50 protein-coding genes (2 of these 50 cut by a window edge) are annotated in these 55,779 nt (G+C 68.3%); 26 read left to right on the top strand and 24 right to left on the bottom strand.

Annotation, left to right across the window (positions count from 1 at the left end; genetic code table 11):
* On the top strand, positions 1–60 hold the 3' end of the coding sequence (locus tag AC1DSZ_RS19955; RefSeq protein WP_476840097.1) for a maleate cis-trans isomerase family protein. The gene continues 663 nt to the left of window position 1, outside the view; the window shows 60 of its 723 coding nt (coding positions 664–723); its start codon lies beyond the left edge, outside the window; it ends in the stop codon at positions 58–60.
* A 25-nt stretch (positions 61–85) separates the two neighbouring features.
* Here AC1DSZ_RS19955 and AC1DSZ_RS19950 read toward each other — a convergent pair whose 3' ends face one another.
* From AC1DSZ_RS19950 to AC1DSZ_RS19925, 6 genes are all read right to left on the bottom strand, one after another.
* Entirely contained in the window at positions 86–1,594 is a 1,509-nt protein-coding gene (locus AC1DSZ_RS19950; protein WP_476840096.1) for an amidohydrolase family protein, read from the bottom strand.
* Positions 1,591–2,310, bottom strand: coding sequence for an aspartate/glutamate racemase family protein (locus AC1DSZ_RS19945; RefSeq protein WP_476840095.1), 720 nt, complete (start codon positions 2,308–2,310; stop codon positions 1,591–1,593). Before AC1DSZ_RS19945 ends, AC1DSZ_RS19950 begins: the two co-directional genes overlap by 4 nt.
* A 5-nt stretch (positions 2,311–2,315) precedes the next feature.
* Positions 2,316–3,620, bottom strand: a complete 1,305-nt coding sequence (locus tag AC1DSZ_RS19940; RefSeq protein WP_476840094.1) for a TRAP transporter large permease — start codon at positions 3,618–3,620, stop codon at positions 2,316–2,318.
* Positions 3,613–4,215: a TRAP transporter small permease subunit gene (locus AC1DSZ_RS19935; RefSeq protein WP_476840093.1), complete on the bottom strand. Its 603-nt coding sequence runs from the start codon at positions 4,213–4,215 to the stop codon at positions 3,613–3,615. Before AC1DSZ_RS19935 ends, AC1DSZ_RS19940 begins: the two co-directional genes overlap by 8 nt.
* A 27-nt stretch (positions 4,216–4,242) precedes the next feature.
* A complete protein-coding gene (locus AC1DSZ_RS19930; RefSeq protein WP_476840092.1) occupies positions 4,243–5,301 on the bottom strand; it encodes a TRAP transporter substrate-binding protein in 1,059 nt (352 codons plus the stop codon).
* Between the two features lie 213 nt (positions 5,302–5,514).
* Positions 5,515–6,399 carry a polysaccharide deacetylase family protein gene (locus tag AC1DSZ_RS19925; RefSeq protein WP_476840091.1) on the bottom strand — a complete coding sequence of 295 codons (885 nt, stop codon included), beginning with the start codon at positions 6,397–6,399 and terminating at the stop codon, positions 5,515–5,517.
* Positions 6,400–6,793: 394 nt separating this feature from the next.
* Between AC1DSZ_RS19925 and kduI the strand changes: the two genes are divergently transcribed.
* The 3 genes from kduI to AC1DSZ_RS19910 all read left to right on the top strand — a co-directional run bounded on the left by kduI (position 6,794) and on the right by AC1DSZ_RS19910 (position 9,295).
* Entirely contained in the window at positions 6,794–7,633 is an 840-nt protein-coding gene (kduI, locus tag AC1DSZ_RS19920) for a 5-dehydro-4-deoxy-D-glucuronate isomerase (protein WP_476840090.1), read from the top strand.
* Between the two features lie 8 nt (positions 7,634–7,641).
* Positions 7,642–8,400, top strand: coding sequence for a 2-dehydro-3-deoxy-D-gluconate 5-dehydrogenase KduD (kduD, locus tag AC1DSZ_RS19915; protein ID WP_476840089.1), 759 nt, complete (start codon positions 7,642–7,644; stop codon positions 8,398–8,400).
* A 109-nt stretch (positions 8,401–8,509) separates the two neighbouring features.
* Positions 8,510–9,295, top strand: coding sequence for a class I SAM-dependent methyltransferase (locus tag AC1DSZ_RS19910; protein WP_476840088.1), 786 nt, complete (start codon positions 8,510–8,512; stop codon positions 9,293–9,295).
* A 19-nt stretch (positions 9,296–9,314) separates the two neighbouring features.
* Here AC1DSZ_RS19910 and AC1DSZ_RS19905 read toward each other — a convergent pair whose 3' ends face one another.
* The 5 genes from AC1DSZ_RS19905 to AC1DSZ_RS19885 form a co-directional block, all read right to left on the bottom strand.
* Positions 9,315–10,937 carry an ABC-F family ATP-binding cassette domain-containing protein gene (locus tag AC1DSZ_RS19905; protein WP_476840087.1) on the bottom strand — a complete coding sequence of 541 codons (1,623 nt, stop codon included), beginning with the start codon at positions 10,935–10,937 and terminating at the stop codon, positions 9,315–9,317.
* A gap of 97 nt (positions 10,938–11,034) precedes the next feature.
* Positions 11,035–11,862 (bottom strand): amidohydrolase family protein, encoded by an 828-nt coding sequence (locus tag AC1DSZ_RS19900; RefSeq protein WP_476840086.1) that lies wholly within the window; start codon positions 11,860–11,862, stop codon positions 11,035–11,037.
* 12 nt (positions 11,863–11,874) lie between these two features.
* Positions 11,875–12,855 carry an NAD(P)-dependent oxidoreductase gene (locus AC1DSZ_RS19895; RefSeq protein WP_476840085.1) on the bottom strand — a complete coding sequence of 327 codons (981 nt, stop codon included), beginning with the start codon at positions 12,853–12,855 and terminating at the stop codon, positions 11,875–11,877.
* 1 nt (position 12,856) lies between these two features.
* A complete protein-coding gene (locus AC1DSZ_RS19890) occupies positions 12,857–14,707 on the bottom strand; it encodes a TRAP transporter large permease (RefSeq protein ID WP_476840084.1) in 1,851 nt (616 codons plus the stop codon).
* Between the two features lie 9 nt (positions 14,708–14,716).
* Complete coding sequence (locus tag AC1DSZ_RS19885; protein WP_476840083.1) at positions 14,717–15,745, bottom strand: TRAP transporter substrate-binding protein; 1,029 nt, start codon at positions 15,743–15,745, stop codon at positions 14,717–14,719.
* A gap of 137 nt (positions 15,746–15,882) precedes the next feature.
* Here AC1DSZ_RS19885 and AC1DSZ_RS19880 point away from each other — a divergent pair, with 137 nt between their 5' ends.
* The 8 genes from AC1DSZ_RS19880 (at position 15,883) to rpiB (ending at position 21,859) form a co-directional block, all read left to right on the top strand.
* The gene (locus AC1DSZ_RS19880; RefSeq protein ID WP_476840082.1) at positions 15,883–16,623 is read left to right on the top strand and encodes a FadR/GntR family transcriptional regulator; all 741 of its coding nucleotides are present in this window, start codon (positions 15,883–15,885) and stop codon (positions 16,621–16,623) included.
* A gap of 102 nt (positions 16,624–16,725) precedes the next feature.
* Complete coding sequence (locus AC1DSZ_RS19875; RefSeq protein WP_476840081.1) at positions 16,726–17,499, top strand: FadR/GntR family transcriptional regulator; 774 nt, start codon at positions 16,726–16,728, stop codon at positions 17,497–17,499.
* A complete protein-coding gene (locus AC1DSZ_RS19870) occupies positions 17,499–18,404 on the top strand; it encodes an NAD(P)-dependent oxidoreductase (protein WP_476840080.1) in 906 nt (301 codons plus the stop codon). Before AC1DSZ_RS19875 ends, AC1DSZ_RS19870 begins: the two co-directional genes overlap by 1 nt.
* The gene (locus tag AC1DSZ_RS19865) at positions 18,401–19,084 is read left to right on the top strand and encodes an amino acid ABC transporter permease (protein ID WP_476840079.1); all 684 of its coding nucleotides are present in this window, start codon (positions 18,401–18,403) and stop codon (positions 19,082–19,084) included. Before AC1DSZ_RS19870 ends, AC1DSZ_RS19865 begins: the two co-directional genes overlap by 4 nt.
* Positions 19,085–19,094: 10 nt before the next feature.
* Entirely contained in the window at positions 19,095–19,763 is a 669-nt protein-coding gene (locus AC1DSZ_RS19860) for an amino acid ABC transporter permease (protein ID WP_476840078.1), read from the top strand.
* Positions 19,763–20,518: an amino acid ABC transporter ATP-binding protein gene (locus tag AC1DSZ_RS19855; RefSeq protein ID WP_476840077.1), complete on the top strand. Its 756-nt coding sequence runs from the start codon at positions 19,763–19,765 to the stop codon at positions 20,516–20,518. Before AC1DSZ_RS19860 ends, AC1DSZ_RS19855 begins: the two co-directional genes overlap by 1 nt.
* 34 nt (positions 20,519–20,552) lie before the next feature.
* Positions 20,553–21,344 (top strand): transporter substrate-binding domain-containing protein, encoded by a 792-nt coding sequence (locus AC1DSZ_RS19850; protein ID WP_476840076.1) that lies wholly within the window; start codon positions 20,553–20,555, stop codon positions 21,342–21,344.
* A gap of 68 nt (positions 21,345–21,412) precedes the next feature.
* A complete protein-coding gene (gene rpiB / locus AC1DSZ_RS19845; protein ID WP_476840075.1) occupies positions 21,413–21,859 on the top strand; it encodes a ribose 5-phosphate isomerase B in 447 nt (148 codons plus the stop codon).
* Positions 21,860–21,901: 42 nt separating this feature from the next.
* On the opposite strand, the gene AC1DSZ_RS19840 is transcribed toward rpiB, so the two are convergent.
* From AC1DSZ_RS19840 to gcl, 3 genes are read right to left on the bottom strand one after another with little or no spacing between them, the layout of a single operon-like run.
* Positions 21,902–22,672, bottom strand: a complete 771-nt coding sequence (locus AC1DSZ_RS19840) for a fumarylacetoacetate hydrolase family protein (RefSeq protein ID WP_476840074.1) — start codon at positions 22,670–22,672, stop codon at positions 21,902–21,904.
* Between the two features lie 10 nt (positions 22,673–22,682).
* Positions 22,683–23,657, bottom strand: coding sequence for a 2-dehydropantoate 2-reductase (locus tag AC1DSZ_RS19835; protein ID WP_476840073.1), 975 nt, complete (start codon positions 23,655–23,657; stop codon positions 22,683–22,685).
* 26 nt (positions 23,658–23,683) lie between these two features.
* Positions 23,684–25,429, bottom strand: a complete 1,746-nt coding sequence (gcl, locus tag AC1DSZ_RS19830; RefSeq protein WP_476840072.1) for a glyoxylate carboligase — start codon at positions 25,427–25,429, stop codon at positions 23,684–23,686.
* A gap of 166 nt (positions 25,430–25,595) precedes the next feature.
* Between gcl and AC1DSZ_RS19825 the strand changes: the two genes are divergently transcribed.
* Positions 25,596–26,459, top strand: coding sequence for an IclR family transcriptional regulator (locus AC1DSZ_RS19825; protein WP_476840071.1), 864 nt, complete (start codon positions 25,596–25,598; stop codon positions 26,457–26,459).
* A gap of 72 nt (positions 26,460–26,531) precedes the next feature.
* Here the strand turns inward: AC1DSZ_RS19825 and AC1DSZ_RS19820 are convergent, their stop codons facing one another.
* Positions 26,532–27,563 (bottom strand): glutamine synthetase beta-grasp domain-containing protein, encoded by a 1,032-nt coding sequence (locus AC1DSZ_RS19820; protein WP_476840070.1) that lies wholly within the window; start codon positions 27,561–27,563, stop codon positions 26,532–26,534.
* Positions 27,564–27,872: 309 nt separating this feature from the next.
* On the opposite strand from AC1DSZ_RS19820, the gene AC1DSZ_RS19815 reads away from it, so the two are divergent.
* Entirely contained in the window at positions 27,873–28,070 is a 198-nt protein-coding gene (locus AC1DSZ_RS19815; protein WP_476840069.1) for a DUF2735 domain-containing protein, read from the top strand.
* A gap of 43 nt (positions 28,071–28,113) precedes the next feature.
* On the opposite strand, the gene AC1DSZ_RS19810 is transcribed toward AC1DSZ_RS19815, so the two are convergent.
* The gene (locus AC1DSZ_RS19810) at positions 28,114–29,052 is read right to left on the bottom strand and encodes a glutaminase (RefSeq protein WP_476840068.1); all 939 of its coding nucleotides are present in this window, start codon (positions 29,050–29,052) and stop codon (positions 28,114–28,116) included.
* A 371-nt stretch (positions 29,053–29,423) separates the two neighbouring features.
* On the opposite strand from AC1DSZ_RS19810, the gene AC1DSZ_RS19805 reads away from it, so the two are divergent.
* Together AC1DSZ_RS19805 and AC1DSZ_RS19800 are read left to right on the top strand one after the other, a co-directional pair.
* Positions 29,424–34,889: a HAMP domain-containing protein gene (locus AC1DSZ_RS19805; protein ID WP_476840067.1), complete on the top strand. Its 5,466-nt coding sequence runs from the start codon at positions 29,424–29,426 to the stop codon at positions 34,887–34,889.
* Positions 34,886–36,607, top strand: coding sequence for a response regulator (locus AC1DSZ_RS19800; protein ID WP_476840066.1), 1,722 nt, complete (start codon positions 34,886–34,888; stop codon positions 36,605–36,607). Before AC1DSZ_RS19805 ends, AC1DSZ_RS19800 begins: the two co-directional genes overlap by 4 nt.
* A gap of 10 nt (positions 36,608–36,617) precedes the next feature.
* Here AC1DSZ_RS19800 and AC1DSZ_RS19795 read toward each other — a convergent pair whose 3' ends face one another.
* Positions 36,618–37,580, bottom strand: coding sequence for an AraC family transcriptional regulator (locus AC1DSZ_RS19795; RefSeq protein ID WP_476840065.1), 963 nt, complete (start codon positions 37,578–37,580; stop codon positions 36,618–36,620).
* Between the two features lie 510 nt (positions 37,581–38,090).
* On the opposite strand from AC1DSZ_RS19795, the gene AC1DSZ_RS19790 reads away from it, so the two are divergent.
* The 4 genes from AC1DSZ_RS19790 (at position 38,091) to AC1DSZ_RS19775 (ending at position 42,879) form a co-directional block, all read left to right on the top strand.
* Positions 38,091–39,221: a sugar ABC transporter substrate-binding protein gene (locus AC1DSZ_RS19790; protein WP_476840064.1), complete on the top strand. Its 1,131-nt coding sequence runs from the start codon at positions 38,091–38,093 to the stop codon at positions 39,219–39,221.
* Between the two features lie 93 nt (positions 39,222–39,314).
* Positions 39,315–40,859 (top strand): sugar ABC transporter ATP-binding protein, encoded by a 1,545-nt coding sequence (locus AC1DSZ_RS19785; protein ID WP_476840063.1) that lies wholly within the window; start codon positions 39,315–39,317, stop codon positions 40,857–40,859.
* Positions 40,856–41,908 carry an ABC transporter permease gene (locus AC1DSZ_RS19780; protein ID WP_476840062.1) on the top strand — a complete coding sequence of 351 codons (1,053 nt, stop codon included), beginning with the start codon at positions 40,856–40,858 and terminating at the stop codon, positions 41,906–41,908. The genes AC1DSZ_RS19785 and AC1DSZ_RS19780 overlap by 4 nt, the downstream gene beginning before the upstream one ends.
* Positions 41,905–42,879 carry an ABC transporter permease gene (locus tag AC1DSZ_RS19775; protein WP_476840061.1) on the top strand — a complete coding sequence of 325 codons (975 nt, stop codon included), beginning with the start codon at positions 41,905–41,907 and terminating at the stop codon, positions 42,877–42,879. The genes AC1DSZ_RS19780 and AC1DSZ_RS19775 overlap by 4 nt, the downstream gene beginning before the upstream one ends.
* Positions 42,880–42,898: 19 nt before the next feature.
* On the opposite strand, the gene AC1DSZ_RS19770 is transcribed toward AC1DSZ_RS19775, so the two are convergent.
* The 6 genes from AC1DSZ_RS19770 to AC1DSZ_RS19745 form a co-directional block, all read right to left on the bottom strand.
* The gene (locus tag AC1DSZ_RS19770; protein ID WP_476840060.1) at positions 42,899–43,339 is read right to left on the bottom strand and encodes a RidA family protein; all 441 of its coding nucleotides are present in this window, start codon (positions 43,337–43,339) and stop codon (positions 42,899–42,901) included.
* Between the two features lie 5 nt (positions 43,340–43,344).
* Positions 43,345–44,988: a benzoate-CoA ligase family protein gene (locus AC1DSZ_RS19765; protein ID WP_476840059.1), complete on the bottom strand. Its 1,644-nt coding sequence runs from the start codon at positions 44,986–44,988 to the stop codon at positions 43,345–43,347.
* Between the two features lie 230 nt (positions 44,989–45,218).
* Positions 45,219–46,412: an acyl-CoA dehydrogenase family protein gene (locus AC1DSZ_RS19760; RefSeq protein ID WP_476840058.1), complete on the bottom strand. Its 1,194-nt coding sequence runs from the start codon at positions 46,410–46,412 to the stop codon at positions 45,219–45,221.
* Between the two features lies 1 nt (position 46,413).
* Positions 46,414–47,244, bottom strand: a complete 831-nt coding sequence (locus tag AC1DSZ_RS19755) for an enoyl-CoA hydratase family protein (RefSeq protein WP_476840057.1) — start codon at positions 47,242–47,244, stop codon at positions 46,414–46,416.
* Positions 47,241–47,738: a MarR family winged helix-turn-helix transcriptional regulator gene (locus AC1DSZ_RS19750; RefSeq protein ID WP_476840056.1), complete on the bottom strand. Its 498-nt coding sequence runs from the start codon at positions 47,736–47,738 to the stop codon at positions 47,241–47,243. The genes AC1DSZ_RS19755 and AC1DSZ_RS19750 overlap by 4 nt, the downstream gene beginning before the upstream one ends.
* A 10-nt stretch (positions 47,739–47,748) precedes the next feature.
* Positions 47,749–48,513, bottom strand: a complete 765-nt coding sequence (locus tag AC1DSZ_RS19745) for an SDR family NAD(P)-dependent oxidoreductase (RefSeq protein WP_476840055.1) — start codon at positions 48,511–48,513, stop codon at positions 47,749–47,751.
* Between the two features lie 361 nt (positions 48,514–48,874).
* Between AC1DSZ_RS19745 and AC1DSZ_RS19740 the strand changes: the two genes are divergently transcribed.
* The 6 genes from AC1DSZ_RS19740 (at position 48,875) to AC1DSZ_RS19715 (ending at position 54,274) form a co-directional block, all read left to right on the top strand.
* Complete coding sequence (locus tag AC1DSZ_RS19740) at positions 48,875–50,035, top strand: ABC transporter substrate-binding protein (protein WP_476840054.1); 1,161 nt, start codon at positions 48,875–48,877, stop codon at positions 50,033–50,035.
* Between the two features lie 395 nt (positions 50,036–50,430).
* Positions 50,431–51,357: a branched-chain amino acid ABC transporter permease gene (locus AC1DSZ_RS19735; RefSeq protein WP_476840053.1), complete on the top strand. Its 927-nt coding sequence runs from the start codon at positions 50,431–50,433 to the stop codon at positions 51,355–51,357.
* Positions 51,354–52,349: a branched-chain amino acid ABC transporter permease gene (locus AC1DSZ_RS19730; RefSeq protein WP_476840052.1), complete on the top strand. Its 996-nt coding sequence runs from the start codon at positions 51,354–51,356 to the stop codon at positions 52,347–52,349. Before AC1DSZ_RS19735 ends, AC1DSZ_RS19730 begins: the two co-directional genes overlap by 4 nt.
* Positions 52,346–53,098 (top strand): ABC transporter ATP-binding protein, encoded by a 753-nt coding sequence (locus AC1DSZ_RS19725; protein WP_476840051.1) that lies wholly within the window; start codon positions 52,346–52,348, stop codon positions 53,096–53,098. Before AC1DSZ_RS19730 ends, AC1DSZ_RS19725 begins: the two co-directional genes overlap by 4 nt.
* Positions 53,098–53,796 (top strand): ABC transporter ATP-binding protein, encoded by a 699-nt coding sequence (locus AC1DSZ_RS19720; protein ID WP_476840050.1) that lies wholly within the window; start codon positions 53,098–53,100, stop codon positions 53,794–53,796. Before AC1DSZ_RS19725 ends, AC1DSZ_RS19720 begins: the two co-directional genes overlap by 1 nt.
* Positions 53,797–53,815: 19 nt before the next feature.
* The gene (locus tag AC1DSZ_RS19715) at positions 53,816–54,274 is read left to right on the top strand and encodes a cupin domain-containing protein (RefSeq protein WP_476840049.1); all 459 of its coding nucleotides are present in this window, start codon (positions 53,816–53,818) and stop codon (positions 54,272–54,274) included.
* Positions 54,275–54,931: 657 nt separating this feature from the next.
* Here the strand turns inward: AC1DSZ_RS19715 and AC1DSZ_RS19710 are convergent.
* Positions 54,932–55,779, bottom strand: the 3' portion of a protein-coding gene (locus AC1DSZ_RS19710) for a flavin-dependent oxidoreductase (RefSeq protein WP_476840048.1). 400 nt of this gene lie beyond the right edge of the window; the window shows 848 of its 1,248 coding nt (coding positions 401–1,248); its start codon lies off the right edge, out of view; its stop codon occupies positions 54,932–54,934.

The following is a 55,779-nucleotide window of genomic DNA, read 5'->3' as shown; positions in this document are numbered from 1 at the left end:
GGGCTGGACCGTGCGCGACTGCGCGGCAAGGGATGGCTTTTCGATCAGCCTCGCGGCTGAACCTCAGCCTGGGGGCGCACGGATTTCAGTCGAGCCGACGTCGCATCCCGACGTTCCGGCCATGCGCGCGCAGAACCATCTCGCGGTAAAACGGCTCGAGTTCGCGCGCTGCGGCGTTCGCGGCTTCGCGCTGGGGGCCGAAGGCGCGCGACAGGTCGCGAATTTCGGCCAGCAGAGCGCGCTCGTCCACGGTGGTCAGCCGACCGTCGCGCAGGATCCAGGAGCCCGCCACCATGACGTCGCGCACCGAGGAGCCGTTCTCGGCATAGACCAGCTGGCGGCCGAGATCGTTCAGAGGCGTGAACGCGGTGGTCTCCATGTCGACCAGCACGATGTCGGCGGCGGCGCCGACGCGCAGCGCGCCGATCTCGCTCCAGCCGAGCGCGCGGGCCCCGCCCGAGAGCGCGACCTCCAGCACCTCGGGCGCCGTCGGCCAGGTGCGCCAGTCGGCGTCCGCCAGCGTATGGACGAGGCCAGCGGCCTTGATGGCGTCCCAGATATTGGCGCGGTCATCCGCGATGATCTCGTCGGTGCCGATGCAGACGTGGCAGCCGGCGTCGCGCCAGGCCCGGAACGGCGCGACGCCGCTGCCGAGGCGCAGATTGCAGACCGGATTATGCGCGATGGTCGCCCCGGCGTCCGCGATCAGCCGCATGTCGGCGTCGTCGATCCAGACGCCGTGGATCACCACGGCGTGGCGGCCAAGCGCGCCCTCGTCGGCGGCGTAGCGTACGAGGGAGCAGCCGTAGCGCTCCTCGCCGAAGACCCGCTGCAGCTTGGTTTCAAGGATGTGCATGTTGAACGGCAGGGCGTGCTTGTCGGCGAGCCCCGCCAGGGCGTGCAGATAGGGCTTCGTCACGCGCTGCGGGGCCGAGCAGGACAGCGCGGCGCCGATGCGCCCGTCGGCGGCGCCGTCCCAGGCGCTGATCAGGTGGGCGTATAGGTCCAGCAGTTCGGCGTCGCTCTGGCGCGGCGCCTCGTCCATGCGTCGCTTGATGTCGGCGGGCAGGATCTCTTCCAGGAACGGGTACTTGGCGTATTCGACCACGTTCGGCTGGTCGATCGCCACGCGCGCGCGCATGCCGATGTCGCGATAGGCCTCGCATATGGCGTCGACGCCGTCCGCGGTCGCGATGGGCACGTGGAAGGCGTCGTCCATCACGGCGGTGACGCCGGTTTTCACCATCTCGATCGCGCCCAGCATCGTGCGCAGATAGGCGAGGCGCTTCTGGTCGCCCACGGCCGCGAGCGGCGGCACCTCGTAGAGCATGAACACTTCCAGCGGCAGGCCCGGCACGGCGCCGCGCATCAGGTTCCCGGGCGAATGGAAATGGGCGTTGATCAGCCCCGGCATCGCGAGCCGGCCGCGCGCGTCCACCACGACGGCGCCCGGCGGCGGGTCGAGATCGGGGCCGATCGCGGCGATGCGCCCGCATTCCACGAGGATGTCGGCTCGCGATGACGAGATCACTCCGTTCGCGAGCGCAAAAACTTCGGCGCCGCGGATGAGATGGGCGGGGGTAGGCGCGATCATGGGACGCTCCGGAACGCCTGCGCGAGAGCGGGCGACAAGCCGCTGGTGCTAACCGGAGAAGGCGGCTCCCACCGACGCGCCTCCTTGACGAGGCGTTCGGCGGCGCGCACCGCGCAGGCGACGCCGTCGAAGAGCGGCGCCGGCGAGAGCGGCTGCAGCCGTGCGGCGGCGCCCGCCAGGGCCGCGCCGCAGAGCACCACGGGTGCGCCGTCCTGCGGCATTGCGGCGAGTTCGGCCAGAATGGCGTCGTCCCGGCCGGCGGCGCCCAGATAGGCGGCTGGGCTCATGTCGATGCAGCGCAATTCGTCGACCCTCTCGCGCAGATCGTAGATGCGAAGGAGCTCTTCGTAGAGTGGGAGCGCGCTGGCGCCGAACGTGATCATCCGGACGCGGGGAGCCGTCGCGCAGGCGGCCAGGAGCGCGGTCTCGGTGATGCCGAGGACTGGAACCCCGAAGAGCTCACGGGCGGCCGCCAGACCGCTGTCGAACGAGATCGCCAGGATTGCGGCGTGGTAGGTCCCGGCCAGCTCGGCCAGGAGATCCAGCACCGCATGCGCCGCGACCGCGTTTCCGGCGTGCGTCGTGACGATCTCGGCGCCGAACCGCGCCGTCGCGCCCTCGATCGTGGTTCCGGGCGCGCAGACGCGGCGGGCTTCGGCGCACACCACATCGGTGACCGCCTGTGTGGTGTTGCCGTTGACGAGCAGCAGCCGCATGGGCCTCAGCCCATCGCGCGCGACGGCAGCCAGAGCGCCAGCGCCGGCCAGAGCCAGATCAGCAGCACCAGCAGCAGCATCATGAACAGGAACGGCAGCACGCCGACGATCACGTCCGTGATGGAGCCGGATTTGCGGATGCCCTGCACCACATAGAGGTTCATGCCCACCGGCGGGGTGATCAGCGCCAGCTCGGCCATGATCACCAGGAAGATTCCGAACCAGACCGGATCGATTTTCAGCGCCACGATCAACGGGAACACGATCGGGATTGTGCCGACCACCATCGCGAGCGCGTCCAGGAAGCAGCCGAGGATGAGGTAGAAAACCAGCAGGATCAGGATCATCTGACCGGGCGAGGCATGCAGGCTGCTCACGAAGGCGGTCAGCAGCGTGGGGATGCCCATGATGCCGATCACGAAATTCAGGTAGAACGCCGCCGCGGCGATCAGCATGATCATGGCGGTGATCGACAGCGTCGACAGGAAGCTCTCGTGCAGCATGCGCAGGTTGAGCCTGCCATAGCCGGCGCAGAGCGCCAGTGACACCACGATGCCGAGCGCGGCGGATTCGGTGGGCGTCGCCCAGCCGGCGTAGATCGAGCCCATCACGAAGCCGAACACCACCAGCGGCGGGGCGAGATCGACGAGGCGGCGCAGCTTGTCGGCCAGAGGGGCCGAAGGCTCGGGCGGCCCGGCGAGCGCCGGGTTCCACCGGCACGCGACCACGATCACACCCATGAACAGGGCCGTGAGCACGAGGCCGGGCAGGACGCCGGCGGCGTAGAGGCGGCCGACCGACGTGTTGGTCATCGCCCCGTAGATGATCATGTTGATGGAGGGCGGGATGAGAATGCCCAGCGTAGCGCCGGCCGCGATGGAGCCGAGCACCATCCGCTGGTCGTAGCCGCGCTTGTCGAAGGCCGGCAGCGCCACGGTGCCGATGGTGGCCGCCGTCGCGACCGAGGAGCCCGACACGGCCGCAAACAGCGCGGACGCGCCGATGTTGCTGTGCAGGAGGCCGCCCGGCAATGGCGCCAGCCAGTCCGACAGCGAACGATACATGCGATCCGTGAAGCCGCCGCGCACCAGCAACTCGCCGAGCAGCACGAAGAGCGGCACCGCGACGAGCACGAAGTTGTTGGTCGAGCTCCAGTTCTGCGTGCCGTACTCCATCACGATCGGCGCGCCGAGGTAGAAGGCCGCGCCCGCGATGCTGAGCGCGAACATCACGAACGCGACGTGCAGGCCAAGGCCCATCAGAACGATCAGGAGAACGAAGCCGACGCCCGCGGCCCAAAGGTCAGCCACGGACGACCTCCTCGGCCTGGCGGGCCTCCAAAGACGCCAGCTCGCTTTCGAGCTCGTCATCAACGGTGAGCGGGCCATAGAAGGCGTTCAGCCTGGGATCGCCGGTCGCCAGCAGCCAGACCGCGTGGACCGCGTAGGCGGTCGCGATCACGCCGAACAGGCCGAGGCCGACCACCCACATCGCCTGCGGAATCCACAGCGGCTGTTGCAGGTTCGACGACGTGGAACCGAACTCCAGCGTTTCCTGCAGCACCGCAATGCTGCGGATGCCCGCGAAGGCCGCGAACGCCGCCATGCTGACCATCGCGAGCGTGTTCAGCACGCGCTGCGCGGCTTTCGGCATGCGCACCAGGAACACGTCGACGCGCGTGTGGCCGCGCATCGCCATCGTGTAGGACGCGCCCACGGCCGCCGAGATGGCCAGCACGAAGCCGCCGACCTCATCGATGCCTTTGAACGATGTGTTGAACAGCTTGCGCCCGACGATCTCCACCGAGAGCGCCACCGAATAGAGCAGGATCGTGTAGCCGAACACGATCGCGACGACGCGTGCGACCGGCTCGACGACACGGCTGATGGGATTGACGGGGGCCATGGTCTGCTCCTGCTCGGGTCTGGAGCGTCAGTCGATCTTGAGGCCGCGCGCGGCCCCGACGGTGGCGTTCCAGGTCGCCGAGCATTGCGGGTCGATCTTGTTACAGGCGTCGCGCCAGAGCGGGAGAGCGCTCGCCGCGGAGGCGGCCGCGATCTTGGCGGCGTCATCGGCGGTGGGCGTCACGAGCGTCATCTTGAAGGGCTGGCCGTTCTTGCACGGGCCGCCGGTGTTGCAGCTCTGCGAATCCTCGGTGCCGGTGACGGCGTAGTCCCACATCTTCTGCTCGAGCGTCTTGAAGGCCGCCTCGATCTTGGCCTGCTCGGCGGGGCTGAACTTGTTCCAGTAGGCCAGGTTGATGAAGTGGCCCTGGACGGAGCCCGACACCGCGAGCGGGATGTAGTGGGTGGTCACCTCCGGCCATTTGCCGGTGTTGCCGGAGTTCGGCGAGGTGACGCCGCAATCCACCACGCCGCTGCCGAGAGAGGTGTAGACCTCGCTGAAGGACAGCGTCACCGGCGTCGCGCCGAGCTTCTGCAGCATGGCCGACATGGTGGGGGTGAAGCTGCGGATCTTCAGGCCGTTGAAGTCGGCCACCGAGGCGACCGGCTTGCGGCAGTAGAACACCTGCGGGCCGAAGGGCCAGAGCGTCAGCACCTTGGCGTTGAATTTCTTCTGCAGCCGCTCGTCGAACACCTGCCGGTAGGCGTCGATGGCCTTGCGCAGGTCCGGGAAGTTGGTGGACACGCCCGCGAGGTCGATGCCCTCGAAGAACGGGTCGTCGCGCGAGGCCTGGCCGATCTGCACCGACATCACGTCGAAGGCGCCGGAGCGCAGCAGGCGCAAGGCGTCGTCCGCCTTCACGTTCACGACGTCCATGGGGTTGAAGTTGATGGTCAGCGGCAGGCCGGTCGCGGCGGGCAAGCCGGCGAAGAACGGCCGCTCGATGCCTTCCGAATGCGCCACGCTGGACGAGAAGTTGCCGGCGATCCGCATCGTCGTCGGCGCCTGGGCGGAGGCTGCGGACAGGCTGCCCGCCAGCAGGAGTGCGGCGAGCGCCGCGGGGCGGCTGAAGCGGGCAGGGGTCATGGGTTGGGCTCCGGCTTGGTGCGACGGGTTATGGCCCGGGCTACGCACGGTTCGTGCCAAGGTTAAGCCCAGCCCGAACCGATTGCGCGCGGCTGCGGGCGCTTGGCCAGAGCGCCCCGGATACGATCGCGCCAGCCCATCGTGTGCGATTTCTGCTCTAATCGTATGCAGGGCGCCCTCATTGGGGCGGCTGGTGGAGAAAAGCGCCTACGATCAACCGATGCCGTAGCCCGCGATCGCGACCTCGGCGATGTCGCCGGCGCGCGTCGCCCAGATCCGATCGCGTTGTGCGGCCACATGCGACAGCGCCCGCCGCAGATGCTTCAGCCTGTGCGCCTGCCCGGTGACGTGGGGATGCAGCGAGACGGGGCAGACCAGCGCGTTGCCGGGCGCCTGCCTGAGCATCTCGTCGAACTGGTCGACGATCACGTCCGCGAAGGCGTCCGCGGTCATGCGGCGCACCACGATCGCGTTGGCGTCGTTGGCCTCCTGCGGGTAGGGGACCGACAGCAGCGGGCCGGCCCTGGTGGCGAGCGGGATGGGTCGGTCGTCCGCGCACCAGTCCAGCACGTAGCGATAGCCGGCTTCCTTGAGCAGGTCGGGCGTGTGCTCGCTTTCCGAAATCCACGGACCCAGCCAGCCGCGGGGCGGCGCGCCTTCCTGTTGGGCGATTTCGGCCGTGGCCTCGGCGATCAGGGCGGCTTCGCCGTCCGGCCCGAGATCGGCCTGGCGCTCGGCGTTGGTGCGGCCATGCGCGGCGATCTCGCAGCCGGCCGCGCGAAAGGCCTCCACCAAGCCGGGCGCGCCCTGGTAGACGGCGGCGTTCACCAGCACGGTCAGAGGCAGCCCGAGCTCACGGAACATTTCCAGGAGCCGCCAGGCGCCCACGCGGTTTCCCCATTCCAGCCAGGAGTGGTTCAGGACATCAGGCGCCGGGCTTTGCGGCACCAGCTCGTCGAGCATGCCTTCGCCCCACGCGTAATGTTCGAGATTGAGCGCCGCGTAAAACGCGAGCCCTTCGCCGCGCGGCCAGCGAAAGGGCGGGGCCTCGGTGATCGGCCAGAACGGGTAGCGGTCATGGCTGCGCAGGATCTTCACGCGGGATCTCCTCCAGGGGGCTCCGGCGCGTTGCAGGATCAGGGCCAGACGCCGCTCGCCGGCTGCTTGCCGGGTCGGGGTCGGACGGCCGTTAAGGATTGGGCTGGAGGAGGAACGAAGGACGCACGAATCACTGAGCCGCACCGCCCAGCCTCAGGTCCGAACCACCCGCCCGGCCGGAAAGCGGCGCCCAACGAGCCGCGCATTAACGAAGCCGTGCCCGATCGGGACGCGCCGCCCCGCGCGACTGTGCGGGCGGACGACGCCGCAGCGTTTCTCCCGCCGATTGCCTCGCCCCGCCCGGCGCCCCCATGATAAAGCGGTCGCGTGTAACGACGACGGACTGGTTTGCACCGCGCCTAAACCGGTTCGCCCCCTGAAAGAAAGCTGATCCATGACCGAAATCGACGTGCGCCAGGTCTGCCACCCCGAGGCCGTCCGCTATTTCGACACCGACGAACTCCGCCACCATTTCCTGGTCGAGACCGTGTTCGTCCCGGGCGAAATCGCGCTGACCTACAGCCACATCGACCGCTTCGTGCTGGGTGGCGCGATGCCGACCAGCGGGGCGTTGAAGCTCGAGACGTCCAAGCCCATCGGCCAGAAGACGTTCCTGGCGAAGCGCGAGCTGGCGGCGATCAACATCGGCGGCGCCGGGCGCATCACCGTGGACGGGACCGTGTACGAGATCGGCCCGCGCGACAGCCTCTATGTGGGCATGGGAGCCGACGACGTGCGCTTCGAGAGCGCCGACGCCGCCGCGCCGGCCAAGTTCTACCTGCTCAGCGCGCCCGCGCATGCGACGCACCCGACCCGCAAGGTCGCGCTCTCCGAGGCCCGCATGGTGCCGCTGGGCGCCGAGACCTCGGCGAACAAGCGGGTGATTCACCAGATCATCCACCCCGACGTGTTGCCCACCTGCCAGCTCGTCGCCGGGATGACGCTGTTCACGCCCGGGAGCGTCTGGAACACGATGCCGTGCCACACGCATGACCGGCGCTCGGAGGTCTACCTCTATTTCGACGTGCCTGAGGACCAGCGGGTGTTCCACATGATGGGCGAGCCCACCGAGACCCGCCACCTCGTGGTCGCGAACGAGCAGGCGATCCTGTCGCCGGGCTGGTCGATCCATGCCGGCGTCGGCACCGCGAGCTACGGCTTCATCTGGGCGATGGCGGGCGACAACCAGGACTTCACCGACATGGACATGGTGCCCATGTCCGAGCTGCGGTGAGCGGCGCCATGCAGGACCTGTTCGACCTTTCGGGCCAGACCGCCATCGTGACCGGGGCCAACACGGGCATCGGCCAGGGCATCGCGGTGGCGCTCGCTCAAGCCGGCGCGGCGATCGCGGCGGTCGGCCGCTCGTCGATGGCGCAGACGCAGGCCATGGTGGAGGCGGCTGGGGCGCCGTTTCTGGAGATCACCGCCGATCTCGGCTCTACGGAGCCGGTGGCCCGCATCGTCGCCGAGACGCTCGCCTGGCGCGGGCGCATCGACGTGCTGGTGAACAACGCCGGCATTATCCGGCGCGCGGACTCGATCGACTTCACCGAGCAGGACTGGGACGACGTCATGAACGTCAACCTGAAGTCCGGCTTCTTCCTGTCCCAGGCGGTCGCCCGGCACATGCTTGGCCGCGAGGGCGGCGGACGCATCATCAACATCGCGTCGCTGCTGTCCTTCCAGGGCGGCATCCGCATTCCGTCCTACACGGCCTCCAAGAGCGGCCTTGCGGGCCTCACGCGCCTGCTGGCCTGCGAGTGGGCCGGCAAGGGCGTGAACGTCAACGCCATCGCGCCTGGATACTTCGTGACCAATAACACCGAGGCGTTGCGCGAGGACCCGGTCCGCAGCGAGCAGATTCTGGCGCGCATCCCGGCCGGGCGCTGGGGCGAGCCCTCCGACATCGGAGGCGCGGCGGTGTTCCTGGCGTCCAAGGCTGCCGCCTATGTGCACGGGGTCGTGTTGCCGGTCGACGGCGGCTGGCTGGCGCGATAGCGGCGCGGGCTCCGTCGCCACGCGGCCGGGCTGGACAGCCAAAGCGAAAAGGCGGACGCTTCCTACACGCGAGGCTTCACCTGCGGGTGACGGCCGAGGGGAGGGCTCCATGTCCGGCCAGATCCGCTTCGATGACGGCGCCGCCTACGAGAAGATGATGGGGACCTGGAGCCGCATCGTCGGCGAGCAGTTCATCGACTGGGTGGCGCCCCCGCCGGGGCTCCGCTGGGTCGATGTCGGCTGCGGCAACGGCGCTTCCACCGAACTGCTCATGCGGCGCTGCGCGCCTGCCTCCGTGCAGGGCGTCGATCCCTCGCCCGAGCAACTGGCCTATGCACGCGATCGCGCCGGGGCGGCCGGGGCGGAATTCCAGCTCGGCGACGCGATGGCGCTTCCCTACCCGGACGGCGCATTCGACGCGGCCGTGGCCGCTTTGGTGCTGTTCTTCGTGCCCGATCCCGCCAAGGCTGTCGCCGAGATGGTGCGCGTCACCAGGCCGGGCGGGCTCGTCTGCGCCTATATGTGGAACATCCCCGGGGGAGGGCTGCCGCACGCCGCCATCGGGCAGGAATTGCGGGCCGGCGGGATCACGCCGCCGATGCCGCCAAGCGCGCCGATTTCGGCGATGGAGCCGCTGCGCCAGCTTTTCGCCGACGCCGGGCTGACCGGGATCGAGACCGTGGAGATCACGGGGCAGCGGAGGTTCGAGAATTTCGACGATTGGTTCGCCACGAGCCTGCTCGGATCGAGCCTCACGATCGTGGCCGAGCAGGTCGGCGCCCAGGCGATGAACGCCGTGAAGGAGCGCGTGCGCGGCCACTATCCCGGCGAAGGCGACGGGCCGGTGACGCGCACCGCGCGAGCCAACGCGATCAAGGCCACCAAGCCCGCCTGAGCCCGGCCGCAGGCTGTAATCAGCTGCGCAGCCCCGGCGCTTCCTGGCCGGTGCGGGCGACATACTCGGTGTAGCCGCCGCCATATTGGTGAATGCCTTCGGGCGTCAGTTCCAGCACGCGGTTGGAGAGCGCCGCCAGGAAGTGGCGGTCATGCGAGACGAACAGCATGGTGCCTTCGTACTCGGAGAGCGCCGTGATCAGCATCTCCTTGGTGGCGATGTCGAGATGGTTGGTGGGCTCGTCCAGCACCAGGAAGTTCGGCGGGTCGTAGAGCATCTTGGCCATCACAAGCCGGGCCTTCTCGCCGCCCGAGAGCACGCGGCAGCGCTTCTCGACGTCGTCGCCCGAAAAGCCGAAGCAGCCCGCGAGCGCGCGCAGCGAGCCCTGGCCGGCCTGAGGGAAGGCGTCTTCCAGCGTCTGGAACACGGTGCGCTCGCCGTCCAGCACCTCCATGGCGTGCTGGGCGAAGTAGCCGAGCTTCACGGCCCCGCCGATCGTCACCGCGCCGTCGTCCGGCTCCGTGCTGCCGGTGATGAGCTTCAGCAGCGTCGACTTGCCCGCGCCGTTCACGCCCATGACGCACCAACGCTCGCGGCGGCGGATCTGGAAGTCGAGGCTGTCGTAGATGCTGCGATCGCCGTAGCGCTTGGCGACCTTCTTGAGGCTGACCACGTCCTCGCCTGAGCGGGGCGCGGGCGGGAAGTCGAACGAGATAGTCTGGCGCCGGCGCGGCGGCTCGACGCGTTCGATCTTGTCCAGCTTCTTGACGCGGCTCTGCACCTGCGCGGCGTGCGACGCGCGGGCCTTGAAGCGCTCGATGAACTTGATCTCCTTGGCCAGCATGGCCTGCTGGCGCTCGAACTGGGCCTGCTGCTGTTTCTCGTTCAGCGCGCGCTGCTGCTCGTAAAAGGCGTAGTCGCCCGAGAAGGTGGTCAGCGAGCCGCCGTCGATCTCGACGATCTTGTTGACGATGCGGTTCATGAACTCGCGATCATGCGAGGTCATCAGCAGCGCGCCGTCGAAGCCCTTCAGGAAGGTTTCGAGCCAGATCAGGCTCTCGAGGTCGAGATGGTTGCTCGGCTCGTCGAGCAGCATCACGTCCGGGCGCATCAGCAGGATGCGGGCGAGCGCGATGCGCATTTTCCAGCCGCCCGAGAGCGCGCCGACGTCGCCGTCCATCATCTCTTCGGTAAAGCTGAGGCCCGCCAGCACCTCGCGGGCGCGGCCGTCCAGCGCGTAGCCGTCGAGCTCCTCGAAGCGGGCCTGCGCGTCGCCGTAGCGGGCGATGATGTCGTCGAGCTGGTCAGCCTGATCAGGGTCGCCCATGGCGGCTTCGAGCTCGCGCAGCTCGGCCGCGACCTCGCTGACCGGCCCGGCGCCGTCCATCACTTCGGCGACCGCGCTGCGGCCCGCCATCTCGCCGACGTCCTGGCTGAAATAGCCGATCGTTATGCCGCGATCGACCGCGACCTGGCCCTCGTCCGGCCGCTCCTGGCCGTTGATCATGCGAAACAGCGTGGTCTTGCCCGCGCCGTTGGGACCGACGAGGCCGATCTTCTCGCCCTTCTGGAGCGCCGCCGAAGCCTCAATGAAGAGGATCTGGTGACCGTTCTGCTTGCTGATGTTCTCGAGGCGGATCATGGGCGGGCGCGGCTTCCGAAATGGATTTGGCGCGTCCTATGCCACAGGAATGAGGGCGGCGGCAGGGCCGCAGTGCAACATTGCGGGTTTTCGCGCCTCAGAAGCCGTAAACGACCGCCGGATTGCGCACCAGGATCATGTCGCGCTGCTCGGGCGTCGCCCAATCGAGCAGAAGATCGAGCATCGCGGCGTCGTCCGGCCCTTGTTGGACGGAGACATGCGGCCAGTTGCTGGCCCACAGCATGCGCTCAGGCGCGGCCTGGACGCACGCTTTGGCGATGGCCGCGACGTCGTCGTAGCCGGGGGCGCCGACCCGCGAGACCTCGTAGGGGCCGCTGAGCTTCAGCCATGTGCGGCCTGCGTCCAGCAGCCGGAGCAGGGTCGAGACGCCGGGGTGGTCGAGCGCCGGCGGCTCCAGGAACTTGCCCACGTGGTCGATCACGAGCGGGCAGGGCAGGCCGCGCAGCATGGCCTCGCGCTCGGGCAGGAGGCGGCCATCCATCTGCAGCTGGATGTGCCAGCCATGGGCGGCGATCTTGGCCGCGACGGGCTCCAGGTCGTCCCAGGGGACGACCCCGCCTGGCAGCATTTGGAACCGCGCGCCGCGGATGCCCGCCTGCGTGAGCCGGCGCAGCTCAGCCTCCTCGATGTCGGCCCCGATCACCGCGACGCCGCGCGTCCGCTCCGGGCCGAGCGCCGCGATGGCGTCGACGGTGCAGCGATTGTCGAAGCCATAGGCGGTGGGCTGGACCACAACGCCGCGCTCGAGGCCGAGGCGCCGCTGGACCGTCTGGTAGGCCGCCACGGTCGCCCATGCGGGGCCGGGCGACACGGCCGTAGCTGCCGTCGGGAAGGCGGCGTCGTAGATATGGAGGTGACAGTCGCAGGCCCCGGCTGGCGCCTGGAGCTTCGGGGCGTTAGTCATTGGAAATCCAGTTCAGGCGGGCTTGCGGGTCCAGGCGTCGGCGTTGACGGCGCCCTCCGGGACGGCGCCGGCCAGAATGGCCTCCACCTGCCGGACCGTGTCGAAGGCCTGCGACTCGATCGCCTGCGGGACGAGGCCGCCGGTGTGGGGAGTCGCGACCACGTTGGGCAGGCGCGCAAGCTCGGGCGAGGGCATCTGGTCCGGCGCGCGCCCGACATCCATGGCGGCTCCGGCGATGACGCCCGTTCGCAACGCGTGCGCCAGCGCGGCCTCGTCCACGAGGTTGCCGCGCGACAGGTTGAGAAAGAACGCGTCCCGGCGCATGGCCGCGAAGGCGGCGGCGTCGAAGAGGTTCTCGGTTTCGGGCGTCGCGACCGCAAGGCAGATCACGAAGTCGGAGCGGCGCAGCAGTTCTTCGCGGCTCACCTGAGCGAAACGCGCATCGTCCACGGTCGCGTAGGGATCATGCACCAGCACGGTCATGCCGATCGCCGCGAGGATCGGGGCGAGATGGCGTGAGATGGCGCCGTAGCCGACGATGCCGGCCGTCGCGCCGCTGAGTTGCCGGCCCATGCTGATCTCGGGCGCGCGTCCGGCGTGGTAGTCCGCCGTGGTGCGCGATATGCCTCGGGCGCAGTCCACCATGTAGCCGAGCGCCATCTCGGACACCGCGGCCATGAAGCCGGGCTTGGCGCGCGTGACCAGCACGCCGGCGGCCGTGGCGGCCGCCACGTCGATGTTGCGGATGTCCACCGCGACGCGGAGCATGGCGCGCAGGCGGGGCAGGGCGGCGAAGATTTCGCCGCGCCCTTCGGTCATGCGGTCGGCCACGATGAGGTCGACGTCTCGGGCGGCGCGGATCAGAGCCTGAGCGCCCAGAGGCTCGTCGCCCTCGTGCAGCGTCACGTCGCCCTGAGCGCGCAGCGCCGCGAGGGCGCGGTCGCCGTAATATTGCGCGCGGGCCTGCGGCGTGTGCGTGAGCAGGATGCGCATGTCAGTACCCGAACGCGTGGGGGAGCCACAGGCTGATCCCCGGGATGAAGGCGATGAGCAGCAGGCAGAGGAACAGCAGCGCCAGGTAGCCCATGATCGGCTTGATGGTCTGCTCGATGGGCACGTTGCCGATGAGGCACGCGCCATAGAGCCCCAGCCCGAGCGGCGGCGCGAAGAGGCCGATGCCCATCGCGATCACCAGCACCACGCCGAAATGCAGCGGCGCGATGCCGAGCTGCGTCGCGACCGGCATCAGCAGCGGCCCGAAGATGATCAGCGCGGCCGCGCCCTCCAGAACCGACCCCATGATGATCAGGATGCCGATCGACAGCAGCATGAAAAGCCACACGCCGGTGGAATGCGACAGCGTCACCATGGCTTCGGCGACCATGTGGGGCACCTGCTGCAGCGTCAGCACGAAGGCGAGCGACTGGGCGGCGGCGACGATGAACAGCACGAGGCCGGACCGGTTCGCCGCATAGACGAAGCAGCGCGCCGCCTGCGCGAAGGAGAGTTCGCGGAACACCGCCGCCCCGACCACGATGGCGTAGAGCGCCGCGAAGGCCGAGATCTCGGTGGCTGTGGCGAAGCCGGTCTTGAAGCCGACGAAGATCATCGCGATCAGCCCGAAGGACACGATCGCGCCGAGCCACATGCGCCGGGCGTCGCCCTTGGGCAGGATTTCGGTCGCATCCGCCGCCTTGGTCCCGAACAGGATCGAGACCGCGATCAGCGCCGCCGCCATCAGGCCGGCGGGCAGGAGGCCGGCCATGAACAGCCCGCCGATAGACAGGTTTGCGACGAAGCCGAGGATGATGAGGTTGATGCAAGGCGGGATGGTTTCGGCCATCACGGCCGAGGCGGCCAAAAGCGCCACGGCCTGACCGGGGTTCTGGCGCGACTTGCGGGCGGCCGGGATCAGCACGGAACCTACGGCTGCGACGTCCGCCATCTTGGAGCCCGAGATGCCGGAAAACAGCACCATGGAGGCGACCATCACGACGTTGAGGCCGCCGCGCATACGCCCGACCATGCGCTGCAGCAGCTCGATGAGGCGCACGGACATGCCGTTCGCCTCCATGAGGTAGCCGACCAGGATGAAGAACGGGATCGCGAGCAGCACGAAGTTGTCGATGCCGCGCGCCATCTGCTGGGCGAAGATGACGCCCGGCAGCGCGCCTTCCACCCAGATGTAGATCAGCGCCGCGAGCGCCAGCGCAAAGCCGATCGGCAGGCCGCCCATGAGCGTGAGCACGAAGCCGAGCAGCATGAAGGTGCGCGGGGAGGGGACGGTGTCGGGCGACAGCGCGTCCCAGGCCATGAACGCACAGGCGGCCGCCAGGATCACGATCAGCCCGGCCGCGATGTCGCGCGCGTTGCGGCGCAGCGCGATCTCGGCGGCGAACACCGCCATGCAGGCCGCGCCGGCCCCCATCGGGTAGAACGTCCACTCCAGCGGCAGGCCGGAGCCGGTGGTCTGGCCCGTGGTGAGCCAGCCGAGCCGCAGTGCGTTCCAGGCCGCATAGGCGGCGATGATCGTGACCAGGATGGCGCCGGCCGAGTCCGCCACGCGCCGCGCCGCCTCGGGGAGCTTGTCGACGAAGAAAGCGACGCCCGGGTTCTCGCCGCGCGCCACCGCGCTCGCCGCGCCGAAGAAGCTGGAGCCCACCATGAGCCCGCGGGCCACGTCGTCGGCCCATTCCACCGGCGCGTTGAACAGCGAGCGGGCCAGAACGGAGCCGATGACGACGAAGAGGTCGGCGGCCAGCAAGGCCGCCGCAAGCGCGTCGGTGGCCATCAGCAGGCTGCGCGCGCCGGGCCGCGCAACGCGGCCCGCTATGGCGGCTTCCATGGTGGGTCCTTAGCTCTGGGTGGACTTGATCATGTCCACGATGGGCTTGGCCTCCGGCCGCGCCTTCACGAAGTTCTCGGTCTGCGGCGCCACGCGCTTTCGGAAGGCTTCGCGGTCGCAGTCGATCACCGTCACGCCCTTGTCGGCCAGCACCTTGAGGGCTTCCTTCTCGACCGCGAGGCCGTGCGTGCGGGTGTCGGCGGCGGCCTTCTGGGCCGCGTCCAGGAAGCCGTCGCGGAGCTTGGGCTCCATGCGGCCATAGGTGGCCTCGCTGAAATAGACCGCCAGCGGCGAGAAGTTGTGCTGGGTCAGGCTGTAGAACTTGGCGGTCTCGAAGAACTTGCTCGCCACGATGGTCGGCGGATCATGCTCCAGCCCGTCCAGCACGCCGGCCTGCAGGCCGGTGTAGATCTCGCCGAAGGCGAGCGGCGTGGCTGCCGCGCCCATCAGGCGCAGGCACTCGGTGATCACCGGGTTCGGCAAGGTGCGGATCTTCAGGCCGGCGAGATCCTCCGGCGTCTTCACTGCCTTCTTGGCCAGGACGCTGCGCGCGCCGAAATTATAGGCCCACGCGATCACGCGCAGGTTGGCGCCCTTCAGCAGCGCCGCCTCGATCGGCTTGGCCGCGCCGGCGTCGAACGCCTTGGTCTGCTGCTCGAAGCTGGAGAAAAGGTAGCCGAGATCGAAAGTGCCGACGAGCGGCACGAGGTTGGCCGAGATCGACGATCCCGACACCATCATGTCGATGACGCCGAGCTTCACCGAGTTGATGACGTCGATTTCCTGGCCGAGCTGGTTGTCCGGGAAAAACGCGATCTCGAGCTGCTCGCCGAGGCCGTTGCCCTTCACGTGCTTGATCAGGTTCTCATAGAACACGCGGCCATTGGCGTATTTCGGGTCGTTGGCCTGCGAGGACGAGAGCTTCATCTTCATCGTGGCCGCCGAGGCGCGGCCGATCAGGGCGGGGGCGAAGACGAGGCTGGCGGCGACGGGCGCGGAAGCGCGCAGCAGCGAGCGGCGCGTGAGATGTCCGGTCATGATATTTCCTCCGGAGGCGGGTCTCGCGCCCGCTCTCGACGATGAGTCCGTTTCGACTTCATCTGCGCTTAATGTAAGACTAGATTCCAGAGCGCCGCAACCCTGGTCGTGACGACCAACACACGCAATGCGGGACCATGTTCAAGACCTCAACGGGCCTCGTCCGGAACGTCCATTCTCAGATCGCCGACCGCATCGGCATGAGCATCATCCGGGGCGAGATCGCGCCCGGCGAGCTGCTGCCGTCCGAGATGCGCATCTGCGAAATGCTGGAGGTGAGCCGGCCGGTGGTGCGCGAGGCAATCCGCGTGCTGGCCGGCAAGGGGCTCATCGAGTCGCGCGCCAAGAGCGGGACGCGGGTGCGCCCGCCGGAAGCCTGGAGCCATCTCGACCCCGACGTGCTGCGCTGGCGGCTCGCGTCCACGGACGTCGACACCTACCTGCAAAAACTGTTCGCGCTGCGCTATGCGGTGGAGCCGGCCGCCGCCGCCATCGCGGCGGAGGCGGCCACGGCGGAGGATTGCGGCGCCATCGGGGCCGCGCTGGCCGGCATGGACAACGCCGCCGACAACGCCGCCTTCGTGGAGGCCGACATCGCGTTCCACAAGGCGATCTATCTCGCCACCCGAAACGAGCTGTTCTGGCCCATCGCGCAGATGCTTGAGATTTCGTCGCGCCAGAGCTTCACGATCGCGGCGGAGGGTGACCACCGCAAGCGCGCGCTGGCGGAACACCGGGCCGTGTTCACGGCCATCCAGGCGCGGCAGCCCGACGCGGCGCGGGCCGCCGCGCTGGTGCTGCTCGACAGCTCCGCCGGCGATCTCGAAAAGCTGCGCGCTCCCGCGCCGGTGCGGACATCTGCGCGCACGCCGGCCTAGCAACATCAGCCCGAAGCCTTGCACCGGAAGGGCGCCACCTCAGGTTGCGACTTGACGGCCGGCCTGTGGTTTCGTTTATTGGTCTGACCACGGTAAAAACACATGGCTGCTGATCTCGAAATCACGCGGCTCGGGGAGGCCAACGGCAAGGGGTTCGAAAAGGTGTTCGCGTTTTTGCGCGAGCGCCTGCTGGACGGGTCACTCCGTCCGGGCGACCGCCTGATCCCCGAGCGCGAACTCGCCGCGCAATTGGACGTGAGCCGTCCGATTCTGCGCGAGGCGTTGCGCGCCTTGACGGTGCTGGGCGTGGTGGAGATCCGCGACCGGGTCGGCACCGTCGTGCGCCGGCCGGACCTGTCGGTGCTGAACGACTTCTTCACCTTCGCGTTCGCGCAGCGCGCCGAACTCATCGACGACGTCATGCAGGCGCGCATCGCGATCGAATGCCAGGCCGTGCGCCTCGCGTCCCAGCGCGCCACCGTGCTGGACCTCGAGCGACTACGCACCGCGCTCGGCCGCATCATCGAGACGATCGACGATCCCGACCTCGGCGGCCTGGCCGATTACGAGTTCCACCGGACGCTGGTGGACGCGGGCAAGTCTGAGACGCTGGTCGTGCTGCACAACTCGCTGTCCGGAATCCTGATGATCTCGCACCGCAAGCGCCGCGAGTTGCTGCGTAGCTTCGCCTCCATGAAGACCTACCTGATCGAGGACCACGGCCGGATCTTCGACGCCGTTGCGGCGCGCGACGCGGATGCGGCCGAGCGGGTCCTGCGCGAGCACTTCGCGATCGGCGACGACTATCGCCGCCGCGCCGCGCTGGGCGAGCGCGACGACGCGGCCGGACAACCCATGAGAGAGCGGAAAGCCTGATGAACGACGGTGTGCAGAACGGCTGCGTGGCCTTTATCGGCCTCGGCACGATGGGCCGCGAGATGGCGATCAACCTCATCGCCGGCGGCTTCTCGGTGCGCGGCTACGACGTCGACGCTGCTGCGGTCGCGAGCCTGGCGGAGCGGGGCGTCGTCGCGTGCGCCAGTCCGGCCGAGGCGGCCCGCGGCGCCGACATCGCGATCACGATGCTGCCGGACACGCCGCATGTGGAGGCGGTGGTGTATGGCGAGAACGGGCTCCTCGGCTCGCCGCCGGATGGCCGCCTCGTGGTGGACATGAGCACCATCTCGCCGGTCGCGGTGCGGCGCATGCATGCCGATCTCGCCAAGGTTGGCGTCGCGCTGATCGACGCGCCGGTGTCGGGCGGTCCCGTCGGGGCCAAGAACGCGGCTTTGTCCATCATGGCGGGCGGCGACGCGGAGGCTTTCGCGCGGGCCGAGCCGTTCTTTCGCGCGATGGGGACCACCATCACGCATGTGGGCGCGGCCGGAGCCGGGCAGGCCGTGAAGCTCTGCAACCAGCTCGTCTGCGCGATCAACCTGCATGCCATCTGCGAGGCGCTGGCGCTCGGGCGCGCCTCGGGCGTCGACCTCGACCAGCTGCGCACAGTGCTGCTGGGCGGTTCGGCCTCGTCCTGGATGCTGGACCGGCTGGGGCCGGCCATGATCGCGGGCGACGCCTCGGCGGGCTTCCGCATCGACCTGATGCTCAAGGACTTGCGCCTCGTACAGGAGCAGGCGCAGGCGCTCGCCGTGCCGCTGCCCGGCACCGCGCTGGTGACGAGCCAGTACGTCGAGGCGAAGGCGCATGGCGAGGGCGCGAACGGCAACCAGGCGCTGTTCCGGGTCTATGACCGGATGACCAACCGGACACCCGGCGCATGAAGATCAATCTCGACTTCGGCGCGATCCTGGAACGCTGGCCAAGCTTCGTCTCGGGCGCGATCATGACGCTGGAGCTCGCCGTGATCGCGACCGTGCTGGGCACAGCGATCGGGGTGCTCGGCGCCATCGCGCGGCGCAGCGGCCATCCGGTGGCGACCCGGGTCGCGGCGTTTTATGTCGAGAGCATCCGCAACACGCCGCTGCTGGTGCAGATCTTCCTGGTTTACTTCGGGCTGGCGAGCCTCGGGGTGAAGTTCCCTGCCTTCACGGTGGCGGCGGCGGCGCTGACCATCAATGTCGGCGCCTACACGACGGAGATCATCCGCGCCGGCTTCGACGCCATTCCCAAGGCGCAGATCGAGGCCGCCGAAGGGCTGGCCCTGTCCAGGACGCAGATCTACTGGCACGTCGTGATGCTGCCCGCGATCGAGAAGGTCTATCCGGCGCTGACCAGCCAGTTCGTGCTGCTGATGCTGGCGTCCTCGGTCACGTCGCAGATCTCGGCCGAGGAGCTGACGGCCGTCGCCAACTACATCCAGTCCGACACCTACCGGGCCTTTGAGACCTACATCCTGGTCGCGATCGCGTATGTGGCGCTGTCGCTGGTGATGCGGGCCGGCTTCTATGGGCTGGGCCTCGTGATGTTCCCGCGGCGCCGCCGCCTCGGCACACCGTTGTGAGGGGAGCGGCATGGGCGGTTCCCTGAACGTCAATCACTTGGCCTTCCTGGCCAATGGAGCGCTGTGGACGATCGGCCTGTCGCTGATCGCGCTCGTCGGCGGCGGGCTCGCGGGCTTCGTGGTCTCGCTGGCGCGCATCTCGCCCGTGCGTGCGGTGCGGATCCTGGCGGCCGGCTATGTGCAATTGATCCAGGGCACGCCGCTCCTGGTGATCATGTTCCTGACCTATTTCGGCTTGCCGCCGCTGGGGATCACGGTGTCGCCGCTCACGGCCGCTTCCGTGTCGCTCACCGTCTATGTCGGGGCTTATCTCGGCGAGATCTGGCGCGGCTGCATCGAATCCGTGCCGAAGCAGCAGTGGGAGGCGGCCGAGGGCCTCGCCCTGTCGCGGACGCAGCGCATGATGCGGGTGATCCTGCCCCAGGCGGTGCGCATCGCGACCCCGCCCACCGTCGGGTTCATGGTGCAGATCATCAAGAACACGTCGCTGGCGTCGGTGGTCGGTTTCGTCGAGCTCGCGAGGGCAGGGCAGATCATCAACAACGCCTTGTTCGAGCCCTTCCTGATCTACCTCATCATCGCGGTGGTCTACTTCGCGCTTTGCTATCCCGTGTCACGGCTCAGCCGACGGCTCGAGGCCAGCCAGGGCCGGCCCCGCCTTTCCGTCGAGACCGCCTGATGTCAGACATCGCAAACGTCGCAACGGGCGCCACCGTCGTCGCGCTCACGAACGTGCACAAGAGCTTCGGGCCGTTGAAGGTGCTCGACGGCGTCACCTTCGACGTCGCCCGGGGCGACGTGCTGTGCATCATCGGCCGGAGCGGATCGGGCAAGAGCACGGCGCTGCGCTGCATCGACCGGTTCGAGACGATCGACAGCGGCGAGATCGTGGTGTGCGGCCGCAAGGTCCACGACCCGGCCCTGGACCTCCGCGCGCTGCGGCAGGACGTCGGCATCGTCTTCCAGAGCTACAATTTGTTTCCGCACCTCACCATCGAGGAAAACATTACGCTTGCGCCGACCTGCGTGAAGGGGACGTCCAAGGCCGAGGCGCGTGAGCAGGCCCGCGCCGCGCTCGCGCAGGTGGGGCTCTCGGACAAGATCCAGCACTATCCCGAGCAGTTGTCCGGCGGCCAGCAACAGCGCGCCGCCATCGCGCGGTCGCTCGCCATGCGCCCGAAGGTGATGCTGTTCGACGAGGTGACGTCCGCGCTCGACCCGGAACTCACCGGTGAGGTGCTGAAGGTGATCGAAGGCCTCGCGGCCGACGGCATGACGATGGTGATGGTGACCCACGAGATGGGCTTCGCCCGCAGCATCGCCGACCGGGTCGTCTTCATGCACCGCGGCAAGGTCCACGAACACGGGACCGCCGCGGTGCTGACGACCCCCACGACTCCGGAACTGGCCCAGTTCATCGGAACGGGTCTGTGACGGCCTGACAAGAACCACGAGAGGGAGAGAAACGATGCTCAAGACAACCCTGATGGCCGCCGTGGCGGCCGCCTGCATGACCGTGATGGCCTCGGGCGCGGCCCGGGCGGACCTGCTCGACGACGTCATGAAAGCCAAGAAGATCCGCATCGCGACCGACATGGCGATCCCGCCGTCCGGCATGATGGATTCCGCCATGAAGCCGACCGGCTCGGACGTGGAGACCGCGCAGCTGCTGGCCAAGGACTGGGGCCTGGAGATCGAGTGGATCCAGACCACCGGCGCGACCCGCATCCCAAACGTGCAGACCAACAAGGCCGACATCATCGTCTCGACCCTGTCGGTCACGCCCGAGCGCGCCAAGGTGATCGACTTCACCAAGCCTTACGCAGCGCTGCAATCGGTGGTCGGCTGCCTGAAGAGCGCCACCGTGAAGGACTGGGCGGACCTGAAGGACAAGACCATCGCGGTGTCGCGCGGCACCACGCAGGACACCGAGCTCAGCAACATGAAGGACCGCAACCTGAAGCTCGCGCGCTTCGACGACGACGCCACGATGGTGACGGCCGCCGTGTCCGGCCAGGCGGACTGCGTCGCGTCCTCGGCCACGATCGTGAACCAGATCGGCGTCAAGAACCCCGGCCGGGTGTTCGAGCCCAAGGTGCCGATCCGCAATTTCGACCTCGCGATCGGGGTGCGCCAGGGCGAGCCCAAGATGATCGAAAAGCTCAACGAGTGGATCGCCGCGAACCTGAAGAACGGCAAGCTCAACGAGATCTACAAGAAGTTCCACGGCAGCGAGCTGCCGCCCGAGATGCGCGGCTGACGCGACACGCAGGCCGGCGCGCAGAGTTGCGCCGGCCCATTCCCCCCATCAGAAGGCAGGACACCACTATGCGAGTCGTCATCGGTTCGGATCACGCCGGCTGGATTCTCAAGCAAACCGTCATCGAGCAGGTTCGGGCGCTCGGCCACGAGGTCACGGACGTGGGCTCGCACGACGACAAGCCGGTGGACTTCCCGGTGATCGCGCGCGAACTCACCGGGAAGCTGAAGGCCGGCGAGGCCGAGCGCGGCATCATGGTGTGCGGCACCGGCGTGGGCGCGTCGATCGCGGCCAACAAGGTGAAGGGCATCCGGGCGGCGGTGTGCCACGATGTCCACTCGGCCCACCAGTCGGTGGAGCACGACGACGTCAACGTCATGTGCATCGGCGCGCAGATCATTGGGCCTTGGCTCGCGAAGGATCTCGTCGCCTCCTACCTGCAGGCCGAGTTCTCCACGGACGAGGATTGCCGTCGGCGGGTCGAGATGCTGCACGCCATGGACGCCGAGGGCTGATTTCGATCGAGCGCCACTGCGCCTGGGCGTTGTCCTCGCCGCTCAGGCGAGGACGTTGCTGAGGGTTCCGATCCCGTCGATCGAGACTTCGACGCGGTTCACCGGCCCTTTCATCGCGCCGACCCCCAGCGACGTGCCCATGCAGATCAGGTCGCCCGGCAGCAGCGTCATGTCGCGCGACAGCAGGCTGACGAGGCGGGCCGGCTGGAACACGGCGTCGGAGAGCGGGTAGTTCTGCCGCTCCTCGCCGTCCAGCCGGGTCCGGATCACGACCCGGTCCAGATCGAGATTCGTCGCGATGGCGGGCCCAAACGGGCAGAATCCGTCGAAGCTCTTGGCGCGCGCCCATTGCGGGAAGCTCGGGTCCTTGTTCAGCAGATCGGCGGCCGTGATGTCGTTGACGCAGGTGAAGCCCAGAATGGCGCGGCCGGCCTCGTCCTCGTCGGCGTCCTTGCAGGCGCGGCCGATCACGATGCCGAGTTCGCCCTCGAACACGATGCGGCCCTCGTAGAAGCGCGGCCGCCGGATCTCGGCGCCCGGCCGCGCCACGGTGGTGGGCGCCTTCAGCAGGTAGAGCGGCTCCTGCGGCGTCGGCTGCCCCAGCTTCGCCGCCAGGGCGCGGTAATTGTTCCAAAGCGCAATGATCTTGGTGGGCTGCGACGGGGCGAGCACGTCGACGCGAGCCAGCGGCAACGTCGCGCCGACGGGCTCCGCGGCCGTGAACGGGTCCCCGCGGTGCGGCTGGACGGCGTCACCCTCCAGCGTTCCGTAGGACGTGCGCCCCTCATGGGCGTAGCGGATCCAGTGCGTCATGGGCCCGTCCTCAGTGCCTGACGGCCGTTTGGGCGCGCTGCCGGACGAGCGCGAGAACGACGTCGAGGGTGGGAGTGGGCACGCCGACCAGCCGTCCCATCTCCTGCACGACCGAGACGAGCGGGTCGATCTCCATGGGCCGCCCGCGCTCGAGATCCTGCAGCATGGAGGTCTTGTGGGCGCCGACCGCGCCGGCCCCGTTGATGCGCCGCTCGACGTCGACCCGGAAGTTCACCCCCACGGCGTCGCCAATGGCCTTGGCCTCGAGCATCATCGCCTTGGCGACGGCCCGCGTGCCGGGATCCTCGCAGATCACGTCCAGGGTGGCGTGCGTGAGCGCGCTGATGGGGTTGAAGCACAGATTGCCCCAGAGCTTCAGCCAGATCTCGTCGCGGATGTTGTCGAGCACCGGCGCGCGCAGGCCGGCGTAGCCCATCATGGCCGAGAACCGCTCGACCCGATCCGTGTGCTCGCCCGTGGGTTCGCCGATGGGGAACTTGTCGCCATAGACGTGCTGGATGACGCCCGGCTCGACCACCTCGGTCGCCGGGTAGACCACGCAGCCGATGGCGCGCTCCGGGCCCAGCTTGCGCCATTGCGAGCCGCCCGGATCCACGCTCTCCAGCGTCGTGCCTTCTAGCGCGCCGCCGTGCCGGTGGAAATACCAGTACGGGATGCCGTTCACGGCGGTGACGATGCCGGTCTCGTTGCCGAGCAAAGGCTGCATGGCGTCCACCACGCCCGGCACCGAATGCGCCTTGAGGGCCAGGATCACGTAGTCCTGCGGGCCGAGCTCGGCCGGATCGTCCGTGCAGAACGGACGGGCGACGATCTCTTCGTTTTCGCGGATCACCCGCACGCCGTTGCGTCGCATGGCGTCGAGATGCGCGCCGCGGGCGACGAAGCTGACCTCCGCGCCGGCCTTGGAGAGCAGCGCCCCCATGTAGCCGCCGATGGCGCCGGCGCCGTAAACTGTGATCTTCATGGCGTTTTTCCTCCGTGCGGACATGGTCAGGACGCCCCGTGAGGCGCAGGCGCGAGGTCGAGGACTTCCTCGAATTCGGTGACCTGGTCGATCTCCGGCCCCATCGCGATGTTGGTGACGCGCTCGGTGATCACCTCGACGACCACCGGCACGCGTTGCGTGCGGGCTTCCTCGCGGGCCCACTGAAGCGTCTGGCCGAGGTCGGCAGGGTCGAAGACGCGCGCCGCAATGCAGCCGAAGGCCTCGACGGCTTTCACGTGGTCGACGCCGTAGTCGCCGATTTCGGGGGCGTTGATGTTCTCGAAGGCGAGTTGGACCTCGTAGTCCATCTTGTAGCCGCGCTCGGCTTGGCGGATGAGGCCCAGATAGGCGTTGTTCAGCACCACCATCACGAAGGGGATGCGGTATTGGGCGGCGACGGCCAGCTCCTCGATCAGGAACTGGAAGGAGTAGTCGCCCACGATCCCGACGACCTCCTTGTCCGGGTTCGCGAGCTTCGCGCCCGTGCAGGCCGAGATCTCCCAGCCGAGCGGGCCGGCCTGGCCGCAGATGATGTAGTCCCGCGGATTGAAGATGCGCTGGAACTGCCCGGATGCGATCTGGTAGAGGCCGATCGCGGTGACGAACTGGGTGTTCCGGTCAAAGGCCTGGTTGATCTCGTGGAAGACGCGCTGCGGCTTGATCGGCTTGTCGGCGAAGTCGGTGCGACGCAGCATCGTCTGCTTGCGGGCGCGACACTCCGCCGGCCATGACCGCTGCGGCCTCTTCCGGCTGCGGGCCTCGGCGACCAGCGCCTCCAGCGCCAGCCGCGCGTCGGCGACGATGCCGAGATCGGGGCAGAAGACGCGGCCGATCTGGGTCGGCTCGATGTCGATGTGAATAAACTGGCGACCCTTGCAGTAGACGTCCGTGCCGCCCGTGTGGCGGTTGGCCCAGCGGTTGCCGATGCCCAGCACCACGTCGCTCTGCAGGAAGCTGGCGTTGCCGTAGCGGTGCTGCGTCTGCAGGCCCACCATGCCGGCGTTGAGCGGGTGGTCGTCCGGGATCGAGCCCCAGCCCATCAGGGTCGGGACGACGGGCGTGTCGGTGATCTCGGCCAGCTCGACCAGCAGGTCGGACGCGTCCGCGTTGATGACGCCGCCACCCGCGATGATCAGCGGCCGCTCGGCCGCGAGCAGCATGTCGACGGCGCGGGCGATGGCCTTCGGGTTCGGGGCAGGGCGGGTGACGGGCAGGGGCGCGTCACAGGCCGGATCGTACTCGATCATCTCCTTCTGCACGTCGATGGGCAGGTCGATGTGCACCGGGCCGGGGCGGCCCGACCGCATGATCCGGAACGCTTCGCGGAACGCCCAGGGGACCTGCGCCCCTTCCATCACGGTGACGGACCATTTGGTGACCGGGCGCGTGATCGCGGCGATGTCGACGGCCTGGAAGTCTTCCTTGTGCAGCTTGGCGCGCGGCGCCTGGCCGGTGATGCACAGGATTGGGACCGAGTCTGCGATGGCCGAGTAGAGGCCCGTGACCATGTTGGTGCCGGCGGGGCCGGACGTGCCGATGCAGACGCCGATCTTGCCCGAGCGGGCGCGGGTATAGCCCTCGGCTGCGTGCGTGCCGCCCTCCTCGTGGCGAACGAGGATGTGACGCACGGAGCTGTCCTTCATGGCCTCGTAGAAGGGCAGGATCGCGGCTCCCGGAACCCCGAAAACGATGTCTACGCCTTCGCTTTCGAGCACCCGCATCGCGGCCTGCATTGCGGTCATACGCGCCATTGTGGCCTCCCTGGCAACGGCCGATTGTGCTCAGCCGAAAATCATTCTCACGATGCGAGAAGACTGGCATGCCAGATATAATGGCGCAATTGGAAATCGTTCTTGCGGTGCGGAAAATCGTTACAGGGCCATTCCGCCATGCTAGGGAGGTCGGAAAGGAGCCCGCATGGTTGACCTCACCACGCCCAACGCCACCCCGCCGCGCAAACGCGGGCGGCCGCCCAGCGTCCAGGCGGAGGCGGGCGGCGAGATCCAGTCGCTCGACCGGGCGATCGGCATCCTGGAGGTGCTGTCCTCCGTGGATGGCCTCTCGCTCAGCGACGTGGCGCGTTTCGCCGAGCTGCCGACCTCCACCGCCCACCGCATGCTCATGACCCTGCAACGGCGCGAGCTCGTGGCGCAGGACGCCGAGACGGGGCTGTGGACCGTGGGCGTCGGCCTGTTTCGTGTGGGTTCGGCCTATCTGCGCATCCGCAAGTTGCCCGACATCGGCCGGCCGGTGATCCGCGAACTGCAGGGCAGGGTGAAGGAAACCGTGAACCTCTCGATGCTGGACGGCGACGAGTTGGTCTGCGTGGCGCAGGCCGAGAGCCACGCGCCCGTGCGGGCGTTTTTTCGCCTCGGCCGAAGGCTGCCGATTCATGCTTCGGCGGCCGGCAAGGCGATCCTGGCGGCGCTGGACGAGGCGCAACGGGGGCGTCGGCTCGACGCGCTGAAGCTCGAAGGCTTCACGTTCAACACGATCATCGATCGAGCCACGCTCGAGGCGGAGGTGGCGCGGACCCGCGAGCGCGGCTACGGGATCGACGACGAGGAGCACACGGTCGGGATGCGCTGCGTCTCCGCGGCCATCCGCGACGAGAACGAGGAGCCGATCGGCGCCGTTTCGATCTCGGCGCCCTCTGTGCGAATGCCGCTGGAGATCCTGCCGGAACTTGGCGAGCACGCCGTCGAGACCGCGCGGCTGCTCACGCGCCGCTACTCCGGCCGGGGCCGGGCGCCGGCCGGCTTGCCGCGCCTCCAGAAATAGAAAAGCCGGCCATGAAGGCCGGCTTTCCCAACATGGCGGCGCAGGCCCGTGGGCTGCGCCGTGAGACGATGATCAGGCGGCCGCCTTCTTGGCGGTCGGCACGGTCGAGATCGTCTTCAGGACCTGCGAGGCGATCTGGTAGGGGTCGCCCATGGAGTTCGGGCGGCGATCCTCGAGATAGCCCTTGTAGCCGTTGTTGACGAAGCTGTGGGGCACGCGGATCGAGCAACCGCGGTCCGCCACGCCGTAGCTGAACGTGTGGATCGACGCCGTCTCGTGCTTGCCGGTGAGGCGCATGTGGTTGTCGGGGCCGTAGACCGCGATGTGGTCGGCGCGGGCGTCCGCGAAGGCCGCCATGAGCTGCTCGAAATACTCCTTGCCGCCGACTTCACGCATGAAGGAGGTGGAGAAGTTGCAGTGCATGCCCGAGCCGTTCCAGTCGGTGTCGCCGAGCGGCTTGCAGTGGTACTCGATGTCGATGCCGTAGGACTCGGTCAGGCGCTCGAGGAAGTAGCGGGCGAGCCACATTTCGTCGGCGGCGCGCTTGGAGCCCTTGCCGAAAATCTGGAATTCCCACTGGCCCTTAGCCACTTCGGCGTTGATGCCCTCGTGGTTGAGACCGGCCGCGAGGCAGATGTCGAGATGCTCCTCGACGATCTTGCGGGCGACGTCGCCGACGTTCTTGTAGCCGACGCCGGTGTAGTAGGGGCCCTGCGGGGCCGGGTAGCCGGACGCCGGGAAGCCGAGCGGGCGGCCGTCCTTGTAGAAGAAATACTCCTGCTCGAAGCCGAACCAGGCGCCCTCGTCATCCAGGATGGTGGCGCGCTTGTTGGACGGATGCGGGGTCAGGTCCGGCATCAGCACTTCGCAGAGCACGACGGCGCCGTTGGTGCGGGTGATGTCGGGAACGACGCGGACGGGCTTCAGAACGCAGTCGGAGCTGTGACCCTCGGCCTGCATGGTCGAGCTGCCGTCGAAGCCCCACAGCGGAAGCTGCTCGAGCGTCGGGAAGCTGTCGAATTCCTTGATCTGCGTCTTGCCGCGGAGGTTCGGGGTCGGCGTGTAGCCGTCGAGCCAGACGTATTCCAGCTTGTACTTCGTCATGATGTTTCCCACTCAAACGAGTTTCGCGAACAAGGTGACAAGCCCAGTCCGCGGGTAGACCGCGTGGTAGCCGGTGGCTGTTTCCTAAAAAGCATTAAGCGTGCCAGCCCCGGCCGAGTGTGCGGGCCAAAGCGGTCGCTGGCGGTTGCCTGCAACGGAGAGGCCGTTGCGGCGTTGCGGATGCGAGCAGGGCGGACCCCAAGTTGTGCAGGGCGCCTATTAATTAACGAGCTTGAGCCCTAGTATTGGGCAATCGATGGAACGCTGGGCAATGCGGCCCGTTAGTCCCGACGCAGTGAACGCAGGGGGATGCACATGAGCGCCAATCGTACGCGCCAGACGGCGACGATCCTTCCTTTTACAGGCCGTGTCCGGCTCGACCGCCTGGACGGGCGCAAGCACGCCGAACGCACGCCAGCTTCACCGGCGGCCCCCGCCATGACGTTTGGAGCAGGCTGGTATCATGACGCGGCCATCCGGGAAGCGGACCCTGACCGCAAGGGCTGAGTCGCCTTATTTTTAGGCAACCTGCGTAACGTTTGTGCGCCGACTAGCCAAAGATCGACCAGCCCATGCGCTTGGACAGTTGCTCCAGCGCGATGCGCCCCAAATGCGAGTTGCCGGAACCGTCGAGCCCGGGTGACCACACCGCGATGGAGGCGACGCCGGGCACGATCGCCAGGATACCGCCGCCGACGCCGCTTTTCCCCGGCAGGCCCACCCGGTAGGCGAACTCTCCCGACCCGTCATAGTGCCCGCAGGTCAGCATCAGGGCGTTGATGCGCCTCGCGCGTTCCTGGCTGACGACCGATAAGCCGGTCGACGGATTGCGTCCGCCATGGGCGAGGAAGCGGCCCGCCATCGCGAGCTGCCGGCACGACATCGCGATGGCGCAGTGGTGGAAATAGACGCCGAGCGTGTAGTCGACCGGGTTCTCCAGCACGCCAAACGACTTCATGTAGTTGGCGAGCGCGACGTTGCGAAAGCCTGTGCGCTGCTCGGATGCGGCGACGGCCTTGTCGATCGTGATGCTGTCATCGTCCGAGATGAAGCGGATGAAGCGCAGGATCTCGCCCAGCGCTTCCTTCGGCTGGTGCCCGGACAGGATCACGTCCGTCACCGCGATCGCGCCCGCGTTGATGAACGGGTTGCGCGGGACGCCGCGTTCATATTCGAGCTGCACCACCGAGTTGAAGGGGCTGCCGGACGGTTCGCGGCCGACCCGGCGCCAGAGCCGGTCGCCCGCCATGCCGAGCGCCAGCGTGAGGGTGAAGACCTTGGACACGCTCTGGATCGAGAACGGAACATCGCTGTCGCCCGCGCTCGCGACCTCGCCATTGTCGCCCACGACGCAGATGCCGAAGGCGGCAGGGTCCACCCGGGCGAGTTCCGGAATATAGGTCGCGACTTCCCCGCGATCGGGGCGCGCTTTCATCTGCGCCGCGATGTCGGCGACGACATCGTGAAGACCGGCGGCGGTGCTGCTCATGAAAACCTCGACAGGGGCCTTCGGCAGGGATGCAGGCCGCGGGCCATCCGGCTGAAAGCACGGGCCGCGGTTGGCTGCAACGCCATCCCGGGAGCGCGGCCGCAAGCGATCGAACGCCGGCCTCAAGATCTTGGCTTCCGTTATTTCCGGCTTAAGTCCGTCATCTTTCTTTCGACAACTATCAAGAAATATTCGGAACGTTCGTATCCGCGCATTGACGATGCACAGCCAGTTGTCATTGCCGGATGTGAGCGCGAAGATTGTTCTGGCTTAAGCGGAACGATCGGCTAGAGCTCGGCATTAATGGCTCGGCGGGATGCGTACTTCGCCCAACTCTGAATCAACAATATTGCAGGACGTGGAGATCGCCAATGGCAGCGGGTTCGAGCGCGGTCGTGCGGGCAGACGAAATCGCGGAAGCGGCGCGTCCGGCCGGGGAGGGGGACGAATCGCTGGTGCTGCGAGAGCTGCTGGAGGCTCTCCAGTCCATGCGGACGGGTGACTTCTCCGTCCGCCTGCCGGCCAATCGCACCGGCCTCACGGGCAAGATCGCGGACACGTTCAACGAAATCGTTTCGGCCAATGAGCGCATGGCGTCGCAGCTCGAAAAGGTCGGGCAGAGCGTCGGCCGCGAAGGCCGAATCCGGACCCGCGTCAAGTTCGGGCTGCCGACCGGTTCGTGGGTCGACATGGAGACCTCCGTCAACACGCTGATCGACGATCTGCTGTGGCCCACTACAGAGGTGACCCGCACGATCACGGCCGTGGCCAAGGGCGACCTGCTGCAGCCCATGCCGCTCGACGTCGATGGCCGCCCGCTGAAGGGTGAGTTCCTGCGCTCGGCCAACATCGTCAACGCCATGATCAAGCAGCTCAGCGTGTTCACCTCGGAGGTGACGCGCGTGGCGCGCGAGGTGGGCACCGACGGCAAGCTCGGCGGGCAGGCTCAGGTGAAGGAGGTGACGGGCGTCTGGCGCGACCTCACCGAATCCGTGAACTCCATGGCGTCGAACCTCACCGCCCAGGTGCGCAACATCGCCGAGGTGACGATCGCGGTGGCCAATGGCGACCTGTCGAAGAAGATCACCGTGGACGTGCGCGGCGAGATCCTGCTGCTGAAGGACGCCATCAACACGATGGTGGACCAGCTGCGTTCCTTCGCGTCCGAGGTTACGCGCGTCGCCAAGGAGGTCGGAACCGAAGGCAAGCTCGGCGGCCAGGCGATCGTGCCCGGCGTGGCCGGCACGTGGAAGGACCTCACCGACAACGTCAACCTGCTGGCCGCGAACCTGACCACCCAGGTCCGCAACATCGCCGAGGTCACCACCGCGGTCGCGCGCGGCGACCTGTCGCGCAAGATCACCGTGCCGGTCTCGGGCGAGATCCTGGAACTCAAGAACACCATCAACACCATGGTGGACCAGCTCAACGCCTTCGCGGGCGAGGTGACCCGCGTGGCGCGCGAGGTGGGCACGGAAGGACGCCTCGGCGGCCAGGCGCAGGTGCCGGGCGTCGCCGGCACCTGGAAGGACCTCACCGATTCGGTGAACTCCATGGCGGGCAACCTCACCGCGCAGGTCCGCAACATCGCCGAGGTGTCGACCGCGATCGCGAATGGCGACCTCAGCCGCAAGATCACCGTGGACGTGCGCGGCGAGATCCTTCAGCTGAAGGAAACGCTGAACACCATGGTGGACCAGCTCAACCGCTTCGCCTCCGAGGTGACGCGCGTTGCGCGCGAGGTGGGCACCGAAGGCAAGCTCGGCGGCCAGGCGCAGGTGCCGGGCGTCGCCGGCACGTGGAAGGACCTCACCGAGAACGTCAACTCGATGGCGTCCAACCTCACCGGCCAGGTGCGCAACATCGCGGAGGTCACCACCGCGGTGGCGCGCGGCGACCTCTCCCGCAAGATCACCGTGGACGTGAAGGGCGAGATCCTCGAGCTCAAGAACACCATCAACACGATGGTGGACCAGCTCAACGCCTTCGCGGGCGAGGTCACCCGCGTGGCGCGAGAGGTGGGCACGGAAGGCAAACTGGGCGGCCAGGCGCAGGTGCCGGGCGTCGCCGGCACGTGGAAGGATCTCACCGACTCGGTGAACTCCATGGCGGGCAACCTCACCGGCCAGGTCCGCAACATCGCCGAGGTCGCGACCGCGATCGCCAACGGAGACCTGTCGCGCAAGATCACCGTCGATGTGCGCGGCGAGATCATGCAGCTCAAGGAAACCATCAACACGATGGTGGACCAGCTGCGCTCCTTCGCGGGCGAGGTGACGCGTGTGGCGCGCGAGGTCGGCACCGAGGGCCGGCTCGGCGGCCAGGCCGTGGTGCCCGGCGTCGCCGGCACGTGGAAGGACCTCACCGACAACGTCAACCTGCTGGCAGCGAACCTCACCACGCAGGTGCGCAACATCGCGGAGGTGACCACCGCGGTGGCGCGGGGCGATCTTTCCCGCAAGATCACCGTGGACGTGAAGGGCGAGATCCTGGAGCTGAAGAACACCATCAACACCATGGTGGACCAGCTCAACGCCTTCGCGGGCGAGGTGACGCGCGTGGCGCGCGAGGTGGGCACCGAAGGAAAGCTCGGCGGCCAGGCGCAGGTGCCGGGCGTCGCCGGGACCTGGAAGGACCTCACCGACACCGTGAACGTGATGGCGGCCAACCTCACCGAGCAGGTGCGCGGCATCGTCAAGGTCGTGACCGCGGTGGCGGACGGCGACCTGAAGCAGAACTTGACGGTGGCGTCGAAGGGCGAGGTCGCGGCGCTCGCCGAGACCATCAACAACATGACGGACACGCTGGCGACCTTCGCCGACCAGGTGACGTCCGTGGCGCGCGAGGTGGGCGTGGAAGGCCGCCTCGGCGGACAGGCCCACGTGCCCGGCGCGGCCGGCACCTGGAAGGACCTGACCGGCAATGTGAACCTGCTCGCCGCCAACCTCACCACGCAGGTCCGCGCCATCGCGGAGGTCGCCACGGCGGTGACCAAGGGCGACCTGACGCGCTCGATCCAGGTCGAGGCGCGCGGCGAGGTGGCCGAGCTCAAGGACAACATCAACACGATGATCGGCAACCTCCGTCTCACGACGGACCGGAACACCGAGCAGGACTGGCTGAAGACAAATCTCGCCCGCTTCACCAACATGCTGCAGGGCCAGCGCGACCTCTCCAATGTGGGCCGCATGCTCTTGTCCGAGCTGGCTCCGCTCGTGGAGGCCCAGCATGGCGTGATCTACCAGGTGGACGAGGGTGGGCTCAGCCTGCTGCACGCCTATGCGGACGCCGCGGCGTCCGGCCATCCCAAGCGGCTGCGGCTGGGCGAGGGACTCATCGGGCAATGCGCGCTCGATGCGCGGCGCTTCGTGATCACCGAGCTGCCGTCCAACGTTGTGCCGATCACGTCCGGCCTGTTCAAGGCGACGCCGCAGAACGCCATCGTGCTGCCGGTGCTGTTCGAGGGGCAGGTCAAGGCCGTGATCGAGCTCGCGTCGCTCAATCACTTCACCGACCTGCAGATGTCCTTCCTGGACCAGCTCACGACGAGCATCGGCATCGTGCTGAACTCGATCGAGGCGACGATGCAGACCGAAGGGCTGCTGACCCAGTCCCAGCAGCTCGCCGCGGAGCTCCAGACCCAGCAAAAAGAGCTGCAGCAGACCAACGAGCAGCTCGAGCAGAAGGCCCAGCAGCTCGCCGAGCGCAACGTCGAGGTGGAGGCCAAGAACCAGGAGATCGAGCAGGCCCGCCGCGCCCTGGAGGAGAAGGCCGCCGAGCTGGCGCTCACCTCCAAGTACAAGTCCGAGTTCCTGGCGAACATGTCGCACGAGCTGCGGACGCCGCTGAACAGCATCCTGATCCTCGGCCAGCAGCTGACCGAGAACCCGGACGGCAATCTCACCGGCAAGCAGGTAGAGTTCGCCCGCACCATCCACGGCGCCGGCACGGACCTGCTGAATCTCATCAGCGACATCCTCGACCTGTCCAAGATCGAGTCCGGAACCGTCTCGGTGGACGCCGAGGAGATCGTGTTCTCCAACCTGCTTGACATGATGGCGCGGCCGTTCCGGCACGAAGCCGACAGCCGCAGGCTCAGCTTCGACGTGGATCTCGATCCGCATCTGGAGCGCAGCATCATCACGGACTCCAAGCGCCTGCAGCAGGTGCTGAAGAACCTTCTGTCCAACGCGTTCAAGTTCACCGATAAGGGCGGCGTGAAGCTCACGGTGCGGCCCGCCAAGAGCGGCTGGAACCCCGAGCACCCGATGCTGCGCAATGCGCCGTCCGTCGTCGCCTTCGAGGTGTCGGACACCGGCATCGGCATCCCGCCCGAGAAGCAGAAGATCATCTTCGAGGCGTTCCAGCAGGCGGACGCCGGCACGAGCCGCAAATATGGCGGCACCGGCCTCGGCCTCGCGATCAGCCGCGAGCTCGCCAACCTGCTCGGCGGCGAGATCCAGCTGCGGAGCCAGCCGGGGCTGGGGAGCACCTTCGTGCTCTACCTGCCGCTCACCTATGTGGGCGGCCAGTCCTCCGGCCTGCCGCAGCGGGACCTCGGCCCGGGTCCGGGCTACGCCAGCCCGCGCCCGGCCTCGGCGCAGCGCCTCACGGAGGTGCCGGCCGACACCCTGACGGACGACCGCGCCGCCATCAACCCTGGCGACCTCGTCCTCCTGGTGGTGGAGGACGACCCGCACTACGCCCGCGTGGTCGCGGACCTCGCGCGCGACAACGGCTTCAAGGTGCTGGTCGCGCTCAGGGGCGCGGACGCGCTCGCGCTCGCACGCCAGTACCAGCCCAGCGCGGTGTCGCTCGACGTGTTCCTGCCGGACATGCTCGGCTGGACGGTGCTGAGCCAGCTCAAGCGCGATCCGAACACGCGCCACATCCCGGTGCAGATCGTCACGCTCGACGAGGACAAGCAGCACGGCCTCGCCCGCGGCGCCTTCGCGTTCATGAACAAGCCCACCACCATAGAGGGCCTGGAGGCGGCGCTGAACCGCCTGAAGGGCGTGGTCGGGCCACGGCGCAAGCGGCTGCTGGTAATCGAGGACAACCCGGCCGAGCAGCTCGGGCTGCGCGAATTGCTCGGGCACGACGACGTCGAGATCCTGACCGCCGACACCGGGGAGGGCGCCCTGGCGCAACTGCGCGAGCAGCCGGTGGACTGCATCGTGCTCGACCTGAAGTTGCCGGACATCTCCGGCTTCGAGGTGCTGGAGCGCATCCGGGACGACGCCAAGCTGGCGGATACGCCCGTTGTGGTGTTCACCGGGCGCGAGCTGTCGCCCGAGGAGGACGCGCAGCTGCACACCATGGCGCGCAGCGTCGTCGTGAAGGGCGTCGAGTCGCCCGAGCGCCTGCTCGACGAAACCGCCCTTTTCCTGCATCGGGTGGTGACGCAATTGCCGCCGCAGAAGCAGCGCATGCTGGAGCGCCTGCACAGCTCGGACGAGGACCTCGTCGGCCGCAGCGTGCTGCTGGTGGACGACGACGCCCGCAACATCTTCGCGCTCAGCAGCGTTCTGGAAAGGCGCGGCATGAAGGTGTTGACCGCGACCACGGGTAGCGAGGCGATCCAGGTTATCGAACAGACGCCTGAGCTCGCCATCGTGCTGATGGACATCATGATGCCCGGGATGGACGGCTACGAGACCATGCAGGTGATCCGGGCCAACCCGGCGCATCGGCGGCTGCCCATGATCGCGCTCACCGCCAAGGCGATGAAGGGCGACCGGGAGAAATGCCTGGAAGCCGGCGCGTCCGACTACCTCGCCAAGCCCGTCAACACCGAGCAGCTCCTGTCGGCGCTGCGCATGTGGCTGCACCGGTGAGCCAGACCAGCGTGAGCGATCAGGACAAGGTCAACATCCTCCTCGTCGACGACCAGCCGGCCAAGCTGCTCAGCTACGAGGTCATCCTGGAAGATCTGGGCGAAACGCTTCTGAAGGCGTCCACCGCGCGCGAGGCGTTCGAGCATCTGCTGCGCAGCGATGTCGCGGTGGTGCTCATGGACGTGCAGATGCCCGAGCTCGACGGCTTCGAGCTCGCGGCGCTCATCCGGGAGCATCCGCGGTTCGAGAAGATCGCCATCATCTTCGTGTCGGCGATCCACCTGACCGACCTCGACCGGCTGCGCGGTTATGCGGCGGGCGCGGTGGATTATGTGCCGGTGCCGGTCGCGCCCGAGATGCTGCGCGCGAAGGTGCGCATCTTCGTCGATCTCTACCGCAAGACGCGCCAGCTCGAGCGCATGAACGAGGAGCTGGAGCGCCGCGTCTCCGAGCGCACGGCGGCGCTGGAGGCGTCAAGCCAGGCGCTGACACGGCTGAACGAGGAGCTCGAAGTCCGCATCGAGGAGCGCACCCGCGAGCGCGAAGCCGCTCTCGCGCAGCTGTTCGAAGCGCAGAAGATGGACACGATCGGCCAGCTCACCGGCGGCGTGGCGCATGATTTCAACAATCTTCTCATGGCGGTGCTGGGGAGTCTTGAACTCCTGCGCAAGCGCGTGACCGAGGAGCGCTCCCTGCGGCTCCTGGACAACGCCATGGAGGGCGCCCAGCGCGGCGCGGCGCTGACCAAGCGTCTCCTGGCCTTCGCGCGGCGGCAGGAGCTGAAGCCCGAGAGCGTCGCCATCGAGGCGCTGTTCGGCGGCATGGAGGATCTGTTGCGTCGCGCGGTGGGCCCGGCGGTGGCCATCGAGGCTGTCTTCGAGGCTGATCTCCCGCCCATCCAGGTCGACGTGAACCAGCTCGAACTCGCGTTCCTCAACCTGGCCGTGAACGCCCGGGACGCCATGCCGGACGGCGGCGTCCTGCACATATCGGCGGAGCGCTTCCAGATCGAGGCGCCGACCCATGACGGCCTCGCGCCGGGCGAATATCTGTGCGTGACCGTGAGGGATAACGGGCTCGGGATGGACGAGGCGACGCTCGCCAAGGCGGCCGAACCCTTCTTCACCACGAAGGGCCCCGGGAAAGGCACCGGGCTTGGCCTCTCGATGGTGCACGGCATGACGGCCCAGTCGGGCGGCGCGCTGCGCCTGTCGAGCAAGCCCGGCGAAGGCACGACCGTGCACCTCGTTCTGCCCGTCGCGGCCCGGGACGGCCTGGCGGCGCGGCCCAAGTCGCTTCCGTTCAGGGATGCGCCTGCGCCGGCCACGACGACTCGGCTGGTTCTGGTGGTCGACGACGATGCGCTGGTGCGAACCGGAACCTGCGCGATGATCGAGGACCTCGGGCATACGGTGATCGAGGCGGATTCAGCCGCCGAGGCGCTCGACCTCCTGAAAAGCAACGCCGGCGTCGAACTGCTGCTGACCGACCACGCCATGCCGGGCATGAGCGGGGCTGAACTGCTCGTCCATGTGAACGAGCATTACCCCGACGTTAAGGCGATCCTCGCCAGCGGCTATGCCGAGCTCCCGACAGGGCCATCGCCGACGGAGGCGATCCGTCTCGCCAAGCCGTTCAACCAGGACGAGCTCGCGGCTGCGATCGCGAAAGCCTTGGCGCCGCTGCCGGCTCAGCAATCCATGCGGGTGGGGCGGTAGGCGCGCCGGATCAGGACCAGCGACGCAGCGTCTGCGACGGGGATTCCCCGAAGCTCTGCCGATAAGCGGCGCTGAACTTGCCGAGATGGTGAAATCCGCTGTCCAGCGCAGCTTGCGTCACGGACGCCGCCGCACCTGTATCCAGCAGCGTCCGCGCATGCCTCAGCCGCTCCGTCCGGATGAACTGGCCCGGCGTGCAGCCGAGATCGCGCCTGAATAGCGCCTGCAGCAACCGCAGGCTCACGCCGGACGCCTGTGCGATGTCGCGAAACCCGATGTCGTCGTTCAGCCGCGTCCTGATGAACTCGATCGCCCTGCCGAGCGCCGGGTGGGCGCCATGGTCCGCCGGTTCTTTCAGACCCAGCGCTACCGAGAGCAGCGAGGCGGCGCGAAGCGTGATCGCCTCCTGCTGAAGGCGGGCGTTGCGGGACCGGAAGGGCTCGGGCTCGGTCGTGCAGTCGTCGAAGAAGCCGAACACCTTGGCGCGCAGCCTGTCGAGGCCGGCGAGATCGGTCCGGAGCGCCGCGACCCGAAGCGCCGCGTCGACGTCGACATCGATGTCGAGAAGGTTCATGGCCTCGCGCAGCGCGCTCCGGTCCAGCCGCAACACGATCTCGCTGTAGCCCTTGGCGGGCGAGAACCGCGCTTCCTCCGCGACCGTGAAGCCTCCCACCGAGGCGGCCGTGAAGCGCTGTTCCCCACCACGCGTGGTCAACACGGTTCCGCCGGCGGCGGGAAAGAACATCACGGGCACGACCTGCCCGTTGATGCTGAATTCCGCGTTGGTTTCCCACGTGCGGGAGACGTGAAGCCCGTCGATCTCCACCGAGCGATAGCGCAGCTTGAACAGGCGATGGCGAGCCGTGATCCGGCTCACCCGGCTGGTTCGCAGCTGCAGCGCCTCGCGCGCCTCATCCGGGTCGCGATAGTCGGCGTCGCGCAGCACAATCTCCGGCCAAGGGCTCGGCGGCATGCTTTTCACCTCGCGAGGTTGCAGAATGGTGCGCGTGCAACCTGAGCTTTACAATACGCGGTTCCCCTCACGGCGGATCACGCGTGGCGCCCTGGACGGCGCCGCGCGGCCGAAATCAGCGGCGCGCTGCGCGATTGGGAGCATGCTGCGTCCAAGGGATAGCGGGGACGGGCTGCGCTCGGCACCGTAGCGTCGGAGCTCGGTCTTCCGGGTTTCCAACCGCCTCGTATGGGTCAGGCGCTCCCACCCATAAGAGTACGAGGCGGGCCCCGGCCAAGGAGCCCGTCGGGACCTTTTCGTGAAAACAGAGCGGTTGCGCGAAGCCCCTTCGCCACCGCTCGTTTGCATTTCGAGCGCCGGCCGGCGTTCTGCCCAAAACACCATCATGAGGATCGTACCTCAGGGATTGCCACCCGCTCCGGCTTGTTCCATGCTCGGGCTTGGCGAATGGCGGAATGCTCCTCGATGGGCATCGAGACCGACAAAAGACGCCATCTGGGAGGCTTACACATGCATGCTTCACGCATCGCCGGCGTCGCGTTCGCCGGCCTTCTTCTGTCATCCGTGGCGGCTCTGGCTGGCCCCAAAACCGTGGCCGGCCCCGGCGCCGATCCGCAGTGCTTCAAGCCCTGGAACGAGAAGACCAAGTATCTCCAGTGGGACAAGAAGCCTGGTCCGTACCGCATCGCGGTGGTCAACGGCTTCGTGGGCAACACCTGGCGCATCCAGATGATCAAGACCGCCAAGGCCTATGCGGAGCAGCCGGGCGTCAAGGAGAAGATCAAGGAATTCAAGGTCATCTCGACCGGCACCGACGTCGCCGCGCAGCTCGGCGCGATGGAGGACTTCATCAACCAGGGCTACGACGCCATCGTGACCATCGCGGTGTCGCCTGAAGGCTTCGACCGGGTGATCCGCCTCGCCGACAAGAACAACGTCGTCGTCGTGCCGTTCGACAACGTGCTCGACACCGACAAGGTGATGATGGTCAACGAAGACCAGCTCGAGATGGGCAAGATCTACGGCCGCTGGCTGCGCGAACAGCTCGGCGACAAGAAGAGCGGCAAGATCCTGGAAGTGCGCGGCCTGCCGGGCAACTCGGTGGATCGCGACCGCCATGTCGGCTTCCAGGAAGTCATGAAGAACGGCGCCAATTTCGAGATCATCGAAGTGGTCGGCAACTGGGATGACGGCACGGCCCAGAAGGTGACGGCGGACGCCATCGCGGCGCACGGCAAGTTCGACGGCATCATCGTGCAGGGCGGCTCCACGGGCGTGACGCGCGCCATGCAGGACGCCAAGCACCCGTGGGTGCCGATCGCCGGCGAGTCCGAGAACGGCTTCCGCAAGCTGCTGGCCCAGTACGGCAAGGATGGCCTGAAGGGCCTCTCGGTCGGCCAGTCGCCGGGCCTCGTCGCCATCGCCACCAAGGCCGCGCTCTCGGCGCTGGAAGGCAACCCGATGCCGCAGCTCATCTCGGTGCCGATCCCGCAGGCGCGCTATGACGAGATGAAGGACGGCGCCAACTACTGGTCGAACCTCACGGACAATTTCTTCACCGTGAACGAGTTCAAGCCGTGCAACGTCAACATCACGGCCACCGAGATCATGGCCAAGGACGAGAAGAACACCACCAACTGATGCGCGCGGCGGCCCGGGGAGACCCGGGCCGCCCGTGTTCGATGGCGTGAAGCCGTCGCCCCATCCTGCTCCTCGCGTGAGATCGACCAGGCCATGATCGACCGGGACGCCCGTCCTTTGCTCGAACTCTCGCAGACGTCGAAGCGCTATGGCGGCGTGCGGGCGCTGGAAAGCGTCGATTTTGCCTGCTCGGCCGGCAGCATCCACGCCATCCTGGGCGAGAACGGCGCCGGCAAATCCACGCTGATCAAGATCGTCTCGGGCGTGGTGCAGCCGGACTCTGGCTCCATGCGCCTCGACGGGCAGGATGTGCGCTTCGCCAACCCGGCCGCCGCCAACGCGGCCGGCGTGGTCTGCGTGTTCCAGGAATTGTCGCTGATGCCCGACCTCTCGGTCGCGGACAACATCTCGATCGCCGGGCCGCCGACCCGGATGGGCCTCATCGACGCGCGCGCACAGCGCCGCCGCGCCGAGGAACTGCTGGCCAGCATCGGCTGCGAGGACGTGAACCCGCTGCTGCGTGTGCGCGACCTGCCGCTGTCGCGCCGCCAGATGGTGGAAATCGCCAAGGCGCTGGGCAAGCGGCCACGCCTGCTGATCCTCGACGAGGCCACCTCGGCGCTCACCAACGCCGACGTGACCGTCATTTACGAGGTGCTGAAGCGGCTGCGCCAGGATGGGCTTTCCATCCTTTACATCTCGCACCGCATGCACGAGATCGAGGCGCTGGCCGACCGGGCATCCGTGTTCCGCAACGGCCGCCACATCGAGACCTTCCCGATGGGCGCCCGCAGCCACGGCGAGATCGTCGAACTGATGATCGGCCGCGAGATCAGCGCCCAGTATCCAACGCGCGTGACGCGGCCGCGGCCTGCGCCGCTGCTGGAGGTCAAGAAGCTCTCCTGGGAAAACCGCCTGCGCGACGTCGACCTCAGCCTCGGCATGGGCGAGATCGTCGGCCTCGGCGGCCTCGACGGGCAGGGGCAGAAGGAGCTGCTACTCGCCCTGTTCGGGGTGTTGAAGGGCGTGTCTGGCGAGATGCTGATCGACGGCAAGCCGGCGCTGCCGTCCTCGCCGGTCGACGCCAAGGGACCGGGGCGCCGGATCGCGCTGATCCCCGAGGACCGCAAGACCGAAGGGCTGATGCTGCCCATGTCGATCGCCGAGAACCTCTGCTCGGCCTCGCTCGACGCCCTATCGGCTGGCCCATTCATCGACCCCGGCAAACAGGACGCCGCCGTCGGGGAGGCGATCCGGCAGTTGCAGATCAAGATCGGCAGCCCGGCCGATCCAGTCGCGACGCTGTCGGGCGGCAACCAGCAGAAGGTCGTGATCGCCAAGTGGCTGATGACCAAGCCGCGCATCATCCTGTTGAACGACCCAACCCGCGGCATCGACGTCGGCACCAAGCAGGAGATCTACGGCCTCCTTCGCGTGCTGGCCGACGCCGGCGCGGCGATCCTGTTCTACTCCACGGACTACGACGAGCTGATCGGCTGCTGCGACCGAGTGGCCGTGATGTATGACGGCGCGATCCGTGTCGAGCTGGAGGGCGACGCCATCACCGAGCAGGCCCTGATCGCCAGCGCGCTAAACATCGACACGGCCGAAACGCCTGCGCTGGAGCATGCTTCATGAGTCGACCCACGGCCAACTGGCTGATCCGCCTGCGCCAGAACACGGGGCTCGCCAGCGCCATCGCGCTCTTCCTGGCGTTCTACCTGTTCTACAACATTTTCCACCCCAAGGGCTTCTCCACGCCCGTGCTGGTGCAGAACGCCGACGAGGCCTTCGCGCTCGCCATGGTGGCGATGGCGCAGACCATCCCGGTGCTGATGGGCGGGCTCGACCTGTCGGTCGGGGCCGTGATGACGATGGTGAACTGCCTCGCCAGCCACCTCGTGATCGGCTCGCCGTTGCAGATCGCCTTCGGCGTCGTGGCGTGCATCGCGGCCGGCGCGGCCTTCGGCTTCGCTAATGGCTGCATCGTGGTCTATGGCCGCATCCAGCCCATCATCACCACCCTGGCGACCGGCGCGATCGCGATCGGCATCGCGCTGTTTCTCCGTCCCAAGCCCGGCGGCAAGGTCGACGAGGACCTGTCCTGGGCGCTCACCAACAGCCTTTCGGACTTCGCCGAAACCTACGGGCTGTTCGACGGCGGCAAGGCGGCGTGGTTCCAGCCGATCGCCTGGATCCCGGCCGCGCTGGTGCTGCTGGTTCTCGTGATCCTGCTGATCTGGGTTCCGTTCCGCCGCACCGTGATCGGCCGCACCATTTATGCGGTGGGCTCGGCGGAAGGCGCGGCCTTCATGTCGGGCCTGCCGGTGGACCGGGCCAAGATCGCCGCCTTCACGCTGTCGGGCGTTTTCGCGGCGCTGGGCGGGCTCTTTCTCGCCATCCAGACCTCCTCCGGCAACGCCGACCTGCCGCAGGCGAGCGCCTATACGCTGAACTCCATCGCGGCCGTGGTGCTGGGCGGCACGTCGTTGCTGGGCGGCTCCGGCTCGGCGGTGGGCTCGGTGTTCGGCGCCCTCATCCTGCGCGTGATCTCGTTCAATTTCCGGATCTTCGACATCCCGCCCTTGATGCAATCGCTGGTCGAGGGGCTGATCCTGCTGGCGGCCGTGAGCCTTGGCGGCTTGCGGGTGCTGCAGGTCAAGAATCGGCTGGAGCTGTTTCGATGAGCGCCGCGCTGGAGAAGCCCGCCCGTATCGCGCTCGGGCCGGACGACAAGCCGATCGTGATCGCGTCCGCCTTCATCATCCTGCTCCTGGTGATCGGCACCGCCTACACGCTGGTGACCGCCGGCACTATGACGCTGCTGTCGCCGAACTACCTGCTGCAGCAGCTGCAGATCGGCGCCTTCCTGGGCATCGTGGCCGCAGGCATGATGCTGGTGATCCTGATCGGGCACATCGACCTCTCGGTCGCGTGGACGCTGGCGGCCTCCGCGATGATGGCCACCACGGTCGGCGGCCCCTGGGCGATCCCGACCGGGCTCGCGGTGGGGCTGGCGGTCGGCCTCGTGAACGGGCTCGGGGTCGCCTATCTGCGCGTGCCGTCGATGATCTTCACGCTGGCCGTGAACGCCGTGATGCGCGGCCTCATGGTGGCGCACACCGGCGGCTTCGCGCCGCAGACGGCCGCGACCGACCTGATGCGCTTCCTGGCGGCGGGCCGCATCGGCGGGATCCCGATGGCGATCTTCGTGTGGATCGGCGTGTCGATCATCATCGCGGTGGTGCTGAAACGGACCGTGTTCGGCCGCACCATCTACGCCATCGGCAACCGCGAGGCGGCCGCCTACCTTGCCGGCATGCGCACGCGCGGCGTGATCGTGGCGGCCTTCGCGGCCTGCGGGATGCTGGCGGGCCTCGCCGGCGTGCTGCTCGCCGGCTATTCCACGAAAGCCTACCAGGGCATGGGCGACGCCTACGTCCTTCCCGCCATCGCGGCCGTGGTGATCGGCGGCGCCAACATCCTGGGCGGCAGCGGCCGCTACGCCGGCACGGTGGTGGGCGTGGTGCTGATCGTGCTGCTCAACAGCGTGCTCTCGATCATGCAGATGCCCGAGGCCGGCCGCCAGATCATCTATGGCGCGGTGATCATCACCATGCTGCTCGCCTACCGCAGCGGGCGGGTTCACCAGGGGTGAGGGCGCAAAAGCGCCGTTACTACTCCGGCACCACCGCCGTGGCCTCGATCTCCACCAGTGCGCTGGGCTCCACGAGCCGCACGACCTGCACGAGGGCCATGGCGGGGTAGTGGGGGCCCAGGACGTCGCGATAGGCGGCGCCGATGGGTTTCAAATTCGCCTGGTAGTCGGCGATGTCGGTCACGTACCAGGTCAGGCGGACGAGGTGGCGGGGTTCGGCGCCTCCGCTGACCAGGATGGCGCGGATGTTGTCCAGGCACTGGCGCACCTGCGCGACGAGGCCGTCCGGGAAGCGTTCCTGCGCGTCCCAGCCGACCACGCCGCCCGTGACCAGCAGCGCGCCGCGCGCCAGCACGCCGTTGCTGTAGCCGCGCGGGCGGGGCCAGCCCTCGGGCAGCAGGTCGCGCCGGGAGGCACCGGGGAGGGGAGAGGCTTCGAGCGCCGGGCTGATGTCGGTCATGATCGTCACGCGGACAGGGGGACGGGGTCGGCCGCCATCGCGACCTGGCGCAGGGCGAAGCGCTGGAGCTTGCCGGTTTCGGTGCGGGGCAGGCGCTCCACGAACAGGATCGAGCGCGGGTACTTGTAGGGCGCGATGTCGCGCTTCACGAAATCCTGCAGCTCCTTGACCATCTCCGGCCCGGGCTCCGCGCCCTCGCGCAGCACCACATAGGCGCGCACCACCATGCCGCGCTCCTCGTCGGGCGCGCCGACCACGCCGCATTCGGCCACGGCGGGATGGGCCAGCAGCGAGGCCTCCACCTCCGGGCCGGCGATGTTGTAGCCGGACGAGATGATCATGTCGTCCGTGCGGGCCTGGTAGACGAAGTAGCCGTCGTCCGTCTGAAGGAAGGTGTCGCCAGTCACGTTCCAGCCGCCCTTCACGTAGTTGCGCTGGCGCGCGTCCGCGAGGTAGCGGCAGCCGGTGGGGCCGCGCACCGCGAGGCGGCCGGGCGTCCCGCGCGGAACCTCGCGGCCCTCGTCGTCGATGATGCGGGCCTCGTAGCCGGGCACCACCGTACCGGTGGAGCCGGCGCGGACCTTCTCGTAGGGCGCGCCGATAAAGATGTGCAGCATCTCGGTCGCCCCGATGCCGTCCATCATCGGGATGCCGGTCGCCTTGCGCCAGGCCTCGAAGGTGGCGGCCGGCAGGCTCTCGCCGGCCGAGACGCAGCGGCGCAGGCTGGAGACGTCGCGGCCCTCCAGCTTGCCCAGCATGGCGCGGTAAGCGGTCGGAGCCGTGAAGCTGATCGTCGCGCGGAAGCGCTCGATGGCGGCCAGGAGTTCGTCCGGCCCGGCCTTGTCGAGGATCACGGAGGATGCGCCGGCGCGCAGCGGAAACAGCACCAGCCCGCCGAGCCCGAACGTGAAGGCCAGCGGCGGGGAGCCGATGAACACGTCGTCCGGGCCGGGTTTCAGCACCTGGCGGCCATAGGCGTCGCAGATCGCCAGCAGGTCGCGGTGATTGTGCATCGTGCCCTTGGGCTCGCCCGTCGTGCCTGAGGTGAAGCCGATCAGGCAGCAATCCTCGGCCGCGGTGTCGACAGGCTCGAACGCCGGCGAGGCCTTCGCCATCAGGCTCTCGAGCGAGCCAGGCGCGCCGTCCCCCCAGGTCACGATGCGCTTGAGGTCCGGCGCGAGGCCCTGCGCGGTTTCGAGATCGCCCAGGAGGCGCGCATCGCAGAGCGCAAGGGACACCTTGGCCTTCGCGATCGGGTAGGCGAGCTCGCGGGCGCGCAGCAGCGGCATGGTGGCGACCACGACGCCGCCCGCCTTCAGGATGGCGAGGTAGGCCGCGACCAGCATCGGCGTGTTGGCCGAGCGCAGCAGCACGCGGTTTCCGGGCACGAGGCCGAGATTGCCCACCAGCACGTTGGCGATGCGGTTCACCCGCTCGGCGAGGTCGGCATAGGTCCAGGTCCCGCCCGGCGCATGGATGCAGGCCGCGGCGCCGTGGCCCTGGCTCACCCAGTTGTCCAGCAGCTCCGTGACGGCGTTCAGCCGCTCCGGGTATTGCAGCTCCGGCAGCGTGAACAGGAAGTCCGGCTGCTGGTCCGGCGGGGGCAGGTTGTCCCGCGTGAAGGTGTCGACATGCGCTGAACGGGTCATGGGGGGAACCTCGCCGTCTGCTCAGAAGGGGACAGAGTGTCGATGGACCAGAACCGCCGTCATCCCCGGCCGCAGCGGCGCAGCCGCGGAGGGGAAGGTGATCCGGGGGCCGCTAGCGCCAAGCGTTGTCGGCTGCGTGCGGAGAGATGGGGCCCAGTCGCCTGGATCCCCTTCCCGTCGCTGCGCGACGCCGGGGATGGCGGAGGAGGGACGCAACGCGTCTCGGGCGATCATCGGGCGGCCCTGCCGCTGCCGGCCGCGCGGGCTTTCAGCACTTCGCGAGCGATGATGAGCTTCTGCACCTCGGTGGCGCCCTCATAGATGCGCAGCGCGCGGATCTCGCGGTAGAGCCGTTCCACCACCGTGCCGGTCTTCACCCCGAGCCCGCCGAAGAGCTGCACGGCCTTGTCAATCACCGTCTGGGCGTTCTCGGTGGCGGTCATCTTCGCCATCGCGGCTTCGCGGGTGATGCGGGGCGCGCCGGCGTCGCGCGCCCAGGCGGCGCGGTAGACCAGGAGGGCGGCGGCGTCGACGTCGGTGGCCATTTCGGCCAGGGACGCCTGGGCGAGCGGGAGGTCGGCCATGGGCGCGCCGAAGAGCTTGCGCGTGAGGGCGCGGTCCAGCGCCTCGTCCAGCGCCCGGCGGGCGAAGCCCAGCGCGGCGGCGCCGACCGTGGAGCGGAACACGTCCAGCGTCCCCATCGCGACCTTGAAGCCTTCGCCGGGGCCGCCGAGCCGGTTCGCGGCCGGGATGCGGCAGTTCTCGAAGGCGAGGCGCGCCAGCGGGTGGGGGGCGATCACGTCGATGCGCTCGGCGATCCTGAGGCCCGGCGCGTCGGCCGGGACGATGAAGGCCGAGATGCCCCTGGCGCCCGGCGCCTCGCCGGTGCGGGCGAACACCATATAGACGTCCGCGATGCCGCCATTGCTGATCCAGGTTTTCTCGCCGTCCAGCCGCACATGGTCCGGCCCGTCCGGGGTCGCCGCGCACGCCATGGCGGCGACGTCCGAGCCGGCCTCTGTCTCCGACAGCGCGAAGGCCGGGATGACGCGCCCGGCGGCGATTTCCGGCAGCCAGCGGCGCTTCTGCTCGTCGGTCCCGAATAGCGCGATGGGGCCGGAGCCCAGCCCCTGCATCGCAAAGGCGAAGTCGGCGAGGCCGTCGTGATAGGCGAGCGTCTCGCGCGACACGCAAAGGCTGCGCACGTCGTAGCCGTCGCCTTCGCCCCCATAGGCGGCCGGCGCCACCGCCTTGAGCCAGCCGGCGCGGCCGAGCGCGGCCACGAGGCGGCGGCAGGAGGCGTCGACGTCGTGGTGGTTCACCAGCCCGGGCAGGGCGTCCGCCGCCCAGGCGTCGAGCTTTGCGGCGCGCTCCGCGTGACGGCGCTCGAAAAAGGGCCAGTCCAGATAGGAGCGGTCGGGCATGTCAGTCGCCCTCGAACACGGGTTTCTGCTTGGCTGCAAAGGCCCGGTAGGCGCGGCCGAAATCCTCGGTCTGCATGCACAGGGCCTGCGCGACGGCCTCGGCCTCGATGCTGTCGTCGACGCCCATGGCCCACTCCATGTGGAGCATGCGCTTGGTCATGGCGTGCGCGAAGGTGGGGCCGGTCGCGATCTCGTCCGCCATGGCGAGCGCAGCGTCGAGCAGCGCCTCGGGGTCGAGCAGACGGTTGAAGAAGCCCCAGCGCTCGGCCTCGTCGCCCGGCAGGGCGCGGCCAGTGTAAAGCAGTTCGGAGGCGCGGCCCTGGCCGATGATGCGCGGCAGCATCGCGCAGGCGCCCATGTCACAGCCGGCGAGACCGACGCGGTTGAACAGGAACGCCACCTTGGCGCGGGCCGTGCCGTAGCGCAGGTCCGACGCCATGGCGACGATCGCGCCCGCGCCCGCGCACACGCCGTCGATGGCGGCCACGATGGGCTGCGGGCAGGCCCGCATCGCCTTCACGAGCTCGCCGGTCATGCGGGTGAATTTGAGCAGCCGCACGGTGTCCATCGCGACCAGCGGGCCGATGATCTCGTGCACGTCGCCGCCGGACGAGAAGTTGCCGCCCGCGCCGGTGACGACCACGGCCTTCACGGTCTCGTCCTTGCCGAGCGCGCGGAAGAAGTCGCACAATTCGGCATAGGATTCAAAGGTGAGCGGGTTCTTCTTCTCAGGCCGATTCAGGGTCACGACGGCGGTCTTGCCGCGCACCTCATGGCCGAAATGCCGGGCCTCGTAGCCGCCCAGCGGCAGGGTGATCGGGTTGGCGTTCATGATGCGGGGCTCCCGGCCAGTCCGGCGCGCACGGAGGCCTTGGCCTTCGCGAGCAGCCGCATGAGGTCGTTGATGTCGTTCTCGGCCATGCCGGCGAAGAGGCGGGCCAGCCAGTCCGCGTGCTCGGCCGCCATGGCGCGAAATTCCGCCCGGCCCTTGGCGGTCAGCGTGATCACCTGCACGCGCCGGTCGTGCTCGGCCGTGCGGCGGTCGACGTCGCCGGAGGCCAGCAGCTTGTCGACCACGTGGGTGACGTTGCCGTTGGAGACCATCATGCGCTTCGACACGTCCGAGAGCGTCATGCCGTCCGGCGCGCGATCGAGCTGCGCCATCAGGTCGAAGCGGGGCAGGGTGATGTCGAAGCGCTCGCGCAGCTTGGAGCGGATCTCGCCCTCGATGAGGTTGGCGCAGGTGAGCAGGCGCAGCCAGAGCCTCACCTCGCTCTCGTGGGCGGAGGGCTCCTCCAGCGCCTTGGTTTCAGCGTCCAGCAGCATGGCGTGCCCCTCAGGCGATGGTTTCGCCGCCATCGATCACGATGGCCTGGCCGGTGACGGCCGCAGCGGCGTCCGAGACGAGCCACAGGATGGCGGCGGCGATCTCCTCGGGCTGGACCAGCCGGCCCATAGGCTTGGCGTCCACGAACTCGGCCATGAGGTCGCCGGCGTCGCGCCCGATCTTCTCGGCGCGCTTGGCCATTCCGCCCAGCACCATCTCGGTTTCGGTGAAGCCCGGGCAGATGGCGTTCACGGTGACGCCGGTGCGGGCCGTTTCCAGCGCCAGCGCGCGGGTGAGGCCCAGCATGGCGTGCTTGCCGGCCGCGTAGGCGGTCATGAAGGCGTAGCCCTTCAGCGCCGCCGTGGAGGCGATGTTGACGATGCGGCCGCGTCCATCGGCGATCATGCCCGGCAGCAGCATGCGGATGGCCTCGGCCGGCCCGGTGACGTGCTGGGCCAGCATGGCGGCCAGCGCCGCGCCGTCGTCCTTCAGGAAGGGGCCGGACGCAGCCGTTCCGGCGTTGTTGACCAGGATGTCGACGGGCCCGTCGTTCAGGGCGCTTTCCAGCGCCTGGCGCAGCGCCGGCGCGTCGCCCACATCGGCCGCGATGCCGCGGGCGGCGTCGCCCGCCGCGACCGCCTCGTCCAGCGACGCCTGCGAGCGCCCCAGGATTGTGACGTCCGCCCCGGCCTGCGCCAGCGCGTGGGCGATCGCCCGGCCGATGCCGCGGCTTCCGCCGGTGACGATCGCTCTGCGTCCGCTCAGGTCGCCCATGCCGTGCCTCGCGCCAGATGCTTTAAGCTTAAAACTGTTCATCGGGGGAGCGCAAGAGCGGCGTGGCGTCGGTCGACCTCCCGTCATTGCGAGCGCAGCGAAGCAATCCAGCTGACGCCGGGCCAGATGGCGCGCCTTCCGCCCAGCGCCTGGATTGCTTCGTCGCTTCGCTCCTCGCAATGACGGCGAGGGGAAATCCAAGCGGGAGCACCGCGAATTATTTGAACCCTAAAATAATTTGCGCGACGGATTGGGTCGTGCCAACAATTATGTGTGGAGCCCGGGTGGGCGGCCGTCCTAGCATGGCGCCCGAAACAGGGGAGGGGTTGTGCACATGAGGCGTATCGCTCAAAAAACGATGATGGCGTCGATGCTTGGGGCCAGCGTGCTGGCGCTTTCGGCGTCCGGCGCACTGGCGCAGGAGCCGCTGAAGATCGGCCTCGTGACCGTGCTGACGGGCCCGCAGGCTGCGCTCGGCGGGCAGGTTCGCGACGGGTTCAACCTCGCGATCAAGGATCTCGGCGGCAAGATGGGCGGCCGGCCGGTCGAGGTGATCGTCGTCGACGACGAGCTCAAGCCCGACGTGGCGGTCACCAAGGTCCGCACGCTGCTGGAGCGCGACAAGGTCGACTTCGTGGTCGGGCCGGTGTTCTCCAACATCCTGCAGGCGATCTTCAAGCCCGTCACCGACAGCGGCACGATCCTGATCTCGCCCAACGCGGGCACGTCCAACTTCGCCGGCAAGCAGTGCAACGAGAACTTCTTCGTCTCGTCGTACCAGAACGACCAGCCGCACGAAGTGATGGGCAAGTACGCGCAGGACAAGGGCTACAAGCGCGCCTACATCATGGCCCCCAACTACCAGGCCGGTAAGGATTCGCTGGCCGGGTTCAAGAAGCACTTCAAGGGCGAGATCGTCGACGAAGTCTACATGCCGCTCGGAAACCTCGACTTCTCGGCCGAGCTGGCCAAGATCGCGGCCGCCAAGCCCGACGTGTTCTTCGCCTTCATGCCGGGCGGCATGGGCGTGAACCTGGTGAAGCAGTACCGGCAGGCCGGCCTCGCCGACAAGACGCCGTTCTTCTCCGCCTTCACGGTGGACGAGTCGACGCTGCCGGCCCAGCAGGACGCGGCGCTCGGCTTCTTCGGCGGCATGACCTGGGCGCCGAACATGGACAACCCGCAGAACAAGAAGTTCGTTGCGGCCTACGAGGCGGCCTACAACGCCGTGCCGGCGTCCTACGCCATGCAGGCCTACGACGCGGCGCAGATCATCGACAGCGCGCTGAAGGCCACCAAGGGCTCGACCTCCGACAAGGCGGCGCTGCGCGCAGCCATCAAGAAGGCCGACTTCACGTCCCTGCGCGGCAAGTTCAAGTTCAACACCAACGGCTACCCGATCCAGGACTTCTATGTCGTCAAGGTCGCCAAGAGGGCCGATGGCAAGTTCCAGACCGAGATCGGCGAGAAGGTGTTCACCGACTACGGCGACACGCACGCGGCCGACTGCCCGCTGAAGTAGGGGCCTGTCTCGCCGTCATCCCCGGCCGGAGCGCCTCAGGCGCGGGGGTGAAGAGATCCAGAGGTGAGCGCCTTTGCCCCTGGATCCCCTTCCCGGCGCTTCGCGCCGCCGGGGATGACGGTGGAGATCGTGCTCCGCCTGGGGGCGAGGGCCGCAGCCTGGAACCCTCTCCCGCGCGGCGGGGGAGGGCAGGTCGAGCCGCCAGAATACCCCTCATCCTGAGGAGCCCTGCGCAGCAGGGCGTCTCGAAGGACGAGGGGCTCCAGAATGCTCGATCGCCGCATCTGCTGGAATCCTCGTCCTTCGAGACGCAGGCCCCAGTGGGTCTGCTCCTCAGGATGAGGGGCATCGAGGCGAGCACATCACCTCCAGAGTGCGAAGCGAAGTACGATTTCATGTCCCTCACCCTCCTCACCATCCAGATCCTCAACGGGCTGCAGCTCGGGCTGCTGCTGTTTCTGGTGGCGGCCGGGCTGACGCTGGTGTTCGGCGTGATGGACTTCATCAACCTTGCGCATGGCGTGCAGTACATGGTGGGCGCCTATCTGGCGGCCGCGCTGATCGCCTATACGGGCAGCTTCCTGCTCGGCCTCGTGCTGGCGCTCGCCGGCGCGCTCGCGATCGGGCTCGTGATGGAGGGGCTGATCTTTCGGCACCTCTACGGGCGAAGTCATCTCGACCAGGTGCTGGCCACCTTCGGGCTCATCCTCGTGCTCAACGAGGGCGTGAAGATGATCTGGGGCGCGGCCCCAATCAGCGTCGGCGTGCCGGAGGCGCTGCAGGGCTCGGTGGCGCTGGGCGACGGCGTTCTTTACCCGGTGTATCGCTTCGCCATCATCCTGGCCGGCCTCGCGGTGGCGGGCGGGCTCTGGCTGGTGATCGACAAGACGCGCATCGGCATGCTGGTGCGCGCCGGCGCGTCCAACGCGCCGATCGTGTCGGCGCTGGGCGTCGACATCAACCGCCTCTTCATGATCGTGTTCGCCTGCGGGGCCATGCTGGCCGGTTTCGCGGGCGCGATGGCGGCTCCCATCCTGTCGGTTGAGCCCGGCATGGGCGACAGCGTGCTCATTCTGGCCTTCGTCGTGATCGTGATCGGCGGCATCGGCTCCATCCGGGGCGCCTTCGCGGCGGCGCTGATCGTCGGCCTGCTCGACACTTTGGGCCGCTCCTACTCGGTGGACCTCCTGCGCCTGTTTTTGCCGCCGCCGGCCGCGCGCGGCGTCGCGGGCGGGCTGTCCTCCATGTTCATCTACATCCTCATGGCCGTGGTGCTGTTTTTCCGGCCCGAGGGTCTGCTGCCGGCGCGGGGGCGGTCATGAGCGCGGAAGCCACGCCGGCGCCCGCCGCAGCTGCCCGCGCGCGTTCGCGCCTGGCGCTCTCCACCACGGCGCCGCTCGTCATGCTGGCATTGTTCGCGCTCTTGCCGCTGCTCGCCATCGCGACCGGGCAGACGCATTGGCTGTCGCTGATCAACCGCATCGTCATCCTCGGCATCGCGGCGCTGTCGCTCGATCTCATCCTGGGGGTCGGCGGGCTGGTGAGCTTCGGCCACGCGGCCTTTATCGGCCTAGGCGCCTACACGGCGGGCGTGATGGTGGACGCCGGGCGCGGCGACCTGCTGCTCGTCGTTCCCGCCGCCCTGCTGGTAAGCGCCGTGTTCGCGGCCCTCACGGGCGCGGTGTCGCTGCGCACCAAGGGCGTGGCCTTCATCATGATCACGCTGGCCTTCGGCCAGATGGCGTTCTTCTTCTCGCAGGCGCTCTATGCCTATGGGGGCGACGACGGGCTGACCTTGCTCGAGCGTTCCACCGTGGCGGGCTTCCCGATCCTCGCCAACAAAGTGACGTTCTTCTACGTGTCGCTCGGCTTCCTTGTGGTCGCCTACCTGCTGGTGCGGGCCGTGGCGGCGTCGCGTTTTGGCCGGGCGCTGCAGGGCGCGCGCGACAACCCGGTCCGGGTCGCGAGCTTCGGCTTCGACGTGTTCCGCATCCGCCTGGGCGCCTATGTGATCTCGGGCATGCTCGCCGGGCTGTCGGGCGTCCTCCTGGCCAACCAGGCCGAATTCGTCAGCCCGGCCTACATGGCGTGGCAGCGCTCGGGCGAGCTCATCTTCATGATCATCATCGGCGGGCTCGGCTCGCTCTGGGGGGCGGTGCTGGGCGCGGCCGCCTTTCTGTTGCTCGAGGAGGCGCTGTCCGGCTTTTCCGAGCACTGGAAGCTTGGCTTCGGCGTGCTGATCGTCCTGTTCGTGCTGTTCACGCGCGGCGGCCTCGCCGATCTGGCGCGACGCCTCACAGGAGGGCGCGCATGAGCGAGCCGCTGATCCGCATCGACGGCCTGCGCAAGTCCTTCGGCGCGCTCGTGGTGACGGACGACGTGTCGCTCGACGTCGCGCCGGGCGAGCTGCACGCTCTGATCGGGCCGAACGGCGCCGGCAAGACGACGCTGATCCACCAGATCGCCGGGACGCTGCAGCCCAATGCGGGGCGCATCTTGATCGGCGGCGTGGACCTCAGCGGCGCGTCTCCGGCCGCCCGCGCCCGCGCCGGGCTGGCGCGCACCTTCCAGATCACCTCCATCATCCCAACGCTGGACGTGCTCGGCAACGTGGCCTTGGCCGCTCAGGCCCGGTCGCCCGGCGCGCTTCGCCTCTTCGGACGCGCGACCACGGACGAGGCCTTGAACGCCCAGGCCCGCGCCGCCATCGCGGCGGTCGGGCTTTCGGCCCGCGCCGGCGCGCCGGCCGGCATGCTCTCGCATGGCGAAAAGCGCGTGCTCGAGATCGCGATGGCGCTCGCGATGGAGCCCAAGGCCATCCTGCTGGACGAGCCCATGGCGGGCGTCGGGCGCGAGGAATCGGCGCGCATCGTCGAGCTCCTGCTCAGCCTGAAGGGGCGCTACGCCATGCTGCTGGTGGAACACGACATGGAGGCGGTGTTCTCGCTGGCCGACCGCATCAGCGTGCTGGTCTATGGCAGCGTGATCGCGACCGGCAGCCCGGACGCCATTCGCAATGACCCCGCCGTGCGTGCGGCTTATCTCGGCGACGAGGCCGCCTGATGCTGGAAGTCCGCAATCTCCAGTCCGGCTACGGCGACGCGCAGGTGCTGTTCGGCGTCGATCTCGATGTCGGCGCCGGCGAGGTGGTCACGCTGCTCGGCCGCAACGGCATGGGCAAGACCACCACGGTGCTGACCGTGATGGGCCTCTTGAAGCCCCGCGGCGGAACGGTGCGCTTCGATGGCGTCGATCTTTCGGCCGCGCCGCCCTTTCGCCGCGCGCAGGCCGGGCTCGGATTGGTGCCGGAGGGCCGGCAGGTGTTCCCGACGCTCACGGTCGAGGAAAACCTGATCGCCACCGCGGCCGACCGCTTCGGCAAGGCGCGCTGGTCGCTGGCGCGCGTCTACGCATTCATGCCGCGGCTGGAGGAGCGCAAGGGCAACCGGGGCAACGAGCTTTCGGGCGGCGAGCAGCAGATGCTCGCCATCGGGCGGGCGTTGATGACGAACCCCAAGCTGATCATCCTGGACGAGGCTACCGAAGGGCTTGCGCCCATCATCCGGCAGGAGATCTGGGCGTGCCTCGCGGCCCTCAAGGCCGAGGGCGAGTCGATCCTGGTGATCGACAAGCACATCGACGCCCTCGCGCGCATCGCCGACCGGCATGTCGTGCTGGAAAAGGGCCACGTGGTCTGGTCCGGCTCCAACGGCGCGCTGCTGGCGGACAGCAGCGTCAAGGACCGCTATCTTCACCTGTAGCCAACAAGGGAGGGCAACCATGAAGCCGATGACCGCAGGCGTGACGCCGGCCGGGCAGGGGATCGACGGCATCAGCTGGAACATCCTGGGCCAGACCTACGTGCCCAAGCACCTCACCGAGAGCTCGTTCTCGTGGCACGCCACGTTCCCGCCCGGCACCTTCGTGCCGCCGCACATCCATCCCAACCAGGACGAGTTCATCTACGTGCTGGAAGGCCGCTTCGACCTCGTGCTCGACGGCCAGGAAGTGGGCGCCGGCCCGGGCGATCTCATCCGCCTCCCGCGCGGCGTGCCGCACGGCATCTTCAACAAATCCGATGCGCCGACGAAGTGCGTGTTCTGGGTGTCGCCCACCGGCCCGCTCTACGACCTGTTCTGGGGCATCCACTCCATGGCGGACCAGAACCCCAGCGACGTGGTCGCGCTGGCCGCCAAGCACGAGGTCGACTTCCTGCCACCCCCGCCTGATGGAGCGTAACAGCTTCGCTCTCCGTCATCCCCGGCGGCGCGCAGCGCCGGGAAGGGGATCCAGGAGACTGGGCGGAGGCTCGGGCTTTGGCCTGGATCCCCTTCCCGCGCCTTCGGCGCGCCGGGGATGACGGCTGAGAGGTGCGACGGCCGTGACACCCTCCCGTCATTGCGAGCGTCAGCGAAGCAATCCAGCCTGATGCTTGGCCTTTAGACTGGATTGCTTCGCCTCCGGCTCGCAATGACGGCGAGGCGCTGGAACGGCGCTCGCGTCTCTCCGTCATCCCCGGCGGCGCGTAGCGCCGGGAAGGGGATCCAGGGGTCGGGGCTGAGGCTCGGGCTTTGGCCCTGGATCCCCTTCCCGCGCCTTCGGCGCGCCGGGGATGACGGCTGAGAGGTGCGACGGCCGTCAGACCCTGCCGTCATTGCGAGCGACAGCGAAGCAATCCAGCCTGATGCTGGGCCTTTAGGCTGATTGCTTCGCCTCCGGCTCGCAATGAGTGGAGGCGCTGGAAGGGCGCTCAACTCTCTCCGTCATCCCCGGCGGCGCATAGCGCCGGGAAGGGGATCCAGGGGTCTGGGCTGAGGCTCGGGCTTTGGCCCTGGATCCCCTTCCCGCGCCTTCGGCGCGCCGGGGATGACGGCGGGGAGGGTCCTCGAACACGCCTCATCCCGCCCGGCGGTTCAGTTGCGTAAGCGCGAAGCCCGCCTTGCCTGCGTAACTCTTCACGATGGCCTCGCGCCGCGCGTAGCTCAGCACGCGCTCGACGTCGTCGAAGCCGCTGGGAGCCAGCGCCTCCACGGCGTCGATGACGCGTTCGGGCCCGCCCTGGCGGTTCATGGCGCAGATCTCGGCGGTCTTGGGCAGGCGCTCGGCTTCATACATCGCCAGCGCGTGGCGCGGGTGGTCGGCCTTGGCGAGGCTGTCGGCGAGGCAGCGGGCGTCCAGGATGGCTTGGCTCGCGCCGTTGGAGCCGACCGGATACATCGGATGGGCGGCGTCGCCGAGCAGCGTCACGCGGCCGTGGGTCCAGCGGGGCAGGGGGTCGCGGTCGCACATGGGATACTCCCAGAACTGCGGCGTCGCCTTGACGAGACCCTCGATGTCGACGCCCGGCACCGTGAAGCGGCGCGCGAAGGGCAGCACGTCCTCCAGCCGGCCCTGGCCGCTCCAGGTCTCCTTCGGCGGCGGCTTGTCGGGATCGCCGAGGCGCACATTGACGACCCAGTTGGTGAGGCGGGTGTCGGCCCGCTCGCCCTTGCCGATGGGGTAGAGCACCAGCTTGGCCTGCATGCCGCCGGCGATGATCATGCTCTCGCCGTCGAGGAATTTCGGCCAGTCGATCGCGCCGCGCCACATGCGAACGCCCTGCCATTTCGGCGCGCCCTGGCCCGGAAAATAGCGCGCCCGCACGGCCGAGTGGATGCCGTCGGCCCCCACCAGCGCGTCGGCCCGCACGCTCTCGCCGGCGGCGCCGTAGCGGCTATCGGCGAAATGGGCGGTGACGCCGCCCT

The sequence above is a fragment of the Alsobacter sp. P4_H11 genome, assembly GCF_056400925.1.
The sequence above is the reverse complement of the archived record's forward strand: the minus strand, read 5'-3'. Positions and strand labels throughout refer to the sequence as shown.

Bases quoted from the DNA above. Each gene is read 5' to 3' on its own strand.
- AC1DSZ_RS19950 (WP_476840096.1), bottom strand. From the start codon at position 1,594: ATGATCGCGCCTACCCCCGCCCATCTCATCCGCGGCGCCGAAGTTTTT.
- AC1DSZ_RS19945 (WP_476840095.1), bottom strand. From the start codon at position 2,310: ATGCGGCTGCTGCTCGTCAACGGCAACACCACACAGGCGGTCACCGAT.
- AC1DSZ_RS19935 (WP_476840093.1), bottom strand. From the start codon at position 4,215: ATGGCCCCCGTCAATCCCATCAGCCGTGTCGTCGAGCCGGTCGCACGC.
- AC1DSZ_RS19930 (WP_476840092.1), bottom strand. From the start codon at position 5,301: ATGACCCCTGCCCGCTTCAGCCGCCCCGCGGCGCTCGCCGCACTCCTG.
- kduI (WP_476840090.1), top strand. From the start codon at position 6,794: ATGACCGAAATCGACGTGCGCCAGGTCTGCCACCCCGAGGCCGTCCGC.
- kduD (WP_476840089.1), top strand. From the start codon at position 7,642: ATGCAGGACCTGTTCGACCTTTCGGGCCAGACCGCCATCGTGACCGGG.
- AC1DSZ_RS19910 (WP_476840088.1), top strand. From the start codon at position 8,510: ATGTCCGGCCAGATCCGCTTCGATGACGGCGCCGCCTACGAGAAGATG.
- AC1DSZ_RS19905 (WP_476840087.1), bottom strand. From the start codon at position 10,937: ATGATCCGCCTCGAGAACATCAGCAAGCAGAACGGTCACCAGATCCTC.
- AC1DSZ_RS19900 (WP_476840086.1), bottom strand. From the start codon at position 11,862: ATGACTAACGCCCCGAAGCTCCAGGCGCCAGCCGGGGCCTGCGACTGT.
- AC1DSZ_RS19895 (WP_476840085.1), bottom strand. From the start codon at position 12,855: ATGCGCATCCTGCTCACGCACACGCCGCAGGCCCGCGCGCAATATTAC.
- AC1DSZ_RS19890 (WP_476840084.1), bottom strand. From the start codon at position 14,707: ATGGAAGCCGCCATAGCGGGCCGCGTTGCGCGGCCCGGCGCGCGCAGC.
- AC1DSZ_RS19885 (WP_476840083.1), bottom strand. From the start codon at position 15,745: ATGACCGGACATCTCACGCGCCGCTCGCTGCTGCGCGCTTCCGCGCCC.
- AC1DSZ_RS19880 (WP_476840082.1), top strand. From the start codon at position 15,883: ATGTTCAAGACCTCAACGGGCCTCGTCCGGAACGTCCATTCTCAGATC.
- AC1DSZ_RS19875 (WP_476840081.1), top strand. From the start codon at position 16,726: ATGGCTGCTGATCTCGAAATCACGCGGCTCGGGGAGGCCAACGGCAAG.
- AC1DSZ_RS19870 (WP_476840080.1), top strand. From the start codon at position 17,499: ATGAACGACGGTGTGCAGAACGGCTGCGTGGCCTTTATCGGCCTCGGC.
- AC1DSZ_RS19865 (WP_476840079.1), top strand. From the start codon at position 18,401: ATGAAGATCAATCTCGACTTCGGCGCGATCCTGGAACGCTGGCCAAGC.
- AC1DSZ_RS19860 (WP_476840078.1), top strand. From the start codon at position 19,095: ATGGGCGGTTCCCTGAACGTCAATCACTTGGCCTTCCTGGCCAATGGA.
- AC1DSZ_RS19855 (WP_476840077.1), top strand. From the start codon at position 19,763: ATGTCAGACATCGCAAACGTCGCAACGGGCGCCACCGTCGTCGCGCTC.
- AC1DSZ_RS19850 (WP_476840076.1), top strand. From the start codon at position 20,553: ATGCTCAAGACAACCCTGATGGCCGCCGTGGCGGCCGCCTGCATGACC.
- rpiB (WP_476840075.1), top strand. From the start codon at position 21,413: ATGCGAGTCGTCATCGGTTCGGATCACGCCGGCTGGATTCTCAAGCAA.
- AC1DSZ_RS19840 (WP_476840074.1), bottom strand. From the start codon at position 22,672: ATGACGCACTGGATCCGCTACGCCCATGAGGGGCGCACGTCCTACGGA.
- AC1DSZ_RS19835 (WP_476840073.1), bottom strand. From the start codon at position 23,657: ATGAAGATCACAGTTTACGGCGCCGGCGCCATCGGCGGCTACATGGGG.
- gcl (WP_476840072.1), bottom strand. From the start codon at position 25,429: ATGGCGCGTATGACCGCAATGCAGGCCGCGATGCGGGTGCTCGAAAGC.
- AC1DSZ_RS19825 (WP_476840071.1), top strand. From the start codon at position 25,596: ATGGTTGACCTCACCACGCCCAACGCCACCCCGCCGCGCAAACGCGGG.
- AC1DSZ_RS19820 (WP_476840070.1), bottom strand. From the start codon at position 27,563: ATGACGAAGTACAAGCTGGAATACGTCTGGCTCGACGGCTACACGCCG.
- AC1DSZ_RS19815 (WP_476840069.1), top strand. From the start codon at position 27,873: ATGCACATGAGCGCCAATCGTACGCGCCAGACGGCGACGATCCTTCCT.
- AC1DSZ_RS19810 (WP_476840068.1), bottom strand. From the start codon at position 29,052: ATGAGCAGCACCGCCGCCGGTCTTCACGATGTCGTCGCCGACATCGCG.
- AC1DSZ_RS19805 (WP_476840067.1), top strand. From the start codon at position 29,424: ATGGCAGCGGGTTCGAGCGCGGTCGTGCGGGCAGACGAAATCGCGGAA.
- AC1DSZ_RS19795 (WP_476840065.1), bottom strand. From the start codon at position 37,580: ATGCCGCCGAGCCCTTGGCCGGAGATTGTGCTGCGCGACGCCGACTAT.
- AC1DSZ_RS19790 (WP_476840064.1), top strand. From the start codon at position 38,091: ATGCATGCTTCACGCATCGCCGGCGTCGCGTTCGCCGGCCTTCTTCTG.
- AC1DSZ_RS19785 (WP_476840063.1), top strand. From the start codon at position 39,315: ATGATCGACCGGGACGCCCGTCCTTTGCTCGAACTCTCGCAGACGTCG.
- AC1DSZ_RS19780 (WP_476840062.1), top strand. From the start codon at position 40,856: ATGAGTCGACCCACGGCCAACTGGCTGATCCGCCTGCGCCAGAACACG.
- AC1DSZ_RS19775 (WP_476840061.1), top strand. From the start codon at position 41,905: ATGAGCGCCGCGCTGGAGAAGCCCGCCCGTATCGCGCTCGGGCCGGAC.
- AC1DSZ_RS19770 (WP_476840060.1), bottom strand. From the start codon at position 43,339: ATGACCGACATCAGCCCGGCGCTCGAAGCCTCTCCCCTCCCCGGTGCC.
- AC1DSZ_RS19765 (WP_476840059.1), bottom strand. From the start codon at position 44,988: ATGACCCGTTCAGCGCATGTCGACACCTTCACGCGGGACAACCTGCCC.
- AC1DSZ_RS19760 (WP_476840058.1), bottom strand. From the start codon at position 46,412: ATGCCCGACCGCTCCTATCTGGACTGGCCCTTTTTCGAGCGCCGTCAC.
- AC1DSZ_RS19755 (WP_476840057.1), bottom strand. From the start codon at position 47,244: ATGAACGCCAACCCGATCACCCTGCCGCTGGGCGGCTACGAGGCCCGG.
- AC1DSZ_RS19750 (WP_476840056.1), bottom strand. From the start codon at position 47,738: ATGCTGCTGGACGCTGAAACCAAGGCGCTGGAGGAGCCCTCCGCCCAC.
- AC1DSZ_RS19745 (WP_476840055.1), bottom strand. From the start codon at position 48,513: ATGGGCGACCTGAGCGGACGCAGAGCGATCGTCACCGGCGGAAGCCGC.
- AC1DSZ_RS19740 (WP_476840054.1), top strand. From the start codon at position 48,875: ATGGCGTCGATGCTTGGGGCCAGCGTGCTGGCGCTTTCGGCGTCCGGC.
- AC1DSZ_RS19735 (WP_476840053.1), top strand. From the start codon at position 50,431: ATGTCCCTCACCCTCCTCACCATCCAGATCCTCAACGGGCTGCAGCTC.
- AC1DSZ_RS19730 (WP_476840052.1), top strand. From the start codon at position 51,354: ATGAGCGCGGAAGCCACGCCGGCGCCCGCCGCAGCTGCCCGCGCGCGT.
- AC1DSZ_RS19725 (WP_476840051.1), top strand. From the start codon at position 52,346: ATGAGCGAGCCGCTGATCCGCATCGACGGCCTGCGCAAGTCCTTCGGC.
- AC1DSZ_RS19720 (WP_476840050.1), top strand. From the start codon at position 53,098: ATGCTGGAAGTCCGCAATCTCCAGTCCGGCTACGGCGACGCGCAGGTG.
- AC1DSZ_RS19715 (WP_476840049.1), top strand. From the start codon at position 53,816: ATGAAGCCGATGACCGCAGGCGTGACGCCGGCCGGGCAGGGGATCGAC.